This window comes from Algibacter sp. 2305UL17-15 (assembly GCF_040720935.1).
Lineage (GTDB): Bacteria > Bacteroidota > Bacteroidia > Flavobacteriales > Flavobacteriaceae > Jejuia.
The window spans coordinates 1-57,671 of sequence record NZ_JBFDAE010000017.1 but is presented as its reverse complement, the minus strand read 5'-3'; the positions used below and the strand labels follow the sequence as shown (position 1 = coordinate 57,671).

Annotated in this window: 54 protein-coding genes (1 of these 54 running past the window's edge); 35 read left to right on the top strand and 19 right to left on the bottom strand. The window is 33.6% G+C overall.

Translation table 11 applies throughout. The features are described from left to right. The 10 genes in view from ABXQ82_RS15975 to ABXQ82_RS15930 are tightly spaced (at most 55 nt apart) and all read left to right on the top strand, a layout consistent with a single transcriptional unit that may run on beyond the window. Positions 1 to 561 carry the 3' portion of a glycosyltransferase family 2 protein gene (locus tag ABXQ82_RS15975; protein WP_367062025.1) on the top strand. It extends 165 nt beyond the left edge of the window, so 561 of the gene's 726 nt are visible here — the last part of the coding sequence; its start codon lies off the left edge, out of view; it ends in the stop codon at positions 559 to 561. Position 562: 1 nt separating this feature from the next. Further along, positions 563 to 1,855: a hypothetical protein gene (locus ABXQ82_RS15970; RefSeq protein ID WP_367062022.1), complete on the top strand. Its 1,293-nt coding sequence runs from the start codon at positions 563 to 565 to the stop codon at positions 1,853 to 1,855. Next, positions 1,852 to 2,994: a glycosyltransferase family 4 protein gene (locus ABXQ82_RS15965; protein WP_367062019.1), complete on the top strand. Its 1,143-nt coding sequence runs from the start codon at positions 1,852 to 1,854 to the stop codon at positions 2,992 to 2,994. Before ABXQ82_RS15970 ends, ABXQ82_RS15965 begins: the two co-directional genes overlap by 4 nt. Continuing rightward, on the top strand, positions 2,991 to 4,547 hold the full coding sequence (locus ABXQ82_RS15960; protein WP_367062016.1) for a glycosyltransferase family 2 protein: 1,557 nt from the start codon (positions 2,991 to 2,993) through the stop codon (positions 4,545 to 4,547). The genes ABXQ82_RS15965 and ABXQ82_RS15960 overlap by 4 nt, the downstream gene beginning before the upstream one ends. Position 4,548: 1 nt before the next feature. Beyond that, positions 4,549 to 5,544, top strand: coding sequence for a glycosyltransferase family A protein (locus tag ABXQ82_RS15955; protein ID WP_367062013.1), 996 nt, complete (start codon positions 4,549 to 4,551; stop codon positions 5,542 to 5,544). Continuing rightward, positions 5,541 to 6,650 (top strand): glycosyltransferase, encoded by a 1,110-nt coding sequence (locus tag ABXQ82_RS15950; RefSeq protein ID WP_367062010.1) that lies wholly within the window; start codon positions 5,541 to 5,543, stop codon positions 6,648 to 6,650. The genes ABXQ82_RS15955 and ABXQ82_RS15950 overlap by 4 nt, the downstream gene beginning before the upstream one ends. After that, the gene (locus ABXQ82_RS15945; RefSeq protein WP_367062007.1) at positions 6,651 to 7,721 is read left to right on the top strand and encodes a glycosyltransferase family 4 protein; all 1,071 of its coding nucleotides are present in this window, start codon (positions 6,651 to 6,653) and stop codon (positions 7,719 to 7,721) included. Next, positions 7,722 to 9,092 (top strand): O-antigen ligase family protein, encoded by a 1,371-nt coding sequence (locus ABXQ82_RS15940; RefSeq protein ID WP_367062004.1) that lies wholly within the window; start codon positions 7,722 to 7,724, stop codon positions 9,090 to 9,092. A 6-nt stretch (positions 9,093 to 9,098) separates the two neighbouring features. Next, positions 9,099 to 10,142, top strand: coding sequence for a glycosyltransferase family 4 protein (locus ABXQ82_RS15935; protein WP_367062001.1), 1,044 nt, complete (start codon positions 9,099 to 9,101; stop codon positions 10,140 to 10,142). Positions 10,143 to 10,197: 55 nt separating this feature from the next. Further along, positions 10,198 to 11,589, top strand: coding sequence for a sugar transferase (locus ABXQ82_RS15930; RefSeq protein WP_367061998.1), 1,392 nt, complete (start codon positions 10,198 to 10,200; stop codon positions 11,587 to 11,589). Between the two features lie 213 nt (positions 11,590 to 11,802). On the opposite strand, the gene ABXQ82_RS15925 is transcribed toward ABXQ82_RS15930, so the two are convergent. Both ABXQ82_RS15925 and ABXQ82_RS15920 read right to left on the bottom strand, forming a co-directional pair. Then, the gene (locus ABXQ82_RS15925; protein WP_367061995.1) at positions 11,803 to 12,966 is read right to left on the bottom strand and encodes a DUF4105 domain-containing protein; all 1,164 of its coding nucleotides are present in this window, start codon (positions 12,964 to 12,966) and stop codon (positions 11,803 to 11,805) included. Continuing rightward, on the bottom strand, positions 12,966 to 13,955 hold the full coding sequence (locus tag ABXQ82_RS15920) for a PorV/PorQ family protein (RefSeq protein WP_367062125.1): 990 nt from the start codon (positions 13,953 to 13,955) through the stop codon (positions 12,966 to 12,968). The genes ABXQ82_RS15925 and ABXQ82_RS15920 overlap by 1 nt, the downstream gene beginning before the upstream one ends. 280 nt (positions 13,956 to 14,235) lie before the next feature. Here ABXQ82_RS15920 and ABXQ82_RS15915 point away from each other — a divergent pair, with 280 nt between their 5' ends. After that, a complete protein-coding gene (locus ABXQ82_RS15915; RefSeq protein WP_367061992.1) occupies positions 14,236 to 14,985 on the top strand; it encodes a CDP-alcohol phosphatidyltransferase family protein in 750 nt (249 codons plus the stop codon). Between the two features lie 5 nt (positions 14,986 to 14,990). Further along, positions 14,991 to 15,890: a DUF808 domain-containing protein gene (locus ABXQ82_RS15910; RefSeq protein WP_367061989.1), complete on the top strand. Its 900-nt coding sequence runs from the start codon at positions 14,991 to 14,993 to the stop codon at positions 15,888 to 15,890. 273 nt (positions 15,891 to 16,163) lie between these two features. Here ABXQ82_RS15910 and ABXQ82_RS15905 read toward each other — a convergent pair whose 3' ends face one another. The 4 genes from ABXQ82_RS15905 to ABXQ82_RS15890 all read right to left on the bottom strand — a co-directional run bounded on the left by ABXQ82_RS15905 (position 16,164) and on the right by ABXQ82_RS15890 (position 19,418). After that, on the bottom strand, positions 16,164 to 16,508 hold the full coding sequence (locus tag ABXQ82_RS15905; protein ID WP_367061986.1) for a DUF4844 domain-containing protein: 345 nt from the start codon (positions 16,506 to 16,508) through the stop codon (positions 16,164 to 16,166). A gap of 109 nt (positions 16,509 to 16,617) precedes the next feature. Then, complete coding sequence (gene lptB, locus ABXQ82_RS15900) at positions 16,618 to 17,358, bottom strand: LPS export ABC transporter ATP-binding protein (RefSeq protein WP_367061983.1); 741 nt, start codon at positions 17,356 to 17,358, stop codon at positions 16,618 to 16,620. Positions 17,359 to 17,628: 270 nt separating this feature from the next. After that, positions 17,629 to 18,453, bottom strand: coding sequence for a twin-arginine translocase subunit TatC (tatC, locus tag ABXQ82_RS15895; protein ID WP_367061980.1), 825 nt, complete (start codon positions 18,451 to 18,453; stop codon positions 17,629 to 17,631). Next, positions 18,453 to 19,418 carry a KpsF/GutQ family sugar-phosphate isomerase gene (locus ABXQ82_RS15890; protein ID WP_367061977.1) on the bottom strand — a complete coding sequence of 322 codons (966 nt, stop codon included), beginning with the start codon at positions 19,416 to 19,418 and terminating at the stop codon, positions 18,453 to 18,455. The genes tatC and ABXQ82_RS15890 overlap by 1 nt, the downstream gene beginning before the upstream one ends. 208 nt (positions 19,419 to 19,626) lie before the next feature. On the opposite strand from ABXQ82_RS15890, the gene ABXQ82_RS15885 reads away from it, so the two are divergent. After that, positions 19,627 to 21,834 (top strand): RecQ family ATP-dependent DNA helicase, encoded by a 2,208-nt coding sequence (locus ABXQ82_RS15885; RefSeq protein WP_367061974.1) that lies wholly within the window; start codon positions 19,627 to 19,629, stop codon positions 21,832 to 21,834. 535 nt (positions 21,835 to 22,369) lie between these two features. Here ABXQ82_RS15885 and ABXQ82_RS15880 read toward each other — a convergent pair. The 3 genes from ABXQ82_RS15880 to ABXQ82_RS15870 form a co-directional block, all read right to left on the bottom strand. Further along, entirely contained in the window at positions 22,370 to 23,008 is a 639-nt protein-coding gene (locus tag ABXQ82_RS15880; RefSeq protein WP_367061971.1) for a nucleotidyl transferase AbiEii/AbiGii toxin family protein, read from the bottom strand. Then, a complete protein-coding gene (locus ABXQ82_RS15875; RefSeq protein WP_367061968.1) occupies positions 23,008 to 23,517 on the bottom strand; it encodes a HigA family addiction module antitoxin in 510 nt (169 codons plus the stop codon). Before ABXQ82_RS15875 ends, ABXQ82_RS15880 begins: the two co-directional genes overlap by 1 nt. Positions 23,518 to 23,850: 333 nt before the next feature. Further along, on the bottom strand, positions 23,851 to 24,594 hold the full coding sequence (locus ABXQ82_RS15870) for a GIY-YIG nuclease family protein (RefSeq protein ID WP_367061965.1): 744 nt from the start codon (positions 24,592 to 24,594) through the stop codon (positions 23,851 to 23,853). A 221-nt stretch (positions 24,595 to 24,815) separates the two neighbouring features. Between ABXQ82_RS15870 and ABXQ82_RS15865 the strand changes: the two genes are divergently transcribed. The 4 genes from ABXQ82_RS15865 (at position 24,816) to ABXQ82_RS15850 (ending at position 27,385) form a co-directional block, all read left to right on the top strand. After that, positions 24,816 to 25,748 (top strand): peptidylprolyl isomerase, encoded by a 933-nt coding sequence (locus tag ABXQ82_RS15865; protein ID WP_367061961.1) that lies wholly within the window; start codon positions 24,816 to 24,818, stop codon positions 25,746 to 25,748. Positions 25,749 to 25,883: 135 nt separating this feature from the next. After that, on the top strand, positions 25,884 to 26,306 hold the full coding sequence (locus ABXQ82_RS15860; RefSeq protein WP_367061958.1) for a hypothetical protein: 423 nt from the start codon (positions 25,884 to 25,886) through the stop codon (positions 26,304 to 26,306). Positions 26,307 to 26,353: 47 nt separating this feature from the next. After that, positions 26,354 to 26,899: a YfiT family bacillithiol transferase gene (locus ABXQ82_RS15855; RefSeq protein ID WP_367061955.1), complete on the top strand. Its 546-nt coding sequence runs from the start codon at positions 26,354 to 26,356 to the stop codon at positions 26,897 to 26,899. Next, positions 26,900 to 27,385, top strand: a complete 486-nt coding sequence (locus ABXQ82_RS15850; RefSeq protein ID WP_367061952.1) for an N-acetyltransferase family protein — start codon at positions 26,900 to 26,902, stop codon at positions 27,383 to 27,385. Here the strand turns inward: ABXQ82_RS15850 and ABXQ82_RS15845 are convergent. Beyond that, the gene (locus ABXQ82_RS15845; RefSeq protein ID WP_367061949.1) at positions 27,382 to 27,939 is read right to left on the bottom strand and encodes a thioredoxin family protein; all 558 of its coding nucleotides are present in this window, start codon (positions 27,937 to 27,939) and stop codon (positions 27,382 to 27,384) included. The two genes, ABXQ82_RS15850 and ABXQ82_RS15845, sit on opposite strands and share 4 nt — an antisense overlap. Before the next feature lie 385 nt (positions 27,940 to 28,324). Here ABXQ82_RS15845 and ABXQ82_RS15840 point away from each other — a divergent pair, with 385 nt between their 5' ends. Further along, the gene (locus ABXQ82_RS15840) at positions 28,325 to 28,660 is read left to right on the top strand and encodes a tRNA-binding protein (protein ID WP_367061946.1); all 336 of its coding nucleotides are present in this window, start codon (positions 28,325 to 28,327) and stop codon (positions 28,658 to 28,660) included. Positions 28,661 to 28,725: 65 nt separating this feature from the next. Here the strand turns inward: ABXQ82_RS15840 and ABXQ82_RS15835 are convergent, their stop codons facing one another. Together ABXQ82_RS15835 and ABXQ82_RS15830 are read right to left on the bottom strand one after the other, a co-directional pair. Further along, on the bottom strand, positions 28,726 to 29,118 hold the full coding sequence (locus ABXQ82_RS15835; protein ID WP_367061944.1) for a PUR family DNA/RNA-binding protein: 393 nt from the start codon (positions 29,116 to 29,118) through the stop codon (positions 28,726 to 28,728). A gap of 156 nt (positions 29,119 to 29,274) precedes the next feature. Next, positions 29,275 to 31,032, bottom strand: coding sequence for an ABC transporter ATP-binding protein (locus tag ABXQ82_RS15830; RefSeq protein ID WP_367061941.1), 1,758 nt, complete (start codon positions 31,030 to 31,032; stop codon positions 29,275 to 29,277). A gap of 314 nt (positions 31,033 to 31,346) precedes the next feature. On the opposite strand from ABXQ82_RS15830, the gene nusB reads away from it, so the two are divergent. The 7 genes from nusB to proB all read left to right on the top strand — a co-directional run bounded on the left by nusB (position 31,347) and on the right by proB (position 35,803). Continuing rightward, positions 31,347 to 32,294: a transcription antitermination factor NusB gene (nusB, locus tag ABXQ82_RS15825; protein ID WP_367061938.1), complete on the top strand. Its 948-nt coding sequence runs from the start codon at positions 31,347 to 31,349 to the stop codon at positions 32,292 to 32,294. Positions 32,295 to 32,382: 88 nt separating this feature from the next. Further along, entirely contained in the window at positions 32,383 to 32,859 is a 477-nt protein-coding gene (locus ABXQ82_RS15820) for a DUF1573 domain-containing protein (protein WP_367061935.1), read from the top strand. Positions 32,860 to 32,868: 9 nt separating this feature from the next. Next, complete coding sequence (gene yajC / locus ABXQ82_RS15815; protein ID WP_367061932.1) at positions 32,869 to 33,162, top strand: preprotein translocase subunit YajC; 294 nt, start codon at positions 32,869 to 32,871, stop codon at positions 33,160 to 33,162. 384 nt (positions 33,163 to 33,546) lie between these two features. Continuing rightward, positions 33,547 to 33,984 carry a GNAT family N-acetyltransferase gene (locus ABXQ82_RS15810; RefSeq protein WP_367061929.1) on the top strand — a complete coding sequence of 146 codons (438 nt, stop codon included), beginning with the start codon at positions 33,547 to 33,549 and terminating at the stop codon, positions 33,982 to 33,984. A gap of 30 nt (positions 33,985 to 34,014) precedes the next feature. After that, a complete protein-coding gene (locus tag ABXQ82_RS15805; protein ID WP_367061926.1) occupies positions 34,015 to 34,206 on the top strand; it encodes a hypothetical protein in 192 nt (63 codons plus the stop codon). 18 nt (positions 34,207 to 34,224) lie between these two features. Next, a complete protein-coding gene (gene proC / locus ABXQ82_RS15800; protein WP_367061923.1) occupies positions 34,225 to 35,031 on the top strand; it encodes a pyrroline-5-carboxylate reductase in 807 nt (268 codons plus the stop codon). Position 35,032: 1 nt separating this feature from the next. Next, positions 35,033 to 35,803, top strand: coding sequence for a glutamate 5-kinase (gene proB / locus ABXQ82_RS15795; protein WP_367061920.1), 771 nt, complete (start codon positions 35,033 to 35,035; stop codon positions 35,801 to 35,803). A 57-nt stretch (positions 35,804 to 35,860) separates the two neighbouring features. Here proB and ABXQ82_RS15790 read toward each other — a convergent pair whose 3' ends face one another. After that, positions 35,861 to 36,463: a DUF1801 domain-containing protein gene (locus ABXQ82_RS15790; RefSeq protein WP_367061917.1), complete on the bottom strand. Its 603-nt coding sequence runs from the start codon at positions 36,461 to 36,463 to the stop codon at positions 35,861 to 35,863. 288 nt (positions 36,464 to 36,751) lie between these two features. Between ABXQ82_RS15790 and ABXQ82_RS15785 the strand changes: the two genes are divergently transcribed. Both ABXQ82_RS15785 and dcm read left to right on the top strand, forming a co-directional pair. Further along, on the top strand, positions 36,752 to 37,027 hold the full coding sequence (locus ABXQ82_RS15785) for a DUF6471 domain-containing protein (RefSeq protein WP_367061914.1): 276 nt from the start codon (positions 36,752 to 36,754) through the stop codon (positions 37,025 to 37,027). Between the two features lie 5 nt (positions 37,028 to 37,032). Then, a complete protein-coding gene (gene dcm / locus ABXQ82_RS15780) occupies positions 37,033 to 38,388 on the top strand; it encodes a DNA (cytosine-5-)-methyltransferase (protein WP_367061911.1) in 1,356 nt (451 codons plus the stop codon). Here the strand turns inward: dcm and ABXQ82_RS15775 are convergent. The 3 genes from ABXQ82_RS15775 to pepT form a co-directional block, all read right to left on the bottom strand. Further along, a complete protein-coding gene (locus ABXQ82_RS15775; RefSeq protein WP_367061908.1) occupies positions 38,372 to 39,310 on the bottom strand; it encodes a DpnII family type II restriction endonuclease in 939 nt (312 codons plus the stop codon). The two genes, dcm and ABXQ82_RS15775, sit on opposite strands and share 17 nt — an antisense overlap. A 171-nt stretch (positions 39,311 to 39,481) precedes the next feature. Further along, the gene (locus ABXQ82_RS15770) at positions 39,482 to 41,908 is read right to left on the bottom strand and encodes a CehA/McbA family metallohydrolase (RefSeq protein ID WP_367061905.1); all 2,427 of its coding nucleotides are present in this window, start codon (positions 41,906 to 41,908) and stop codon (positions 39,482 to 39,484) included. A gap of 62 nt (positions 41,909 to 41,970) precedes the next feature. Next, positions 41,971 to 43,212: a peptidase T gene (pepT, locus tag ABXQ82_RS15765; protein ID WP_367061902.1), complete on the bottom strand. Its 1,242-nt coding sequence runs from the start codon at positions 43,210 to 43,212 to the stop codon at positions 41,971 to 41,973. Positions 43,213 to 43,379: 167 nt separating this feature from the next. Here pepT and ABXQ82_RS15760 point away from each other — a divergent pair, with 167 nt between their 5' ends. Beyond that, positions 43,380 to 44,414 (top strand): quinone-dependent dihydroorotate dehydrogenase, encoded by a 1,035-nt coding sequence (locus tag ABXQ82_RS15760; protein WP_367061899.1) that lies wholly within the window; start codon positions 43,380 to 43,382, stop codon positions 44,412 to 44,414. Between the two features lie 3 nt (positions 44,415 to 44,417). Here the strand turns inward: ABXQ82_RS15760 and ABXQ82_RS15755 are convergent, their stop codons facing one another. Both ABXQ82_RS15755 and ABXQ82_RS15750 read right to left on the bottom strand, forming a co-directional pair. Further along, a complete protein-coding gene (locus ABXQ82_RS15755; protein ID WP_367061896.1) occupies positions 44,418 to 46,340 on the bottom strand; it encodes a T9SS type A sorting domain-containing protein in 1,923 nt (640 codons plus the stop codon). 315 nt (positions 46,341 to 46,655) lie between these two features. Then, positions 46,656 to 47,576, bottom strand: coding sequence for a spondin domain-containing protein (locus ABXQ82_RS15750; RefSeq protein WP_367061893.1), 921 nt, complete (start codon positions 47,574 to 47,576; stop codon positions 46,656 to 46,658). Positions 47,577 to 47,686: 110 nt separating this feature from the next. On the opposite strand from ABXQ82_RS15750, the gene ABXQ82_RS15745 reads away from it, so the two are divergent. The 7 genes from ABXQ82_RS15745 (at position 47,687) to guaB (ending at position 57,408) form a co-directional block, all read left to right on the top strand. Beyond that, positions 47,687 to 48,550 carry a hydroxymethylglutaryl-CoA lyase gene (locus ABXQ82_RS15745; protein WP_367061890.1) on the top strand — a complete coding sequence of 288 codons (864 nt, stop codon included), beginning with the start codon at positions 47,687 to 47,689 and terminating at the stop codon, positions 48,548 to 48,550. 226 nt (positions 48,551 to 48,776) lie between these two features. Next, complete coding sequence (locus ABXQ82_RS15740; protein ID WP_367061887.1) at positions 48,777 to 49,979, top strand: DUF4856 domain-containing protein; 1,203 nt, start codon at positions 48,777 to 48,779, stop codon at positions 49,977 to 49,979. A 93-nt stretch (positions 49,980 to 50,072) separates the two neighbouring features. Next, positions 50,073 to 51,200 carry an imelysin family protein gene (locus ABXQ82_RS15735; protein WP_367061884.1) on the top strand — a complete coding sequence of 376 codons (1,128 nt, stop codon included), beginning with the start codon at positions 50,073 to 50,075 and terminating at the stop codon, positions 51,198 to 51,200. Positions 51,201 to 51,261: 61 nt separating this feature from the next. Then, a complete protein-coding gene (locus ABXQ82_RS15730) occupies positions 51,262 to 52,644 on the top strand; it encodes an HTTM domain-containing protein (protein WP_367062123.1) in 1,383 nt (460 codons plus the stop codon). Continuing rightward, positions 52,625 to 55,048, top strand: coding sequence for a TonB-dependent receptor (locus ABXQ82_RS15725; RefSeq protein ID WP_367061881.1), 2,424 nt, complete (start codon positions 52,625 to 52,627; stop codon positions 55,046 to 55,048). The genes ABXQ82_RS15730 and ABXQ82_RS15725 overlap by 20 nt, the downstream gene beginning before the upstream one ends. Positions 55,049 to 55,059: 11 nt before the next feature. Further along, on the top strand, positions 55,060 to 55,515 hold the full coding sequence (locus tag ABXQ82_RS15720; RefSeq protein ID WP_367061878.1) for a heme-binding domain-containing protein: 456 nt from the start codon (positions 55,060 to 55,062) through the stop codon (positions 55,513 to 55,515). 420 nt (positions 55,516 to 55,935) lie between these two features. Continuing rightward, a complete protein-coding gene (gene guaB / locus ABXQ82_RS15715) occupies positions 55,936 to 57,408 on the top strand; it encodes an IMP dehydrogenase (protein WP_367061875.1) in 1,473 nt (490 codons plus the stop codon). Between the two features lie 47 nt (positions 57,409 to 57,455). Here guaB and ABXQ82_RS15710 read toward each other — a convergent pair. Beyond that, positions 57,456 to 57,671 (bottom strand): hypothetical protein (locus tag ABXQ82_RS15710; RefSeq protein ID WP_367061872.1); only part of this gene is annotated, 216 nt, incomplete at its 5' end.

The window sequence follows — 57,671 nt, the reverse complement described above, 5'->3', positions numbered from 1 at the left end:
GTTAAAGCGTACATAAAAAACAATAAGACTATTGATATAAAATACTTCGAGCAAGAAAAAAATTACGGAAAGGGGGCAGCATTACATAAAGGGATAGAGAAGGCTACAGGAGAGTTAATCATTATTCAAGATGCAGATTTAGAGTATGACCCTAGCGAATATAATATTTTATTACAGCCAATTTTAGATGGTCATGCAGATGTAGTTTATGGAAGTCGGTTTAAAGGAAGTAAACCGCACCGCATCTTGTTTTTTTGGCATAGTTTAGGAAATCAATTCCTTACATTTTTAAGTAATATGATGACCAATATGAACTTTACGGATATGGAAACCTGTTATAAAATGTTTAGGTCAGAACACTTGAAATCTCTGAATTTAGTAGAAAAACGATTTGGTTTTGAGCCTGAGGTAACTGCTAAAATATCCAGGATAGATAACATTAGAGCTTATGAAGTTGGAATTAGCTACTACGGAAGAACTTACAACGAAGGAAAAAAAATTGGTTGGAAAGATGGCATGAGGGCCATCTATTGTATTTTGAAATATAAATTTGTGAAATAATATGTTTTTCAAAAAACACGTTTTTATAATTTTATGTGTTTTAGTATTCTTAATTCCTAAGGCATACTATGTATATTCAGCCTATAAAACCAACCACTACACCAAAGAAAAAGTTTATAATAGCGGAGATGAAACCCATTATTTAAAAATTGGTAAAAACCTAAGCAAACATTGGGTCTATTCTGATAACGATTCTAACATCCCAACAGAACATGCTACTTGGCGTCCTCCAATTTGGCCATTTGTTTTAGCATTATTTTACGTCATAACCCATAATATTTTTGGCTTAATATTGCTAAAAGCTTTGTTGGAGTTAGGTGTTATTTTAGGAGCGCTACTACTTTTTAAAAAACACTTTAAATACAGCTTCTTTCAGTTAGCACCCTTTTTAGTGCTATTGTTAGAGCCGCAGTATATAAAGTATTCCATAACCTTTTTGTCAGAGAGTATTACAGCCTGTTTGTTGTTAGTGTTAACAGTCTTTTTTATAGTGTATGCTCAAAGAAAAAAGTTCAGCACGCTTATTATTGTTTGTAGTGCTCTAGTAGTACTTTGTCATCCTGTAAGTGTGTTTTTTGTTGGAGCATTGTTATTGTTTTACGGATTAATTAATATTAGAAAACATACCATTCAGGTGCTTTTTCATAGTATTTTATTTATTGTTTTAATGGCTATATGGCCAATTAGAAATTCAGAAACGTTTGATAAGGGACTGTACCTTACAGCATCTCAAGGCGCAGTACTTTCTAAAGGATGGAATAAAAATGTTATTAATAACTTTAATAATGTAGATGGCGATTTAGCCAACGAGGCACTAAATTTAACAGATTTCCCTTCAGAACAAATAGACTTAGAAAATTTGAGTATTCTTGATAGAAATTTGATGTATAAAGAAAGTACTATCAAATTTATAGCGTCTATTGATTTAAATGAAAAGTTGGCTCTAATGTTTACTAAAGTAAAGGCTAATTTTAACCCTTTACCAATGTTAAAAAAAGATACATTTCTTGACAGGATTGCAATACCGTTTCGAATTTTTTACTTATTTATTTTTGCCCAAGCCCTATATCTATTAATGTTTAAAGGAAAGAGTGGATTGAAAGAAGAAATATTCCATAGCTGCTTGGTGGTTTTAGCAATAATTATTGGACAAGGTATTATGTCTATTTACGCCTATACAGGTTTAAGATTCAATTCCATATATGGTTTAGCACTACTATTTATGGGTATTTTAATTAATTTGGATTTTTTGAATAAACAATTAAGTACACTATTAATAAAAATAAATCAATGAAAATAGCCTTTCTAACTCCAGAATATCCTCATCCAGAAATTGGACATTCAGGAGGAATAGGTACAAGCATTAAGCATTTAGCAGAAGCTTTGGTAATTCAAGGCCATGATGTAGTATTACTGGTTTATGGACAAAAAAGGGACCATCAATTTAAAGACGATGGTATTCAGTTTTACGCCATTAAAAATGTGAAATTAAAAGGGTTGTCATGGTATTTAACCAAAAAGAAGATTGAAAAATTAATTAACACACTTCATTCAAAAAAAATAATAGATATTGTTGAAGCACCAGATTGGACTGGAATTTCTTCGTTTATTAATCCAACATGTCCAATAGTGATTCGGCAGAATGGCTCTGACACTTATTTTTGCCATTTAGAAGAACGTAAAGTCAAATTCATCAACTTCTTTTTTGAAAAAAAAGCGTTGAAAGATTGTGATGGTATTATATCTGTAAGTGCTTTTACGGGTCAGCTAACCAATAAATTGTTCCAACTAAAAAGGCAATTTACGGTCATACCAAATGGAATTAATACTGAAATTTTTAAATCTGAAATTCAACATAATGAAAACGAAAATCCAATTATGTTGTATTTTGGAACACTTATTAGAAAAAAAGGATTATTAGAATTACCTCATATATTTAATCAAGTTAATTCAAAAAAACCTAATGCACGATTGGTTTTAATAGGTAAGGATGCTTCCGATATTAAAACAGGAAATAATTCTACATGGTCATTAATGAAGCCGCTGTTTTCGGAAGAAGCATTTAAAAACGTAGATTATAAAGGTAGTGTACCATATGAAGCGATGAAAAATCATATTGAAACTGCAGACGTTTGTGTGTTTCCTACTTTTGCAGAAGCGTTACCTGTTTCTTGGTTGGAAGCCATGGCAATGCAAAAAGCTATAGTAGCATCAAATGTTGGTTGGGGGCCTGAGGTTATAGATGATGGTGTTAATGGGTTTTTAGTAAACCCAAATGATCATAATTCGTTTGCAGATAAAATAGACGGGCTTTTAAATAACAAAGCGTTGAGACGGCAATTTGGAGTTGCTGCAAAAATAAAGATAGAGACTACTTTTGATAGAAAAATAATTGCAGAAAAAAGTGTAGAATTCTATGAATCTATATTATGATCATAATCTACCATCAAAATAACTGTGTAACTTCTATTTGGAATACTGCTATTTCCGAAGGTGTTCAAGCGTCTTCAAAAAAAGTATCAAAAGTACTTTTCGAGCTTGCAACAGCATATCCTGATGAATTTATAGTTTGGTGTAACGAACATATAAAAGATGATTTAAATCTTGAAGAATTCCAGAACGTGGCGCTTCGGCAAAAGGCTTTAGTGTCCTTCAATTTAAACGAAACACCCTATTTAACAGATGCCATTGGTTATGTAAACGAAACGCCTTTTATTAAAATCAACAGAAAGGTTGTATATCCAACTTGGTTGATGAGTAGTATTATTGGTGGTGTAAATGCGTCAATTCTATTGGCAGTTGAACATCAAATAACTCCAGATACTGACTTTGATTATTTTTTAAATTCATTAGCGAGGCTAAGTATGCCCTTAGGCGTGTTGTGTTACAGTAATCCTAAATTATTGAAAGCGAATGTTTCTGCTAAAATCAAACTTGATAAAACCGCAAGTAATTTTGTGCTATTTAAGTTTGTGAAGCAGCATTATAAGGCGGTTTGGGTATTTCTGCTATTTGTTAATTTAATGATTTATCAAAATAGGCGCTCTGTGTTATCACTATTGTTTTCTTTAGTTTATAAAAGGAGAGCATTAAAAGAAAATAGTTTTAATCATATAAAATTAGAGGAAAAAGCGATTTCAAAAGCCAATAATATTTCTATAGACGTTGTAATTCCAACTATAGGAAGAAAAAAATATTTATATAATACGCTTAAGGATTTATCACAACAAACATTACTTCCAAAACAGGTTATTATTGTTGAACAAAATCCAATTACTGATGCCAAAACTGAATTAAATTATTTGGTAGAAGAGAAATGGCCTTTTAAAATCAAACATCATTTTACACACCAAACAGGCGCCTGTAATGCAAGAAACATCGCTTTAAAAATGGTAAAGAATGAATGGGTGTTTTTAGCGGATGATGATATTGTTTTAGATCATGAATTTTTTGAAGAAGCCAGTAAAATTATCAATAATTCAACACAGAAGGCATTTACTTTTAGGTGTCATTTAAAAGAAGAAAAAGAGCTTTTTAAAACAGTCAAACAATGGGAAACGTTTGGTTCTGGTTGTAGTATTGTAAATATTAAGGACATTAAAAAGATGCAATTTTCAATGGCATTTGAGCATGGATTTGGAGAAGATACCGATTTTGGAATGCAATTAAGAAACAAAGGAGTTGATATAATTTATCTTCCCGAACCTAAAATTTTACATCTAAAAGCTCCTTTTGGGGGCTTTAGAACAACACCTGAATTACTCTGGGATAATGATACAATTAAGCCTAAGCCTTCACCAACAATACTATTGTTTTTTAAAAAGTATTTTACCACAGCACAAATTTTAGGGTATAAAACAACATTGTTTTTAAAATACTATAGAGTTCAAAACATTAAGAATCCATTCAAATATTATAAAAATTTTCAAATAGAATGGGAAAGAAGTCACTATTGGACAAATCAATTAATGCAAAACCATAATTAATATGAATTTCTCATTAATAGTGTGTACTTACATGCGCCCAAAACCTATTTTAGATTTACTTAAATCGGTAGAGCAGCAAACACTATATCCAAATGAAATATTAATTGTAGATGGATCTACAAATACTGATACGCAATTGGTTTTGCAGAATAGCAACTTTAAAAATTTAAAATACCATAAAGTTGAAGAAGCGCATAGAGGTTTAACAAAACAGCGCAATTATGGTATTAATTTGGTGGATACAACTTCTGAAATTATTTGTTTTTTAGATGATGATGTTGTTCTTGAAGACACCTATTTTGAAGAATTGATAAGTACGTACAAGCTTAAGCCAGATGCATTAGCAGTTGGTGGTTATATTAACAACGAAGTTAAATGGGAAAAGACTTTAGAAGAATCTAACCCTAATAAATTTTATTTTGATGGTTGGATGCGTACCGAACCTTCTAGATTTAAATTAAGACGTAAATTTGGGTTGTTGCCAGATGCTGTACCAGGTTTTATGCCAACATTTTCGCATGGTAGAAGTGTGAGCTTTTTACCTCCTTCAGGAAAAATATACGAAGTGGAACAAATTATGGGAGGCGTTTCGTCCTATAAAAAAGAGATTTTTGAAACATTGAAATTTTCAACATATTTTGAAGGTTATGGCTTGTATGAAGACGCAGATTTCTCTTTAAGACTCGCAAAATTGGGGAAACTATATATAAACACCAAGGCGCAATTAGCACATTATCATGAAGGTTCTGGAAGACCAAACAAGTTTAAATATGGTAAAATGGTCATTAGAAATGGTTGGTATGTTTGGCGGGTTAAATATTCAAATCCTAGTTTTAAAGCCAGAATAAAATGGCATGCTACTGCATTTTTGCTGACATTAATTCGGTGTACCAATGTTTTGAATACGAATAAGAAAAGCGAGGCATTTTCAGAGACGTTAGGCAGAATAGTGGGGTGGTGGTCTTTAATTTTTAAAAAACCAAAAGTAGAATCATGAATTTTGTAATCATTTCCCATGTTGTACATAAGCTAAGCGCAGGGAAAATTTCTGCCTATGAACCTTATGTAAGGGAAATGAATTTATGGCTTAAGTATGTAGATAAAGTTACTATAGTAGCTCCTGTGATAGATGAAGCAACAAATGCTATCGAAATTCCTTATCAACATAAAAGCATAACATTAAATAAAATTTCACAAATTCAATTTACTTCTATAAAGCATATTTTTAAATCTCTTTTTCGCCTACCAATACTATTCATTCAAATTTTTAAGACTTGCAAAACAGCAGATCATATTCATTTAAGATGCCCTGGAAACATCGGTTTACTGGGGTGTCTCGTTCAAGTTTTATTTCCGAAGAAAATAAAAACCGCAAAATATGCTGGTAATTGGGATCCTAAGGCAAAACAACCCTTGAGTTATAAATTTCAAAAATGGCTATTGAGCAATACGTTTTTATCCAGAAACATGACAGTTTTGGTTTATGGGGAATGGGAGCAGCAAACCAAAAATATAAAGCCATTTTTCACGGCATCTTTTAGAGATTCTGATAAAACGGAAACCTACGAAAGAAACTATAACGAACAATTACAATTTGTTTTTGTTGGAAGTTTAGTATTGGGCAAACAGCCAAAATTGGCCATTAAGATAGTAGAGCTTTTAATTGAAAAGGGTATAGATGTAACTTTTAAAATTTTTGGTGATGGACCTTTAAAAGCCAATTTACAGGAATATATAAACGAAAAACAACTACAGAACAGCATTACTTTAGAAGGCAATAAATCTATTAACTCCATAAAGGAAACTTTAAAGAAATCTCATTTTTTAATACTGCCATCAAAATCTGAAGGCTGGCCAAAGGCTGTTGCAGAAGCCATGTTTTTTGGTGTTATTCCAATTGCTTCAAAAGTATCATGTGTTCCAAATATGTTGGATAATGATAATCGAGGTATTTTGATTGAACCAGAGGTTGAATCTGCTGTACTAAAAATAATAGAAACGATACATAGTGTTGATTTGATTGAGATGTCTAAATTAGCATCAAAATGGTCACAAAAATTCACTTTAGACTATTTTGAATTAGAAATCAAGAACTTAATTTAAATGCGAGTACTTCAGCTTATAGATTCATTGGAAGCAGGTGGCGCCGAACGTGTTGCTGTTAATTTAGCAAATGGTCTATCTAAAATGGTGGGAGTTTCTTTTTTGTGTGCGACACGAAAAGAGGGCATTTTGAAGCACGGAATTTCTAAAGATGTAGGCTATTTATTTTTAAATAAAAAAAAAGCAATAGATTTTAAAGCAGTTAAAAGATTAAATCATTTTATTATTAACCAAAAAATAGATATAATTCATGCGCATTCTTCATCTTTTTTTCTTGCCACACAAGTTAAAATTGTAAATAGAAAGGTTAAAATAGTCTGGCATGACCATTTTGGAAATCGAGAGAATTCTTCAATTTTTAATAAATCTATTTTAAAGGTTTGTTCTTATTTTTTTTCACAAATAATTACTGTTAACAATAGATTAAAGGATTGGTCTAAAAAAAAGTTAAATTGTAAATCGGTACATGTTTTATCAAATTTTGTGGTAGAAAGTAACGAAATAAAATCGACAGAGCTCCATGGAACCACATTGAAACGAATAGTATGTTTAGCAAATTTAAGAAGCGATAAAGACCATATCAACTTACTTAAAGCATTTTGTATCGTTAACAAAGTAAAACCATACTGGACGCTCCATTTAATAGGTAAAGATTTTCAGGATGACTATTCAAAAAAAGTGAGAAATAAAATAGTATCATTAAATTTATCGAATTCTGTTTTTATTTATGGTAGCTGTCAAGACACTATGAGTATTTTAAGCCAATGTGACATAGGTGTTTTATCTTCAAAATCAGAAGGTTTACCAATGTCTCTTTTAGAATATGGTTTGGCTAAACTACCCGTAGTTGTAACTAATGTTGGAGACTGTAACTTAGTGGTTGTAAATGATGATGTAGGGAGATTGATAGATTCTAATAACGAAAAAGAATTAAGTAAAGCAATATTAGAGTTAACCGAAGATGCTGTTTTAAGAAAACAATTAGGGATGTCGTTATTTTATCATATAAAAGAGAATTTCGGTAAAAAACAGGCGATTGAAAATCTCATTAAAATTTATCAAAACGTATAAGTGCATATTCTAAAAAGTAAATATCTAAGATTAGTAATCATACACCTAGTGTTGGGGTTTATTATTTATTCTGTAAAATCGCTATCTGTAGTTTATTTTTTGGGAATTGTTGGTGTTAGTGTTATTTTAATACTCAAGGCACCTACAAAAAACAAGACTATTGTAGTGCTAATGACATGTGCTTACACGGTAGGAGCCGAAGTGTTTTTAAGAATGACAGGAGGGAATATTGGCTACGAATCTTCTAAATATGCTGTTGTTTTATTTATAGTTTTAGGTATATTTTTAAGTGGGAAAGTTGATAAGAGAGCCTACACATATATTATCTTTCTTTTTCTGTTAGTGCCAAGTATCATAGTTGCATCAAGCACCTTAGATTTAGGTACAAACGTAAGAAAAGCTGTGACCTTCAATTTAAGTGGACCATTTTGTTTAGGAATTTCTGCGCTTTATTGTTACAATAGATCTTTGAGGTTTCAAGACATGAAAAAGTTAATACTCGCTTTTTTATTACCAATATTATCCACGGTTGTTTACCTCTCTTTATACACGCCTAGTTTAAAAGAAGTATTAACAGGTACAGGTTCAAACTTCGCAACATCAGGAGGGTTTGGCCCAAACCAAGTCTCGACAATGTTAGGGTTTGGTATTTTTATGTTGGTTGTAAAGTTTTTTTTAGACTCTAAAACTCTTTTTTTTAAACTTTTTCATTTATGCTTAATCGCTTTTATGACCTATAGGGCATTAATTACTTTTAGTAGAGGAGGTGTTTTTGTTGCAGGAATTATGATAGTTGCTTTTGTAGGAACATATTATGTTTATACAAGCAAACAGTTCCGAATAAAAATAATCAGTTTAATGAGTATATTTGGACTTGTTTTGGTATTTACTTGGATGTTTAGCTCCTTTAATACTTTTGGGCTCTTAGATAAGCGTTATGCTAATGAAGACGCTATTGGGCGAGAAAAAGAAGATGTTACTACAGGAAGAAAAGATCTTTTAGAATCTGAATTAAAAGTGTTTTTTGAAAATCCATTTTTGGGTGTAGGTGTTGGGAAAATGAAAGAAATAAGATTAGAGCAGGATGGTATAGAATCGGCATCACATAATGAAGTAAGTAGAATGCTCGCAGAACACGGTGTAATAGGTGTTCTAGCCCTCTTGGTTTTAATAATTACACCTTTGGTGTTCAGAATAAAAAACAGAAAAAACATATTTTTTTATGCTTTCTATTTGTTTTGGATTTTAACCATCAACCACTCGGCTATGAGAATAGCAGCTCCAGCATTTATTTATGCATTATGTTTATTGAATTTAACTTTTGAACCTTCAAAACGTAAGAGAAGCGTAAAATTAGCGCAAGCAAATTGATGCCAAATGCGATACAACGGAGGGACAGGAAAGAAGCACATGAAAAATATTCTTTACATAGGAAATCAGTTGTCACAAATGGATAAAACCGAAACAACGATTGATACGTTAAGCAGATTATTACGTTCAGAGAATTTTGATGTGATTACTGCCTCTCGCAAAGCGAATAAGCTTATGCGCTTGTTGGATATGTTATTTCATATTGCAAAAAACCGAAACAACGTCGATTATGTTTTAATTGACACTTATAGTACCTCCAACTTTTATTATGCATATCTATCAAGTCGATTATGTAGGTTTTTTAAGTTGAAATATATTCCGATTTTGCATGGAGGTAATTTGCCAGAGCGCATAAAAAAATCGTCCAAACTTTCAAAGCAACTATTTGATAATGCTTATGTCAATGTTGCCCCTTCGTTATATTTAATGACAAATTTTGAAAAGGCTGGATTTAAGAACCTAGTTTACATACCAAACACAATTGAACTTAAAAATTACAAATTCGAGAAGAGAACCATTAAAACGATAAAATTGTTATGGGTTCGGTCTTTTTCAAAGCTTTACAATCCGAAATTGGCAGTTAAAATCTTAAAAGCACTTAAAGATGAAAATATAAATGCAAGTTTATGCATGATTGGTCCTGATAATGATGGAAGTCTTATAGAAACAAAAGCACTCGCGAAACAACTGAAACTAGACGTTCAATTTACGGGAAAACTAACCAAAACAGCATGGCACAAAAAAGCAGAAGCCCATACTATTTTTATCAATACCACAAATATTGATAATACACCAGTAAGTGTTATTGAAGCTATGGCGCTAGGTTTACCCGTAATATCGACAAACGTTGGAGGACTTCCTTTTTTAATTGATAATGGTGTAGATGGTGTTTTAGTAGCACCTGATAATACTGAAGTTTTTAAATCAGAAATTTTAAACCTTATACATGATAAAGACTATTTGAATGAAATAGTAAACAATGCCCGAAAAAAAGTTGCACAATTCGATTGGGAAGTTGTAAAACAAAAGTGGTTTTCAATTCTATCTTAACATTGGTTATCAAATTAACTTAGTATCTTTACATAGCAAAACCTCCCTAACATTAATGCTAAAAAAAGGCATACATTTTAATATATCTGAACGAAAAGTTCTTTTAAGACTTATCGATGTCGTAACAATACTGGTCGTATTATATTTTGTTGGTAACACTTTTGATTTTGACTACTTCTCAATCACTCCAGAAAACTGGAAATGGATGTTGGTGTTAATTCTTTACATCTCTGTTTTTGGTACTATTTTCGAATTATACGATTTACAAAAATCCAGTAAGTTCGAAAAAGTTTGGGTAAATATTTTATTAACAGCATCGGTAACAGTACTCTTCTACTTTTTAACGCCCTATTTTACACCCGTCTTGCCCGAGAATAGATTGCAGATTCTGTATTTTTTCGTCTCAATTTTAGGCGCGTTATTACTTTGGCGTTTTGCTTATATCACTTTTGTAACATCACCTCGTTTTTATAAAAAAGTACTGATAGTAGGAGAGACTTCAAATATTAAAACCATTTTAGAAACGTTTAACGATTCAGATCCTAATTACAAAATCGTGGGATTTATTAATTGTGAAATTAATAAGACCGAAAAGGTGAATTTTAAAGGCTTAAGAGAGTATAGTCCAAAACAAATATATCAAGTCATTCGGGATAATAATATTTCAGAAGTAGTCGTAGCCAGTTATAATTCTGAAAATATAACCTCAGAAATTTATAAAGACCTGATTACGCTCCTTGAAGGCGGATTGCCCATTAAGGAATACACGCAGGTATATGAAGAATTAACGCAAAGAATACCTGTTCAGTTTGTTGGAAGGGATTTTTACAAGTATTTCCCTTTTAGTAGAAGCAATCAAAACAAAATGTATCTCTTTTTTCATCGTTTTGTTGATATTGTAGTATCTACTATTGGTATTTTAATTGGTATTCTATTTTTACCCTTTATAATATTGGGAAACCTGATAGCCAATAGAGGTTCTCTTTTTTATACGCAAGAGCGTATTGGGAAAAATGGTAAGCTTTTTCTAATAGTGAAGTACAGAACCATGATAAGAAATGCTGAAAAGGACGGTGCGGTTTGGGCAAAAAAGAATGATCATAGAATAACGCCCTTTGGTAAGTTCATGAGAAATACTAGGCTCGATGAGATCCCTCAATTTATAAACATATTGAAAGGAGAAATGAGTTTAATTGGTCCAAGACCAGAGCGTCCTCATTTTGTAAGGGAGCTGTCTCAAGTACTTCCTTTTTACGAGACACGCCATATTGTAAAACCAGGTTTAACAGGTTGGGCACAAGTAAGAACAAGATATGGATCATCTATAGATGATAGCTTATTAAAACTCCAATACGACCTGTATTATATCAAGCATAGAAGTTTCGCACTCGATGTTAATATACTAATGAAAACGCTAAGTACCGTAATTTTCTTAAGAGGACAGTAGGGGGGATTTAGTATGCAGTATTCAGTTTGCTGTATTCAGTATTCAGTCTCGGTTTTATTCGAAATAGAAATTGAAAATTTCAATATTCAAAGAATTCCCTGTGTATTTCCGCACCGTCTCCGTGAATCTCCACGAAACAATTTTCAGCAGTCAGTAATCCGTGAGAACCTCCCGGTAGGCAGGTCCGTGATCCAGATAGCTCTCGGGACGTGTCTAATATTTTTTTAAAAAACCAATCAGATATAAATACCTCACGAACAGCCCAATAAGCAAAGGAACCAACCCAATAGCAAAAACCTGAACGCCAATAATCCAATGCAACGTTAGCAAACACAATAAGATCACCAATAGTTTCAAGTATTTCACAAACCAAGAACTCACCTCTTTTTTGAACAATTGAAAAACAGCTATTAAATTAAGAGCATTCGCCCATAATAAATTATAATTCTGATGTGTTCCAGTATGGTCCGTGGCAAACCAAAGCAGTAAAATAACAATACCGGTTATTCCAGTAATACTAAAGATTATAATATCTAAGGATTTCGTGTGCTTTTGAGATTTATAATCTTTGTAAGTAATAAATAGAATGAACAATCCGATAATCCCAAAAACAAATAACGGACTTGTCAAAAAATTAGAACTATTTTCTCTTGGCTTTTGCTCATAAACAAGCAGGCTCTCTTTAACCAATGGTGTTTCATCACTTCCAAACGTAGCGTTCTCAAAGAATTTATAAATATTCTTCGGTAAAAACATATGTTGTTCAGGCGTAGCTTTTCTATCGATCACAGAACCAAGAGCCAAATCTATTCCAAAACTTCCCCAAGAATTCCTATTCAAGTTTTCGTGTATTAATGTTCTAAAAGAAGCTTCCATATAGTCCTCTGGAATATTAAATTTAATGGAATTATTGACCGCAATTTGAGCGACATCCTTTATTTTGGTGGCGCAATTATCAAAGAAGAATTCGTATAAATAAGCCCTGTTTTCAGGTTTATAATTATGTATTAAAAAATCATACAGCCTTTGTTTCTGGTCCTGACTTAAATTTAAAACCTGTTCTTTAATCGTTCTGTTATAATATTCATACACACGATAAAACCTATCAAAAGAAGTTTTTCCTATTTTATAATTTAATTTCCCTTGGGCAAATTTCAAATAGAAATTAGGGGCTTCAAAATCAAATTCGCCATACCCATAAACAACATCCAGCTTGTTGTTAAAATCTTTAATTCTGAAGGCATTATGTCCGAAAGCATCGTTTAGATGAGTGCCAGGGCCAACGGTCAATACGCTTATTTCGGCACTTTCCGAAAGATGCTGTGCTTGTACTGATAAGAAAAGAAAAGAGAAAAATAAGAGTAATGATGTCTTCATTATCTAAAGATACTTAAATCGATTTTTAAAGAAAATACATTGGAATATAATGCCACACTTTGGTCGCCAATATCGGTAAAGGCATAATCTATCTGTACACCACTATATTTAAAGCCCAAACCGAAACTTGGTTGAAAACTCACTTGTTCTGAGTCATCAATTTGTGTTTCGTTTTGAAAATTCCCAGCGCCACCACGCAAATACACCATATCTAGATATGCAAATTCAAAACCTAAAGCAGGGTTGATACTAGCGAAAGACGACGAAAAAACATCATTGTTCTCTTCAAACCGAACATTTACATTAGCAGAAGCTAGAAGCGTATAATCGTAATGAAATGTTATGAGTTTAGAAATCCCTATCTGTAATTTAGGAATGGTAATTTCAGTAGTTTCAGGCAATTCTTGGTTCTGACCCTCGACGGCATCTTTAATGGTTTGAAATTCCGCTTCATCTATTGCCCACGCATTAAATGTAGTGGTAATATCCCGTGCCATAACACCAAAACTCCAATCGTTTCTAGTCTTATATTGAATCCCGGCATCCAACCCAAATCCCCAAGAGGACGCAAAATCGCCTATAATCCTTCGAATAACTTTTGCGTTTGCTCCAAAGCTTAATCCATCATTTAAAGTTGATTTTCTAGCATATGAAAACGTGATGCCATAATCGGCAGTAGAGAATAAACTAATTCTATCGTAATTTATATTTCCCTGTTCATCAATAAGTTGGGTGGTGTTTAAAATATCATCCACAGCAAATCGAATTAAGGAAATACCAACGGCGCTTCTATTATCTATTGGCATTGCAAAAGCGGCATAGTCGTAATTGGCAATATTTGCAAAGTAACTGGAATGCATTAGGGCAAGCTGATTATCTTCAATATTGACCAACCCAGCAGGATTCCAATACCCAGAATTCACATCTGCGGAATGTGAGGTTACCGCACTACTCATTCCCAAAGCAGCAGCATCTACACCAATATTCATAAACTCATTAGAATATTTTCTAACGGTTTGACTAAATACGGAAAGTGTTATTAAACCAAATAAAACAGTTATGTAATATCTCAATCGCAATTTTTTTACAAAGATGCACATTATACCTTTTCTATCATAACATATCACACAGAAAACAAGATTTTCACACTTATTTAAAAATATGGTTACCCGTAGAATGTTATCGTATAAACTACAAATAATAACAGATATTGTTCAATACATGCCATAGACTAAAATTGTTTGCTATTTTTACCGAAATATTTTATTTATGAAGCGATATATACCAAATGCATTAACACTTCTCAATTTATTCTGCGGAAGTATTGCTGTTATTTTTGCTGTTAATGATAATTTTATTGCTGCGGCACTATTTGTTTTTTTAGGCATATTTTTCGATTTCTTTGATGGTTTTGCAGCACGTAAATTTAACGTTCAGGGTGAACTGGGATTACAATTGGATTCTTTGGCAGATGTAGTTACTAGCGGATTGGTGCCAGGAATTGTGATGTTTAAGCTCATTGGGTTAACACAAATTGCGTGGGTTGATAATCTTCAAGAACATAGGGGTTTTGATTCATTATTGGGAATAGCAGGTGGTAGCTTGTTGCCTTTTTTAGGTTTAGCAATAACCTTGGGCTCTGCTTTTAGATTGGCAAAATTCAATATAGACACAGAACAACAAAGCTTTTTTAAAGGGTTGCCAACGCCTGCAAATACCTTATTAATCATTTCTTTACCATTAATTTTGGAATTTCAGAATAATGATGTGATTAATGCTATTATTTTAAATAAATGGTTTTTAATTGGTTTAACAGCATTCAGTTGTTGGATCTTAAATTCAAATGTTAAGCTGTTCGCTTTAAAGTTTAAGGATTATAGCTTTAAACCAAATGCTACCAGATACATCTTTATAATTTTGTGTTTGGTATTGCTTATCGTATTACATTTTGCAGCCATACCAATTATCATATTATTGTATATACTCATGTCTGTTTTAGACAATCTAACCTCTAAATAAATATCATGGCATCAGGGTTTTTTGCATTATTTGACGACATAGCCGCTTTAATGGACGATGTGGTTGTAATGAGTAAAATAAGCACAAAAAAGACTGCTGGTATTTTAGGCGATGACTTAGCTGTAAATGCTGAAAAGGCAACTGGATTTATAGCCTCAAGAGAGCTTCCCGTTTTGTGGGCAATAACTAAAGGTTCGGCCCTCAATAAATTAATTATTTTACCAGTTGCTTTCTTGCTTAGCGCTTTTGCACCATGGGCAGTAACTTTGGCTTTGATTTTAGGAGGTGTCTATTTGGCTTTTGAAGGTTTTGAGAAAATATATCATTTTTTCTTTCCTCATAAACATGAAGATGATGACAAAAAACACATAGAAGATGTTATTGTTTTGTCTAAAGAAGAGCAGCTTGTTGCAGAGAAAACGAAAATTAAATCGGCTATTTTTACTGATTTTATATTATCTGTAGAAATCGTAATTATTGCACTTGGAACTGTAATTGGGAAACCTATCTTGTTTCAAATTTTAGTGGTGTCTATAGTTGCTATTATCGCTACAATTGGGGTGTATGGCATTGTTGCTCTTATTGTTAGAATGGATGATTTTGGCTTAAGATTAGTAAGTTTAAACGATAATAAGAAAAGCATATCGTACATTTTTGGAAACATTTTGATCAATACCTTACCATGGGTTATAAAAAGTTTATCTGTAATTGGTACTATAGCTTTATTATTGGTAGCAGGCGGTATTTTTGTTCATAACATTGAGGTCTTGCACCATTTTTTAGACATACTTCCCGGTTTTGTTAGAGATTTTATTGTTGGAATAATTGTTGGTTTTTTTGCATTTTTACTTGTGAAACTATTTGTTTTTATTAAGAAGAAGTTTGTAAAAGGAGATGAAAAATAATTGCCAGACAAAGCTTTGTTTTAGGCGAAATATTTCAATGAAATTGATGCCGATGATGAAGAGCATATTATTTTAGGTTTGATGATGATGGTGTTGTTGGAGCGAAGAAAGGGGTAGGTTTGTTAATAAACATATTTTTTTTAAGATAAAATCTTCCTGTTCTGTCATTCCCGCTAAGGCAGGAATCCACTCAAAACAATCTAATAATTATAAAAATAGATTTCTGCCTACGCAGGAATGACAGTAGCATTTATAAAATACAAAGTGAAATTGTTAATACATAAAGCCATTTAGATGACCTCCAGAACTTTCTAGCCCTACAATATCCATTAGTTCCTCAAAATACCCACAAATTCTTTCCCTATCTTCTGTGTCAATTTCTAAATACATATGGGAAAACCTAGAAAGACCAATTTTTATTTTTTCTTGATATTTTAGATTTGTAGGATTATCAGATTCAGAAATACTCTGAAAATCTAAAGCTGCTTCATTAATGTTTTTAGTAAAGACAGGTCTTTTTTTAACGTCTCCAATTCCTGGGTAGAAATTTTCTTGATAAAATTTTTTCTTAGAAATAAAATTTTCGAATTTCTCTTTAGCGTCTTCTGGAGTTTTCATTATAATTATGTTTTCAACACAAGCGATAAAAAATAAAAGTGTAAAACAAATAAAAACCTTTTTGATCATAATCAATCGTTTAGGGTAAGATGAGCAAAATTTATAGTGTTTACTCCCGAATCTTCTTCTTCCGCAACTCAAAATTCTGACCCAAATAAACCTTACGTACCATTTCATCATTAGCCAATTCCTCAGGTTTTCCAGCTTTAAGAATACTACCTTCAAACATTAAATAGGTTCTATCGGTAATGGCGAGGGTTTCTTGTACATTATGGTCGGTAATCAAAATACCGATATTCTTTTTAGTCAATTGCGCTACAATACGCTGAATATCCTCAACCGCCACGGGGTCAACACCTGCGAAAGGTTCATCAAGTAAAATAAAATTAGGATCGGTTGCTAGAGCACGTGCAATTTCAGTACGACGGCGTTCGCCACCAGATAATAAATCACCTCTACTTTTACGAATATGTCCGAGTCCGAATTCTTCAATTAGAGACTCCATTTTCAAGTGCTGCTCTTTCTTGCTCAATTTGGTAAGTTGCAGTACACTTAAAATATTATCTTCAATACTCAGTTTTCTAAATACCGAAGCTTCTTGTGCCAAATACCCGATACCATGTTGCGCACGTTTGTACATTGGGTACTTTGTGATTTCGGTATTATCCAAAAATATATGACCGCCGTTGGGTTTTATCAATCCAACAATCATATAAAAAGATGTGGTTTTTCCAGCACCGTTTGGGCCTAAAAGTCCAACTATTTCACCTTGATTTACTTCAAGAGAAACATCTTTTACTACTTTTCGTCCGCTATAGGACTTCATTAAATTTTCGGCTCTTAAAATCATAAGGGTAATAATATATATTTCAAAAATAGTTAAATCTGGGAGACTAATGACACGAATTTTTTAATTACAACAGAAAACTGGGACTATTATTGTTTTTTGACACGGATTTCACGGATTAGTGTATGCTGAAAAAAAATGTTACGCAGAGAGATGTACAGAGAATACACGGAGATGACAGAGGATTTTAAACCCTAAAGACTATAATTATGACGGATTTACTGTGACAGGAAACTCCGGCTGCAAACTGCTAACTGAGTACTGCAAACTAAATTAAACACGTACTTTCTCCTTTCTGCGTTGATTTCTAATCACCATTTTAGAAATAAAAATACTCACTTGATATAATACTAAAATTGGAATCGCTACAATAACCTGACTCGCAATATCTGGCGGTGTTATAATTGCTGAAAGTATTAAAACAATTACCAAAGCATATTTTCTGTATTTTCTAAGGAACTCTGGAGTTACCAGTCCAACTTTGGTCAAGAAAAAGATGATAATTGGCAATTCAAAAATTAATCCAGAGGCTAAAACTGAATTTCTCACCAATCCAATATAGGAACTGATATCTATTTGATTGTCAACCATTTTGGATATGCTATAATTAGCTAAAAAATTAATGGAAAGCGGGCAAATAATATAGTATCCAAACAAAACTCCGATGAAAAACAATAAAGATGAAACTATAATAAACCCTCTGGAATGTTTTCTTTCGTTGGAATGCATTGCCGGACTTATAAATTTCCAAAATTGATAAATAACATAAGGGAACGAAAGGATGAAACCTCCCAAAACAGCAGTCCAAATATCAGCAGAAAATTGTCCTGCCATTGTCCTATTTTGTAAAATCAAAGGGATTTTTTCACCACAAAAAGTGGTGTCAACATTAATGAAATTAGCACATCTACACAAAAAATCATAGGTTGGGAAATCCATTTCCAAAGGTGCAAAAATGATCTCGTCAAAAATAAACCGACTGGAGATAAATGCAACCGCTCCAACAATTACAATTGCTAAAACAATTCTAATTAAATGCCACCTTAAATCTTCAAGATGATCTAAAAAAGACATCTCGTTTATGTTTTTCTTCGCCATTATATAATACCCTCTTTTACCAAATCATGTAAATGAACAACGCCAGCATATTTACCATTGTCTTCAACTAATAACTGCGTAATGCCAAAACCTTCCATAAGTTCTTTAGCATCAACAGCCATGGCATTAGGAGAAATTCGTTTTGGGTTTTCACTCATGATTTCCTTAGCGGTAAGCGATGAGAAATTATCCGTTTTGGTTAACATTCTACGTAAATCACCATCGGTAATTACACCAACAATAGCTCCGTTTTCAACTACTGCCGTTATGCCCAAAAGTTTTTCAGTTATTTCTACAATCACATCTTTAATACTTGCATTGAGGCTAACTTGCGGTTTTTGATTTACCGATGAAATGTCATGCACCCTTAAATATAATTTTTTGCCTAAAGCACCCCCTGGATGGTATTTTGCAAAATCCTTACTTGAAAAACCTCTTTTTTCCAATAAACAAATAGCCAACGCATCGCCAATGACCAATTGCGCTGTGGTACTTGTGGTTGGTGCTAAATTATGTGGGCATGCTTCTTTTTCAACATAAGTATTCAATACATAATCGGCTTGTTGTACTAAAAAAGATTCGGGGTTTCCAGTAATGGCAATCATTTTATTTTTCGCCATTTTTATTAAAGGCACTAATACTTTAATTTCAGGAGTGTTACCACTTTTAGAAATACAAACCACCACATCATTGTCTAAAATCAATCCCAAATCGCCATGAATCGCATCGGCGGCATGCATAAAAATAGAAGGTGTTCCCGTAGAATTTAAAGTCGCTACAATTTTATTGGCAATTATGGCACTTTTACCAATACCCGTTATTATAACACGTCCTTTGGAATTAAAAATCAATTCAACTGCATCTGCAAAATCATCATCTACAAGTTTAGATAAATTCAAAATGGCTTTACCTTCCATTTCAATAGTTTGTCTTGCGGTATCTAAAATAGTTGCTTTACTGTTCAAAAAGTTATGGTTTTATGTTTTATATAATCGACGCTATAAAAGATTTTGTTATCTTTAATGTCAGTCAATTTAAAATTTTATCGTAAATTCAAATCTCGTTACAAAACTAACGAAAAAATGATTGGGGGCTCTCCATATACATTACTAAATTAACAAGGTTATTTGTAAATGTATATTAAATAATTAGTTAATAAACTTTATAGATTTCATGGCAATCGTAAAAACAGACTTGCATGGTGCATTAAAAAAGTATTTCGGGTTTAATAAATTTAAAGGACTTCAAGAACCTGTTATAGAAAGCTTACTATCTGGAAAACATACATTTGTAATCATGCCAACAGGTGGTGGAAAATCATTGTGCTATCAATTACCTGCATTAATGAAAGAAGGAACTGCAATAATTGTTTCTCCATTAATTGCTTTGATGAAAAATCAAGTAGATGCAATTAGAGGTATTTCAGATGAAGAAGGCGTAGCACATGTTTTAAATTCTTCATTGAACAAAACAGAGGTTAAGCGCGTAAAGGAAGATATTACCAATGGCACCACAAAATTGCTTTATGTGGCACCAGAATCGCTGACCAAAGAAGAAAACGTGGAGTTTTTACGTTCTGTAAAAATCTCGTTCATGGCTGTTGACGAAGCCCATTGTATTAGTGAGTGGGGACATGATTTTAGACCAGAATACAGAAACCTAAGACATATTATAGGCAGAATAGGCGATAATATTCCAATTATAGGATTGACTGCTACGGCAACTCCAAAAGTTCAAGAAGATATTATCAAAAATTTAGGAATCTCGGGAGCTACTACATTTAAAGCCTCTTTTAACAGACCTAATTTATATTACGAAGTACGCCCGAAAACTAAAAATGTAGATGTTGATATTATTCGTTTTGTAAAACAGAATGAAGGAAAATCGGGTATTGTATATTGTTTAAGCAGAAAACGTGTTGAGGAGTTGGCGCAAGTTTTACAAGTTAATGGGGTTAAAGCTGTGCCTTACCATGCAGGATTAGACGCAAAAACAAGATCGAGCCATCAAGATAAGTTCCTAATGGAAGATGTAGATGTTGTGGTGGCTACCATCGCTTTCGGGATGGGAATAGATAAACCCGATGTGCGTTTTGTAATTCATCACGACATTCCAAAAAGTATTGAGAGCTATTACCAGGAAACAGGGAGAGGCGGTCGCGATGGGGGTGAAGGTCATTGTTTAGCCTATTACGCCTACAAGGACATTGAAAAACTAGAAAAATTCATGTCTGGTAAACCTGTGGCAGAACAGGAAATTGGGCACGCATTATTGCAAGAAGTTGTGGCGTTTGCGGAAACTTCAATCTCAAGACGGAAATTTATCCTGCATTATTTCGGCGAAGAATTCGATACAGAAACAGGAGAAGGTGGCGATATGGATGATAACGTGCGCCATCCAAAAAAGCAAATCGAAGCAAAGGACAATGCGAAGCTTTTATTAGAAGTTGTTCAAAGTACCAACGAAAAATACAAATCCAAAGATTTAGTGAGTGTTATTGTTGGTAAAGAAAATGCCATGATAAACTCGCATAAAACAAACGAACTGCCTTTCTTCGGAAAAGGAAAAGATCAAGACGATAAATATTGGATGGCATTGCTGCGACAACTTTTAGTTGCAGGTTATTTAAAGAAAGATATTGAAACCTATGGCGTTATAAAATTAAAGCCAGAAGGCGAGGCATTCATCAAAAAGCCAACATCTTTTATGATGACGGAAGACCATGTGTTTGACGATGGTAAAGGTAAAAGCGATGGTATCATTACCGCAGAAAAAGGTGGCGTAGGCGTTGCGGATGCTGCTTTAATGAGCATGCTAAAAGATTTACGAAAGAAAAATGCAAAAAAATTGGGTGTGCCGCCGTTTGTGATTTTTCAAGATCCTTCGTTAGAGGATATGTCGCTCAAGTATCCAATAAACTTAACAGAGTTGGCAAATGTGCACGGTGTTGGCGATGGAAAATCTAAAAAATACGGAAAAGATTTTGTGGCGTTAATAGCACAATATGTTGAAGATAACGATATCACCAGACCAGACGATTTGGTTGTAAAATCAACTGGGAGCAATTCGGCAAATAAACTGTACATCATTCAAAATGTAGATAGAAAACTACCCTTAGACGATATTGCGTCCTCCAAGGGCATGTCCATGGACGATTTTATAAAAGAAATGGAAGTCATTGTCTATTCCGGCACAAAACTCAATATCAATTATTGGATTGATGAAATTTTAGACGAAGAACAACAAGAAGAAATCCATGAGTATTTTATGGAGTCCGAATCTGAAGATATAAATGATGCCATCGAAGAATTTGATGGCGATTATGATGATGAGGAATTACGTTTGTATAGAATAAAGTTTTTTAGCGAAGTGGCGAATTAGCATTGTAATTATTTGGGCGTTACCCCGAAAAGGGGTCGGGCTTTCTGCTATATCTTTTTAAAGCGTCATAGCGAGGACGAAGGACGTGGCTATCTCATAAATGTTAGTTCTACATAGGCTTTGTCGCTTTAATAGTTTTAAAAAGGATGAGCCTGTCCTGAGCGTAGTCGAAGGGCTTCAATCCCTAACGCGGGTTAGTTTGCTAGTTTTTAGAATACCCGAAATTCAGGTGTTTACTTATAGAGAGCTTTCTCCTTATTTTCAATATAATTAGGATTTACTTTTATTAATATCTTTTCAGGGGGCTAGTGCTCGTTTGAAACGAGTACCCATAAATTATATTTTAAGCTAACCGTTTCTGAACATTGTCATATTCTATACTTTATTTTGATATAAATTATTGAGACTTATTTAATACGGTACTCGTTTCAAACGAGCACTAGCGGAGTCTAGGGATTTGAATCAGTTTTAGCTTTCTTTTTTTGGGATTTCGTCCCAATAGCTATCGGGATCGCCTTTTTGGAATTTTATTACATTATTTTAATGAGTTTTCAATATCTATTTTAATTAGTTCCCAAACTTTCCCTTTTAGACATTTAGGCGTAAAATCTTTTTCAGCAACAGAGAAATCAACAACTTTAGTTAATAGTTCATCTTTAGAATAGCCATAAGGATTTCTTTTTAGATAAAAATCTATCATGTCATTTAGTGAATAGGTTTCTAACAGTTCATGGATATCCCAAAAATCTTTTTTTCTGCCACCTTGTGCAATGATTTCAAATTTCATTGCTGCCACTTCTTCAATACTAGAAAACCGAACACCTTGTTCAGTACTACAAGGAAAAACAAAAGGGTCTGTATAGAATAAGTCTAATTTTACCACATCACTTTCAGTAGTGCCAATAAAATAAGATTTACCCAATCCAACTAAATCAACAGAAGACTTTTCCACATAAGGAAAAGTTTGAATTAAAATATCTTCAAGTTTTGCGAAGTCAATACTTCCATAATCAGCATCTGTGAATAAATCTATATCAATGGATGCTCTATGACCTAACTGAAGACTTAAAGAAGTACCTCCAACAATTCTAAAACTATGAAGCTCCTCAATCAACATTAATTGTTTAAGGGTTTGCCACAATACATCAGAAACGGTGTTTAAATATAACTTCATTATATTAAATTATGCGCAATAAGATTGGCCTTAAAAGAAGGTAAATAACTTGTCCCTATGGATTTAATTTCTTTTAAAATAGTTGTTCTTCCGTAGAATAAAATAATTTCATTTATTTCAGATTCATTTCCTCTTTCTAAAATTCTTTTGATAACTGCTCTTTTATTTTTAATCCAATCTATGTCGTCAAAATTAGTATCCCAAAACAGTTCTTTTCTAACATTACTAATATTAGGCATGCTTTTTAGTTCAGATGCTTCGGTGATTTTTACGTCATAACTTGCTTGTAATAACATGAAGTAATCTGTATCAGTCTTAAATTCTTTTGATAGTTTAATTGAAAGTTTTGGATTAATGTCTCTTCTTTTATTTAGAATAGCACTAATGGTTTGTTTGTGTTCGCCAATTAATTCAGCTAATTCAGAACCTTTTAGATTCCGATTATTCAATTCCCATCTTAGTAAAGTACCAGGATGGATACCCTTAATTTTATTTAATCTTGGTAACATGATTCAAATTTTATATGAAATTACAAAATATTTAAATAGTAAACAAAAACGTTTACTATTAATAAACACTATTGTTTACTTTTAATCAGGGATTATTCCAAGTTTTTTATGCGAAGTTTAGTCATTTTAATCTTCCGAAAACATGACTGGTGTTTTAGTGATTTTTCAAAATACTTCGCAGTTGGTTTTACGTTAGAGAAGGTACAAACTGAATTTTTTTTATTAGAGAATAAGCAGATTGGTGGGTAGAAAAATGTATTCAATTTAAAGTTTATCAATTATAGAAAGTATTTATTTTTTTATATGTTAGATAAGCATGTTTGCAACTGGCTTTTATTCATTCAGCAATTTTATTATTTCATCAACTTCTTTGGCGTTCAAATCGAACCATTCTCCACGCACTCTTTTATGTGAATAAAATTCGTGAAGATGATTTTCCAATTCCAATGCTAATTTTCTTGTCGCAAATTTCCTTTTTGCAATTGTTTTAATTTTCGGGTCTTCACTCCGTAATGTTTTTTCACGATAATTTGGGTCATTTGACATTCCAATTTTATGCAAACCAGATTTACTATCAAGCATTAAATATGTGTAACAAAATTTTTTAGTTGTTTTAGTAGATTTTTTAACTTGTCCAACTGTTTTGTTTTCATAGAAGTGTTTAGAAAACTCCAAACATTCAGAATAATGTTTAGATTCTAAATTTTTAAATTGTTCAGGTTTCTTTAATTCAATATCCCAAACTCCGTCGGTACAAGCTAATCCACGAGCCATTGGTAACCCATTTTCCGTGTCGAAAAGATTTACTTCTGGACACATTCCTGTAAACATTCCGTTCGTTTTTCCTTTAGACCAGGTTGGCGGTTCAGAAACTATATTTATTTCCTTTTCCTCATAATCAGAAGGAATAGCGTTTCCTTTTCTCAAAGTTTCATAAAGGTTGTTATTATAATCAATATCAGAATAGTCTGAATAAAAGTAAATAGTCAAAGCGTGCCTCCTACAATATTCCAAAATTGGACATCTTGAGTGAAGTCCTATTTCTCTACTTTGTTTTAAATACTCTTGTTTGTTCATAGTTTTTTTCAGCTTGTTGCTAACTCGTTATATCAAAACTTTTATCACCGATATCCCGTAAATAAATCAAGGGCTAGTAACTTTTTTGTTACTGTTACCCCGTAAATATAATTAATTTTTCCTACGAAAATTTAAAAAACATATTGAAGCAACTAATTAAACCTACAAATCCATAATCATAAATCATTTCATATATTTGCAGCTCAATAAAAACAAGTACAATGCAAGACGGATTATACGCAAAATTCAACACATCTAAAGGCGAAATAGTAGTCGCTTTAGAATACCAAAAAACACCGGGAACAGTAGGTCATTTTGTGGCTTTAGCTGAAGGAAACTTAGAAAACAAGATAAAACCTCAAGGCACACCTTATTATGATGGTTTAAAATTCCATAGGGTTATTCCAGATTTTATGATTCAAGGTGGTTGTCCACAAGGTTCTGGTGCTGGGAATCCAGGATACCAGTTTGATGACGAGTTTCATCCAGATTTAAAACACGATGGCCCAGGGGTATTATCTATGGCGAATGCAGGCCCAGGCACTAATGGAAGTCAGTTTTTCATCACACATACCGAAACTGCTTGGTTAGATGGGAAACACACCGTTTTTGGAAAAGTACAAACGGGACAAGATGTTGTTGATGCTATTGCTCAAGGCGATAAAATTGAAAGTTTGGAAATTGTACGAGTAGGAGACGCCGCAGAAGCATTTAAAGCTGTTGAAGCTTTTAGAACTTTTGAAGGTTCTAGGGAAAAAAGACTAGCGGAAGAATTAGCAAAAGTAGAAGCAGAATTGGATAAAGTTGCTGCTGGATTTGATAAAACAGAAAGCGGATTACGTTACCGAATCATCCAAAAAGGAAACGGTGCAAAAGCAGAAAAAGGTAAAACTGTTTCTGTACATTATAAAGGACAATTAATTGACGGTACAGTATTCGATTCGTCTTACAAAAGAAACCAGCCCATTGATTTTCCATTGGGAGTTGGTCAAGTCATTCCAGGATGGGACGAAGGGATTAGCTTATTAAATGTTGGCGATAAAGCACGTTTGGTAATTCCAAGTCATTTAGGTTATGGAAGCGCAGGTGCAGGAGGTGTAATTCCACCAGATGCAAATTTAATTTTCGATGTAGAGTTGATGAATGTGAAATAGAAAACACAAATCAATTATATAATTTAAAGCACTCATTTTTTGGGTGCTTTTTTTTGATTTGGTTCTCACGACGTTTAATTAATTTGTTTGTCGATTATATTTTAACATTTAATCTCTTACTCGTAGTTTTGCAGCGTGATAAGCGTAAAACAATCAGATTTATATTCGGAAGTACTGAAAGAACTTAATTATTCTTTTGGTAATGTTTACATTTTTAATGGGTTTGTAATTACCGAAATTAAACAAGGTATTAATGTCAGTTGGGAAAACCATGCGAAACTTATTGCTGAAGATGTCTCCTGTTATTTAGGAACAGATGGAAGCGATTTGGTTTACATTTCCAATCGCATACATTCTTATGCAGTTATGGCAGCAGACTGGTTAAAGTTTTTTAAAAGTAATTATCTTTTAAAAGCCTATTACATTGTTTCTAGTTCTCCGCACAGTAAACTCAACCTCATGGTAGAAAGTTTATTTTTTAAAAACAAAATAAAAAGTTTTGATTCGCTTCATGCTGCTGTTAATTGGGTAAAAAAAGGAATGGTAGAAGTGGCTTAGTCACTAATATTACTTATTTTTAGCGCGATACTTCAAAATTAAAACTTGTGACTTCAGCAGAACTAGAAAAATTAAAATATCCCATAGGTCAATTTGAATGCCCGAGTAATATATCCGAACAAATTATTGAAAGTTGGATCTCTATTTTAGAGCATTTTCCAAACCGTTTAGAAAACCTTGTTAAGGATTTAAGTGATAAACAATTAGATACGGTTTACAGACCAGATGGTTGGACAATTAGACAAGTTGTCCATCATATTGCCGATAGTCATCATCATAGTTATTCACGGTTTAAGTGGACATTAACAGAAGATAAACCTGTAATAAAAGCCTATTATGAAGACCGTTGGGCAGAATTGATGGATACTAGAACTGCGCCCATAGGCATGTCTTTAAGTTATATTAAAGCGCTTCACGAAAAGTTGGTCTATATCTTGAAACGCTTATCTGAAGAAGATTTAAATAAGTGTTTTGTACATCCTGAAACCAATAACGAAGTAAAATTGAATTACAATATTGGTAACTATGCATGGCATAGTAATCATCATTATGCCCATATAGAAAATTTACTAAAGCGTAACGATTGGCTTTAAATGATTAGAACACTTCAAACAGGGGATACTCAAGCATTACTGGAAATTTACAATTATTATGTTGTGAATACTGTTGTTACTTTTGATATTGAACCTTTATCGTTTGAAGTTTTTCAAGGGAAAATAAGTAGTATAAATGCTGAATATCCGTTTTTAGTATATGAAGACCAGAATGAAATTTTAGGTTTTGCTTACGGGAGTAAATTCAGACCAAAACCTGCCTATAATTTTTCGGTTGAATCTACGGTTTATATAAAACATACAGCCCACGGCAAGCAAATTGGAACGCAACTGTACAAAGCATTAATAGGGCAATTGAAACAAACAGAAGCTCACACAGTTTTGGGCGTGTTGACCATACCAAATGAAGCCAGCGTAAAACTTCACAAAAAGTTTGGGTTTAAAGAAGTAGCACACTTAAAGGAAGTGGGTTTAAAATTTGGGAAATGGCATGATGTAGGTATTTGGCAATTGAAATTACATTAACTTTTCCATTTTATGTTACAGCCAATACTTGGTTTTTGATTTGCCTTATTTTCTTTGCCTTCCAAAATACAATCTAAAGCGTTTCTCAAATCTTTTCCAGAAAGCGGAATTCCATTTCCAGGTCTAGAATCGTCTAATTGTCCGCGATATACTAATTCCAATCCATCATTAAATACATAGAAATCTGGAGTGCAAGCAGCGTCGTAAGCCTTTGCTATCTCTTGGGTTTCATCATATAAATAAGGGAATGGGTAACCTTCAGATTTAGCATGAACTTTCATTTTATCAGGGCCATCTTGCGGATAATTTACAGCATCATTACTTGAAATGGCTATAAACGAAATGCCTTTTGACGTGTACTCATTAGCTATCGCCACCAATTCAGAATTCACATGAATGACAAACGGGCAATGGTTACAGATAAACATGACTACCGTGCCATGTTCTCCTTTCAATTCATTTAAACTTCGTTTGGAATCGGAAACAGTATCCAAAAGAGAAAAATATGGAGCTTTTGTTCCTAGCGGAAGCATATTTGAAGGTGTTCTTGCCATAATCTAAAGTTTTCTCAAAGTTCGTTAAAATTAATAAAATACGAGTTGGATATCGGAGCAATTATAATTCAAGGGTAAAAAATTTCTTATTTTCAATCGTTGGTGTCCGATAAAAAAATCAGAAATCTTTCAACCTTTTACTTGATAAGCGATGTTTAAGATGTCGCCCCGATGGGGCTTGATTTTTTAGCTCTTATCCTTTTGCTACAAAGATTCCATCCCTATGGGATTCTTTTAGCTCCAGAGGAGCGTAATCTTTATAGACCGAAGCAAAAAATGTTATAAAGCTCCATAGGAGCGAAATTTAATCGGACAATAGTGGTTTTCAAAAATAATTATTCACTTCATTAAATTTATCTTTATATTAAGTTCTCAATTTTAAAAAATGAACGAAACAATATCTTTTGAAGATTTTACCAAAGTGGATTTTCGGGTAGGCACCATCATTGAAGTCAACGATTTTCCAGAAGCGCGACACCCTGCCTATCAATTGACTATAGATTTTGGAGACTTAGGCCTAAAAAAAACGTCAGCTCAAATCACAACATTATATTCTAAAGAAGATTTATTAAACAAACAAATTGTGGCGATTGTTAATTTTCCAAAGAAGCAAATAGCAAAGTTTATGAGTGAGTGTTTGGTTTTAGGTGCAGTCGATGGAAAAGATGTGATACTTTTAAACCCAGAAACCAAAGTAAAAAATGGAACTTCTATTAGCTAATTAGAATCCATAAAAAAACCGCCATTAAAAATAGCGGTTTCATCATTTTAATCCTTTAGATAAGATTATATATCGTCAAAGTCTATGTCCGTAAAACTTTCAGTAGATTTTGGCTCTTCTGGAGTAGAAGCAACTTCATTTGCTGGCGCATCATATTCCTTTTTAAAGTCTTTTTGATGGCGTTCGCTTATCACTTCATTACCTTTTTCGGCAATAATATAATCTGTCATTTCAGCTAGAATCTCCTTAAATTCAGTAAAATCTTCCTTATAAATATAGATTTTGTGCTTTTTGTAATGGAAAGAACCATCGTCGTTTGTGAATTTTTTACTCTCGGTAATCGTCAAGTAATAATCATCTGCTTTTGTAGCTCTAACATCAAAAAAATAGGTGCGTCTTCCTGCTCGTAATACCTTAGAAAAAATCTCCTCTTGCTCCATCATGCCGTTGTTACTCATTATATTTCAATTTAATTAAATACTTATTGTTTACATCAAAAATCTAAAAAAAACCTAAACTTACCAACATTTTTTAAAGTTTCTTTTTAAAATAGTGACTTTTATTGCATTAAATGAAAATTTCAATAAAGATTTATACTACTTATTAGAGATGATTTAAATTTTATTCTCGTTGGTTTCGCTTAATTGTTTAAGATATAGATGTTTGTAATAGCCTTCGGTTTCAATAAGCTTATTATGGGTTCCTTTTTGAACAATCTTACCATTGTCTAAAACAATAATTTTATCCGCGTTTTTAGCAGAAGACACACGATGACTGACAATAATTGTGGTTTTTCCTTTGGAAATTTTGAAGAGATTATTCAATATTTTTTCTTCCGTTTCGGTATCAACTGCTGATAAACAATCATCAAACAGTAAAATTTTTGGTGATTTTATAATGGCTCTTGCAATAGACACACGCTGTTTTTGTCCGCCAGAAAGCGTAATACCGCGTTCGCCTAAAACGGTATCATAGCCTTTGTTGAATTTTATAATGTTTTTATGAACCTGCGCATTTTTTGCAGCTGAAATTACCTCTTCGTCTGTAGCATCTTCTTTTCCAAACTTAATATTGTTCTTTATAGAATCTGAAAACAGAAATGCATCTTGAGGTACATAGCCTGTACTTTCTCTTAAATCCGTAAGGTTGTGGTTTCTAATTTCTTTGTTATTTACCAAAATACTGCCTTCATCTACATCATAAAGCCTGCCTACCAAATCCAGAATGGTAGATTTTCCAGAACCTGTTTTTCCCAAAATAGCTAAAGTTTCTCCTTCCTTAATTTCGAACGAGACATTTTTTAAAGCCTGAATATTGGTGTCATCATATGTAAACGATACGTTTTTAAATGAAATATCCCCAGTAATTTCTGTGTGTCCTTCAACTTCATTTTTTATCTCCGGTTCAATTTTTAAAAACTCATTGATACGTTTTTGAGACGCTTCGGCTTGCTGCACAATAGAAGTTACCCAACCAACTGTTGCAACTGGCCAGGTTAACATATTTACATAAATAATAAATTCGGCAATGGTGCCTAAGCTTTCAATTTCGCCATTAATATATTGCATGCCGCCAATATAAATGACCAGAAGGTTACTGGTGCCTATGAGTAAAATCATCATTGGAAAAAACAGCGCTTGTATTTTTACCAAGTGTAATTGTTTCTCTTTACTGGTAGTTGACAGATCATCGAAATTAGCCGAAGTTTTCGGTTCAATGCCGTAAGCTTTAATGACTGAAATTCCGCTAAAAGATTCCTGCGTATAGGTAGAAAGTTTAGATAAATATTCTTGAACAATCGTACTTCTTTTATGTATTTCTTTACTCAATTTATAGATGATAACCGATAAAATGGGTAACGGAATAATTGTATAAAGTGTTAAAGTGGGTGCTTGGTTGAACATGTAAGCAAGTGCAATAACAAACAACGTAATGGTATTGATACTGTACATGATAGCTGGGCCTGCGTACATACGCACACGACCAACATCCTCACTTATTCGGTTCATTAAATCTCCAGTTCTGTTCTTTTTGTAGAAGTTTAGAGATAGTTTTTGATATTGGGCATAAACCTCATTTTTTAAATCGTATTCAATATATCGAGATACGTTAATAATAGTTTGTCGCATTAAAAACGTAAATACGCCCGCAATTATAGCAGCTCCTATAATGTAAAGAATGGCTTCTAATAGTTCAGATTTAATGGCAGATTCGCTTAGTCCAGCTTTATTTTCAATGATTTCGAAAATACGCCTGATATAACGTGGCGTGAAGAGTAAAAAAATTCTAGCAACAATAGTAATTACAACCCCAACCAAAAGATGGGTTTTGTATTTTAAGAAGTATTTATTTAAATGTTTTAGCTCTTTCACTTGTGATCAAAAAATGTCTTGCAAATATAAAGGATTAAATGAACAATTGTGGTTGTCTGGAAATTGGGAACTGTTAAATAATACCCAAAGAAAATTTATAGAGTGTTATGTTTTTACTTTAAAATTAGCGCTATTTTTTTAGCCACAAATTCACGAGTAGATGAGTTTGTACTCCTATAAAATTCATGAATTCGTGGCAGTTTTTTTAATCTGAACAAAATATGGTTTTACATTCGTCTTTATTAAAATAGTCTTATTTTTGCCATCTTTAAAAGTGAAATAAAAACCATGCGTTTTAATTAAAGTTCTTTGTAATGATGCTAAACAGAAGACATATTCGTGTAAAAGTAATGCAAACCATTTACGCCTTTAAGGGGAGTGAAAGTGATGATTTAACTAAGGATCAAAAATTCCTGTTGTTTAGTATCGAGAATATGCACAATTTATACTTATTACTAATTTCTTTATTAGTTGAAGTAAAAAAAAGGGCAGAACAAGATTTACAAAAGAAGGAAAAGAAGCATTTAGCAACTTCCGAAGACAAAAATCCTAATAGAAAATTTATAAACAACCAGGTTTTTCAGATCATTGAGGAGAATGAAGCTTTTAAATCTAACTTAGAGTCTAATAAAGCCGTTAATTGGGATTTAGATAGCGAATATGTTGATATTATCTTTAAAGCCATTGTTAAAAGTGATTTGTATGAAGATTATATGCAAACCAGAACATCGGATTTTAAGGAAGATAAAGACTTTTTTATAGATATTTTTAAAGACGTTATTGCACCCAACGAAAAGCTTTACGAATATATTGAGGATAAGAATTTAACATGGTTGGATGATTTGCCAACGGTAAACACCACCATTTTAAAATTGCTTAGAAAATTAAAAGTAAATAGTCCCGAAACTCATTTTACTCCAAAATTGTATAAAGATATTGAGGACAAACAATTTGCGATAGATCTGTTTAGAAAAACCATTTTAAATAATGCATCTCTTAAAAAGGAAATTGAGCAAAAAACCCAAAACTGGGACGCAGATAGAATAGCCAATATAGATTATGTATTGTTACAGATGGGGATTTGCGAATTGCACCATTTTCCGTCTATCCCTGTAAAGGTTACCATCAATGAATATTTAGAGATTGCCAAAGAATATTCAACGCCTAAAAGCAGTATTTTTATCAACGGTATTTTAGATAAATTGGTTAAGGAATACAAGAAAGACGGAAAGTTTAATAAGGTAGGAAGAGGCTTAATCTAAGCTGAAAACCGTTAAGATAGTGTCAAAAAGTTTTTAAACAGTTAAATTATTACTATTTTTGCGCACCAAATCATAAAAACAATCAATTATGAAAAAAATAATTTTAGGGATCAGTACCCTGTGTTTAGTAGCCTTTACAAGCTGTAAAGAAGATGCAACAAAAAAAATTAACGAAACTAATGTGGCCGAGGCAGCGGTAAGAGATGCGGTTGCGTCTAAATTTCCAGTTTTGACATTTGATAAAAAAGAACACGATTTTGGCGAAATAGAAGCTAAAACCTCTGTTGAAACTATATTTAAGTATAAAAACACGGGAGAAGGCCCTTTGGTAATTACGAATATAAAAAGTTCTTGTGGGTGTACTGTACCAAAAGATTGGAGTAGAGAACCCTTAGCTCCAGGTGGAGAAGGGCAATTCACAGTAAAATTTAATGGAAGTGGTTCTAATAAAGTTTCTAAAACTATTACGGTTACTGCCAACACAGAAAAAGGAACAGAGACTGTAAAAATCACAGCATTTGTTAAACCAGATCCAAATGCCGCTAAACCAGCAGCTAAAAGCTAAATAAAAAAAATGGGAGAATTTTTTGCAGGACAAGGCGGACTTTTAATTTTAATGATGGTGATATTTTATTTCTTCATCATTAGACCACAAATGCAGCGCGCTAAAAAAGAAAAGAAATTTGCAGCTGAATTAAAGCGAGGCGATAAAGTGGTTACCAAAAGTGGTTTGCACGGAAAAATAGCAGAATTGAATGATAAAGATAGCACCTGTGTTATCGAAACTTTAGCGGGTAAGCTTAAGTTTGATCGTACTGCTATTTCTATGGAAATGAGTACAAAACTCAACGCTCCAGCGAAAAAATAAACTTTTTAGGAATATTATATACAGAAGGCTTTCCAATTGGGAAGCCTTTTTAATGGTGCTGTATTTTTTAGCTTGTGATTATCTTAACAAAGGTAACTTGTTATTGGGGTTCAGTTTTTGTAAATTTGCACCATGGGAAAAGGAATTCATGAAAAGCGCAACTCAAGAATATTTAACTTCAATTTTTTAGTGTTCAGAAATCAGTCTGATAAATTTATTCCTCCTACATTCCTGTAATCAGTTGCTCAATCTTTGCAACTAAAAAACACCTATTATATCTTAATGTTTTCAGCTTAAAAAAAAAGTTTGTTGCATTGGTGCTTTTCAATCATTTTTGAGATAACTATATCATTTTGAAGTTATAACAAAATTCATTCATACACAATGATTATTAAAACGTTTGATGCCTTTTCACGGTTATCAATTTTCAACATAAACCGTATTACCAATTTCTTGCACGACTATTCGGGTGTTTATAAGGATAGTAAAAGCGCTATCAGAAAGTCCTTGATGTACGCAGCAAAGGAGGTTCCCGGTTTGGGAGGTTATGTTTTCGTAGCTGAGAAAAAAGATGAAATTATAGGAGTGCTAGTTATTAACAGAACAGGCATGAACGAATATATAGCCGAAAACATTCTAGTAAATATTGCCGTAAAAACAGAATATCGTGGAGCTGGAGTAGCCAATGCTCTAATTAATTATGTTAAAGAATATTGCGATGGAGACATTGCATTACATATACATAAGGAAAATCCTGCCGTAGCGTTATTTAAAAACCAAGGCTTTAAAACAAAATATATAGAAATGCGATTAGAACGCTAATCACATGTAATCAAAACACATAAAATTTTAATGAAAATAATACAAATAAAAAGAGAAACAAAAATTGAAAAGCGACATTCTGTTAGAATGGGAGAATTAATAACAAAAGTAACTTACATTAAAAAGTGTTTGTTAGGATTGCCATTTAAAACAGTACATAAATACCGGGAAACCTATTATGGTGAGGTAAAAGACTGTAAAGATTGTATGCTTTTTATCTAAAACTAAAAACTAAAATAAATGAGAGTACTTGTAATTGGAGCTGGCAACATGGGCTTAACCTATGCCGAAGGAATGTCTAAATCCAAACTATTGAAAAAACGAAATATCATGGTTTTGGATAACTCCAAGGAGAAACTGGAAGCGTTAGACAAAATATCGCATTTTGATACGTTTGAAAAATTGGATGATTGTGTGCCAATAGCAGATATTATATTTATAGCTGTAAAACCATATCATGCTGAAGAGGTGTTTAATTCTATTCAGCCATTGGTAACACCACAACAAATTATTATTTCCATTATGGCAGGTGTTACTATACCTAGAATTACCGAAATAACAGGATTGAAAAAAATAGTTAGGGCAATGCCGAATTTACCAGCACAAATTGGTAAAGGCTTAACCTCTTATGTGGCTTCGCCAGAAGTGTCTCGTATTGAGCTTTTAACGGTAGAAAGTTTATTGGATACCACAGGAAAATCCATTAAAGTTTCAAACGAAGGATTGATAGATGCATCCACAGGGATTTCTGGAAGCGGACCCGCATACGTGTTTTATTTTATGCAAAGCATGATGGAAGCAGCGTTACAAATGGGCTTTTCAAAAAACGATTCTACCATGTTGGTTAGTCAGACGTTTACTGGAGCCGTAGAGCTCTTTAACCAATCTAATTTATCCCCTAATTCTTGGATGGAACTTGTGGCTTCTAAAGGTGGTACAACTCGCGCAGCTTTAGACTCTATGGATGATAATAATTTGAGCGAATTAATAAAAGACGCTGCTTTTGCTGCATTTAATAGAGCTGTTGAATTAGGAAAAGAATATTAATATGTACAAAGAAAGAATAGTAATTAAAGTTGGTACAAACGTTATGACCAATAAGGACAACCGAATTGTAAGACCTGTGTTGAGACGTTTGGTAAAACAAATCGCGGAGCTTTACGAGCGGGATATTATGACGATTTTAGTATCATCAGGATCTGTAATTGCAGGTCGCGAAGTGATGGGGGAATCTAAAATTGAAAATAGAACCCAAAGACGACAAGTATATTCTGCCATTGGGCAACCAAGAATGATGCGTTTGTATTATAATATTTTCCATGAGTATGGAATGAAATGCGCTCAAGTATTGCCCACCAAAAGAGATTTTACGCCAGGTGTACACAGAGAAAATATGATTAGTTGTTGCGAGGGCTTATTGTCTGAAGGTGTTGTGCCTATTGCTAATGAAGATGATGCAGTATCTGTTACCATGTCTATGTTTTCAGATAATGATGAGTTAGCGAGTTTAATTGCGCAACTTATAAATGCAGATAGGCTGATTATTTTAACTGATATAGACGGCCTTTACGACGGACATCCAGAGGAAGAAAATAGCGATTTAATTACAAATGTTGACCCAGACGACGATTTAGATAAATACATTAAAGAGAATAATAAAATCGAAGGAGAAGGTAGAGGAGGTATGGGCTCCAAGTTAGATTATGCACAACAAGCAGCAGCAAATAATATACCTACCTATATTGTGAATGGTAAAAAAGATAATATTATAATAGATATTATAGACGGAAAAGATGTTGGTACTAAAGTATCGCTTTAAAAAAAATATTGGAATTACTAAGAGAACAAACTATAATTCTCTTAATTTGAAATTGTTCTAACAATTTTTATACTTATCATTCAAACCGATGTTTTCTAAAATCATCGGTTTTATTTTTTCTAAGCGGGTTTGTTTTGTGGCGTCTCGTTTTGCAGAAGCAATGTAGTCACAATACTCGCGCCGTTTACTTGGAGTGAGATTTTTAAAGGAATTATTTAAGTCGGTATCAGAATCCAATACAGTTTTGAGTTCAGCAGGAATTACAATATCTTTTTTGGTAGTTTTTACAGGCTTAATTTCTTTACCCAATTTTTGATTTTCAATGGCTTCCTTTACATAAGCTAAGACAACGTTTTTATCAATATCTTCTATATTTTCAAAACGCATTTGTCGCATGGCTTTTGTTTTTCCGTCTTGGGCATTTCTAAGGAGGTTTTGTTCATCCTTTAAAAACACACCATTGAAGAACCATATTCCAAAATGGTTCTTAAAAGCACCGAGACTTAATACGTTTTTACCATTTAAGGCATACACAGGACAACTCCATTTTACGGTTTCTTCAAGTTCTGTGGAAAGGATGATGGAGCGTAATAAGTTTAACGCATTACTATAGTGGGCACTTTCTTCTATGTATTCTTCTACGGAGTGGACTTTTTTCATTTTTTTATGTTTCGTTTAACGTCTAGTATAAGAAATGTAGGGCAGGTGATAAGCGATACGTTTCGGTTTATTACTGAGCTAAATATAAATATTTTGCTTTTACCTTTTCTTTTATAAACGCCAAATTTTATATTTAGCGGACTTTGTTAACAATCACAGACCTTTTGATTAAGCACAAATGCCCTATGTTTTTTATACATTGTTACCCAACGTATTTTTATTTTTGACTTAAAATTTGCATATATGATAATTTTTATTAAAATTTGCAATGAATAAAACTTCTAAATTATGTCAGAGTGGAATGATAAAGTTAAACGCTTATTAAAGTCAGAATTGGTTCGAAAAGGAATTTCAAATTCTGATTTAGTTAATTTGCTTGAACAAATAGGGATAGAAGAAACAAAGTCAAGTATTGATAGTAAAATTAGTAGAGGAACTTTTAGTGCTTCTTTCTTTCTGCAATGTTTGACTGCTATTGGTTGCGAAAAAATAGAAATTGAGGAATATGAAAGTCAATTGTCAATTGTAGCTGAACCACATACTGAATATAAATCTAAAAACTAACTGAAATGCAAAAAGTAAAATTTATTGATTTGTTTGCTGGTTTAGGAGGAATTAGATTAGGATTTGAGAGTGCTTTTCAAAATTTAGGTTTTAAAACAGAATGTGTTTTAACCTCTGAAATTAAGCCTTATGCAGTTAAGACATTAAAACATAATTTTGAACAGGATTTTTTAGCTGGAGATTTATTTGATATTAGAAATGAATTTATTCCTGATTTTGATTTTCTTTTGGGGGGATTTCCTTGCCAACCATTTAGTGCAGGAGGTAAAAGACAAGGTTTTGTTGATACTAGAGGTACATTGTTCTTTGAGATAGAGAGAATACTAAAAGCAAAAAAACCTTATGGCTTTATTCTTGAAAATGTTGAAGGACTTGTTAAACACGATTTAGAAAGCAAAAATGATAAAATAGGAAGGACTTTATCTACTATTTTATACAAGTTAAAAGATGAATTAGGTTACAATGTTTCTTGGGAAGTATTAGATTCAATTGATTTTGGTTTGCCACAATCTCGTAAAAGAATTTTTATAGTTGGAACAAAAGATGAAACAGCTAATTTAAATGTTAATGAAAAGCATTTTAAACCTTTGAAAACGATTTTAGAAAATGGTTTAGAAACGATTAATTCTGATTTCACTCAAAAGCTTTTCCAGCATTTTGAAATGGAAGATTTATATGGTAAATCTATTAAGGATAAAAGAGGTGGTGATAATAATATTCATAGTTGGGATATTGGTATTAAGGGAGAAGTATCTGATAAACAGATTATTTTATTAAATAAATTATTTAAAGAAAGAAGAAAAAAACATTGGGCTGAAAAAATAGGTATTGATTGGATGGACGGAATGGCGTTGACTTTAAAACAAATCTCAACATTTCATAAAGACGAAAACCTCAAAGGATTATTAGATGATTTAGTTAAAAAGGGATATTTAAGATTTGAATATCCAAAAAAATTAGTTCGAGAAAAAACTGAAAACGGTGAGAAAAAATATCGTGTTTATGATGAAACAAAACCAAAAGGTTACAACATTGTAACTGGAAAATTGAGTTTTGAAATCAATAAAATATTGGATCCAAATGATATTGCACCAACTCTTGTTGCTACTGATGTTTTACGGTTAGCAGTTCCGGATAATGGTGGATTAAGAAGATTAACAATTCGCGAAGGATTACGTTTATTCGGTTATCCTGAATGGTATGAAATTCCAGTTAAAGAAACTGAAGCTTTTGATTTGTTAGGAAATACGGTAGCTGTTCCTGTAGTTGAACACGTTGCTAGTCAATTAGCCAAAATATATTCAAATAATATAGTTGAGTTAATAGAAAATGAACCTATTATAGTTAATAATATTCATTAAGAACTTCATCTAAAACGTGAAGTTGATTTTGATTAAATACAAAATCACTTGAATCGTAAATTCTATGTAAGTCATTCTGTCTTCCTACCCAACCAAAACCATCACAATAATTTAGCATAATAATTCTATTTGCTCTATGATTAGCATTGTGACGCATTAAAATTCCATAAAGCTCAACTAATTGGTCGGCTCGTTTTGATTGACCACTACCTGTCGTGATATTATATGATGATTCTATCAAAATTATAGGGGCATCAACATTTGGTATTAAGAAGTCAATATTTTTATTGAGTAGTGGAAATTCTTTTTGAATTTCATATCTCAATTCATTGTTTGATGTTTGTTGATATTCATCTAATCTATTCTGTATTATTCTTTCAACGTGAGCACCTACTTCATTCGAATATTTACCCTGAATTTCATTATCATTTAAAATTCTTTCTACATAATTGAATTCACTTAAATCTGTTATAAAATCAGCATTTAATAGATTGAAATTCCGCATATAATATAATGGCATTTCTCTGCCAATTCTAGAATTTCGACCATTAATAAAAAAATCAATTAAAAGATTTCTGAATTCTTCATTCTCATTCAAAGTCCGGCTAATACGTTTGACTGCCCACTCTGTCCTAAACTCCTCTCCAAAAAATCTAAACCTCATTAGAGATACGACTCTTTTAAGTCTTTCTTCTGATAGCCCTATAACTGAAACGAATGCCTTTAATTTTATTAGAGAAGATATATCCCCACTATCAGTGGTTAAAAATGACGATAGCTCATTTGGATCAGAAAAATTTCGACAAGAACTATTAATTAATCTAGTAATAGGTGTAATGGTTTGTAAAAAGCTATTGTCAAAATTGTCATCTATCATAAAAGACATACTATTTTTCCACTCCTCAAATGATATTTTCGCCATAAATTTTTTATTGTAAATATAATGTTTTTAATATGTTGGGTAATACAAAGATAAAGTTCCGTTTCAATGAACTTTATCGGTTGTTAAACGAAGATAGCTGAAATTTTTTACAAAGTCAAGTTTTGTAATAGTCGTGTTTAAGGTTTATTGTAGTGTGATTAAGTCTGTTTTTTAATTATTATTATCCCCAGAAAGTTCTATTAATACTTTCTTAGCTTTAGAAAAATGAGCACTAAGTTTCGGTATTTGCTGATTTTTATAACCTCCTTTAAGACGATTTTCAGAAACTTCTAATGCTTTCAAAAGTTTGGTCGCTGCTTCAATTCTAGATATTTCAGAAGTGCTCCCAATTTTATGAAACCAAATTGGCGAACTTTCAGCAAAAGGGTAACTGTCCATCATGGGCCAATCGACTTTTCCGCCAGAAACCCTTGCTGTAACCCAACCTCCTTCGGGAATAGTAATAGAACCTTTGTAGGTTTCAGAAGTTCTACCTTTACTTTTTTTCGTCCACACTACTTTTCCATTCACAAAAATTTCTATTGTTTCATATGGAATTGGGGCATGTACTTTGAGCAACCATTGCGCTTTAGTTTTATTTGATTTTACAACATCGCCTACCTCTTTATTATTTACAGTAAAAAGTACTTGAGGCCCATTACTCACGAAGCTTTTGCCTTTTTTTAAAGCATCTAAAAAACTTTGTTCCGTAAATGTGCCTTCTGGTTTTACGTAAACTCGAGCTGCACCTATTGCCATGGTTCTGTAGAGGTCGTTCATGACATCACTACCTGCCGATAATGCCATTGGAATTCCCAAATTTAGAAACTCATGCCATAATGCCGATGTTCCAATTTCATCTGTCCATAAACATCCCAACTCTAAAATATCTACTTCTCCCAAAACCGCATCAGCTATCAACGATACTGGAATGGATCTTGCACCTCCTTCTTTAAAAGGGTCTTTTATAGAAACTGGATGTACATAGCCAGAAACCCCACCTTGTTCCCGAGTAAAACGCAGCGGTTCAGCATTTAACCTGTCGTCAGTTCCATAAATATCGTAATAAGGGCCCCAAACCCAAGGCCAATACAATGCTTTAATTCCTATCAAATTTAAATGGCCAAGAAAATGAGAACGGACTTCTTGTCCAAACCGCAACATTGGAGTTTCATCACTTTTCCAATTGATTAGGTCTTGCTCTAGAAACCGGTTTCCTAAATTGGCGACTAATGCATATGCTATATCTATATCTTCAGCTTTTAAATCGACTAGAATATCCTCAGGGTCTAATTGGCTAGTGCCACCATAATTGAGATGAAAATGATTATCTGCCGAATACCACCCGTCTTTTTTTGCATCCCAATTTTTATTTAAGTTCAGTTCTGTAGTAGTAGAACCCTGTTTTATCTCAACGCTCTGAACATGTTTAGGGGTCGCAAAACCATGAACAGCGGTTATAGTCACTTCGCCAAGTGGTGCTTCAATTTCTACTTCTCCTGAGGCATAGAAAAACACGATGCCGTTTTGTCCTTCAGAATGGATAATGCCTTTATTGGGAATAATTGGGTGTCCATTTTTGTCTGTGATACTTAATCTAACGGCATCTATTTTGCCATCTACTTTGCTCACAATTTTTAGTTTGCCAGTTTCCACGCCATAATCCCATTTGTTGACTTTTAAAGTTTCTGGTAATCCTCCATTGATGGATATTCGTTTCAATTCGGAAATTTCATTTGTATTGTTTTCAGCATAATAGACCCATTTGCCATCTGAGCTAAATTTTGGAGCTAAAGGAAGTCCTTCGCTTTTGGTCAATAACATTCTGCTCTTCGGAATTGAAATATTTAACAATCGAAGTTCATAATCGTCGCCGTTTGGCCACGTATAGACTAAGGTTTGATTATCAGGAGAAAGCGCAAAAGCAGCTTGGGACATAAAATTTTCTTCGGCTAAAGGGGAGGATATATTTTGCTTCACATCAAATAGCTCAATAGAATCATATGAAAAGCCTGTTTTTTTTAAGTACACTATTTTATCTTCTTGAAGTGTAGGAACAGGAAGTCTTTCAAGGCTACTATTTTTTGTAATAAGGGAAGTCTCTAAAGTTGACAAGTTTATTTTCCAAAGATCAAAAGACGCATTTTTAGCAGATGAATAATACACAAATTCCCCAGATGAAGAAAAAATAGGGTCCAATTCTAAAGCTTCCGTATCCACCAATACAGTTTCTTTTTTTGATTGGAGGTCGAGTAATACTATTTGGGTATCTAAACTATTATCCCGAATAAAAACTATTTGCTCGCCATTCTGTGACCAATTTGGTCTAGAATCCATACCAGAAGATGTGGTTATTCTGTGTGCTTCTGAAGTCTCAAAATCCATGAGCCATAACCATCCTTTAGCCGAAAACACCACTTGATTGTTATGAGGCGAGGGCGCAGGATCCATGGCGCCAGCATTTAAAACTGGAAGTTCGTAACCTTCTAAATACACGTGATGACCATAGCCATCTACTTTCGGATATCGATTTTTCCATTGTGCCATCGCGGAAAACGTAGTTAAAAGAACTATACTGATTACTATGAGATTTTTCATGGCTGTTTATTTTGGATATAAGGTTAATTTCATAGCGATTTCTACTGCGACTGAAAACTCTTTTACTTCTCCTCCAAAGCCGTCAATTCCGCAATCTTACAAATCACCTCAGTAGCTTTAATCATACTCTCCACAGGAACATATTCGTAACGCCCATGAAAGTTATGTCCACCAGCAAAAATATTAGGACAAGGCAAGCCCTTATAACTTAATTGAGCCCCATCGGTCCCACCGCGAATAGCTTTAATTAGTGGTTCAATGTTCAATTGTTTCATGGCTTCTTCCGCAATATCCACAATGTGCATTACGGGTATGATCTTTTCGCGCATGTTGTAGTATTGGTCTTTTATTTCAGTAGTAATAACTTCCCTTCCGTATTGGGAATTAAGCTCATTGGTCAATTTTTGCATCACTTCTTTTCGCGCTTCAAAATGCCCCATGTCATGGTCTCTAATGATATATTGCAAGGTAGTTTCTTCAACATTTCCTTCAATATCATGTAAATGAAAAAAGCCTTGATACTCTGAAGTGTGTTCAGGGGTTTCAATTCTTGGAAGCGAGTTGATAAATTCAGTAGCAATATACATGGAGTTAATCATTTTACCTTTGGCATAACCTGGATGTACAATTTTTCCTTTCACTTTAACTACGGCACTTGCAGCGTTGAAATTTTCGTATTCCAGTTCCCCAATTTGACTGCCATCCATGGTATATGCCCAATCTGCTGCAAATTTTTCAACATCAAATTTATGGGCACCTCTTCCAATTTCCTCATCTGGCGTAAAACCAACGCGTATTTTACCATGTTTTATTTCAGGGTGATTAATTAAATATTCCATGGCAGAAACAATTTCACAAATCCCCGCTTTATCATCTGCCCCAAGAAGGGTAGTGCCATCGGTTGTAATTAAGGTTTGTCCGATGTACAATTTTAGATCTTCGAAATAATCAGGAGATAAAATGATGTTTTCTTCTTTGTTCAAAACGATATCGCCACCATGGTAATTCTCTATCACTTGAGGCTTTACATTGGCACCTGTAAAATCCGGAGAGGTGTCAAAATGAGAAATAAAACCAATAGTTGGCACATTATAATCTACATTACTTGGTAGGGTTGCCATGATGTATGCATTGTCATCTATGGTAACATCTTGCATTCCAATTGCTCTTAATTCTTCAGCAAGTTTATTGGCCAAATCCCATTGTTTTTTGGTACTTGGCGTAGTGTCGGAAGTTGGGTCAGATTCTGTATCAATGGTGACGTAACTGGTAAATCGTTTTATGATGTGTTCTTTTGAAATCATCTTAAGTAATTAGTTTTAGTTTGTTTAGAGAGAACTGAAATGGTATTTTTCAAATCATTATTGGCTCGTAAATTACGATTATTAATCGAAAAAAGAAGAGAATTAGAGATTCGATAGGCCATTTTTTATTTACAATTTTTCAACCTATTTTTGCATAAATAAAACAGATGTACAAATTACTGCTTCGTCCTCTATTTTTCTCATTCGATCCCGAAAAAATTCATCATTTTACCTTTTCATTAATTAAAATGACTTCTAAAATACCAGGATTACCTGCTGTATTCAGAAGTTTGTATTCAGTTGAAGACAAACGGTTAGAGCGGGAAGTTTTCGGACTCAAATTCAAAAACCCTGTGGGTCTAGCTGCTGGATTTGATAAAAACGCCGTATTATATAACGAACTGGCAAATTTTGGTTTTGGTTTTATTGAAATTGGAACGGTTACCCCAAAAGGACAAGTGGGAAATCCGAAGAAACGATTATTCAGACTTAAGGAAGATAAAGGTATTATCAACCGCATGGGTTTTAATAATGAAGGATTGGAGGCTGCTATTTTGCAATTAAAAAAGAATAAAGGCAAACTGATTATTGGTGGGAATATTGGAAAAAATACAGATACTAAACCTGAGGATTATACCAAGGATTATTTGGAATGCTTTAATGCGCTACATCCTTATGTAGATTATTTTGTGTTGAATGTGAGTTGTCCAAACGTCGGAAGTCACGCAAAACTGAATGATAAGGATTATTTGGAAGAGTTGATTGGTGCAGTTAGAAAAGCTAATAGCACATTTGAAACCCAAAAACCAATTGTTTTAAAAATTGCTCCCGATTTGAATGACGGACAGCTAGATGAAATTATAGAACTTGTAAAAACTACAAATCTTGACGGTGTAATTGCCAGTAATACTTCAACCGATAGAAGCGGTTTAAAGGCTTCGAAAGTACAACTGGAAAACATAGGGAATGGCGGATTAAGTGGACAACCCATAAAAGAGAAAAGCACACGGGTTATAAAGTACCTTTCGGACAAAGGCAATAAGTCGTTTCCAATAATAGGGGTAGGAGGTATTCATTCTGCTGAAGATGCCTTAGAAAAACTAAATGCAGGCGCAGATTTGGTACAAATTTATACTGGGTTTATTTATGAAGGGCCAAGCCTTATCAAACGTATCAATAAATTAATTCTAAAGGAAATATAAAACTTACTTGATTATCTTTTTCAGAATTCTAGACTTTCCATCAGAAATTGTCAACAAATAAGTTCCCGAAGACAAACTACTTACATCAATTGGTCGGTTTGTGATTGTACCTCTTAAAAATTCTTGTCCCATTAAATTCATGACACTAAATGTAGATATATTTTTAGGGTCTTTGTTTTTAATATAAATGATATTGTCTTTAGCTGGGTTAGGGTAAACCGTATATAAATCATCAGTAATGGCAGTATATATGATATTAACAGAAATATTGTCTATGGCAATATCGCCATCCCATCCGCTGCCTCTAACTGCTCTAAAGCGTATCTTAACATTTTGTCCAGTATAAGCCGATAAGTTTACAGATGTCGTTAAGAAATCATCATCTTGATTTTGTTGTTGGCCACCAACTAAAGCTGGAATAATGTCATTGATATAGCCATCTTCGGTTTTTAAATCTATATGAAGCTCGCCTATACGTTTACCAAACATATGGTATCCAAATTCTAGTTCACTATTTTCAAATTCAACATAAAAACAAGGCGAAATAAATTCGGCAACAGCACCTGCTTCAACTCCAGAAGCCTCAGCAAATATGTAAGTATTCGATACGCTACCAGATTTTTGTTTAGGACCTGTACCTTTAGAGTGTATTAAGCCTTTACTAGCAAGCCAGTTATAGCCTTTGCCAGAAGTGTCAATAGCCGACCAACCATGTTTGCCAGTCATTTCAAAATCCTCGAAATCTTCAAATAATGGTTCAATTTCACTTCCAACTTTTATATAGTTGATAAACTGTCTTGTAATGCTTTTAGAATCGTTTGTTACAGTCAAAATAACATCATAAATTCCGGTTTCATAGGTATGCGTAGGGTTTTGAGTCGTATAATCTATAACACCATCGGCATCAATATCCCATTGCCAGTTGGTAGCATTTTCACTCAAGCTTTCAAAATTCACGGTCAAAGAAGCTTCGCAAGTCTCTGATTCATTTACTGCAATATTAGCATTGAAAGAAGGACAAGCCAAATAATTTTTTACCGCCATATAATAGGCGTACATGCGCGCCGATTGTTGATTTGAAAAAACAGTTCTACAATTTTTTCTTGAGTAAGACATGATGTTGTTCGTGTCTGGCATAAAAGCATCTCCATTAGCATCAACTGCATCTCCAATATAGTTACAAGAACTATCTACGTTAGAAGCGGTTAATCTAGGATCTGCAGGTGTATCACAAATACCATCGCCATCCGTATCGCAATTGCTGCCATTAACCAATTCGGTTGTTAAGGTATTATTAGAAGGTCCATGAGTGTGTAAAAGAGAGAAAAAATGCCCCATTTCGTGTGCTAGGGAAGAACCGTTTATGGCACAGTCCGTTTTCATAACAACAACGTCGTTTCTTCCGGTATTATCGCTGTAGCCACAGATTGCATCTTCAGAAGCATTTGTAAGGTTATCAACAAAATAGATATTTATAACGCCAGGAACATAATTTGTTTCTTTTAAGGCGTCTTCATCTCCACTTCTAAAATCGGAAAAAACATCGCTATCAATATAATCGATACCATCACAAAGAAAGAATTCTAGGTAAGCGTTTTCGAATGACAAGTTAAGATTATCTATTGCATGATTTAAACTGCCCGTACTTAAACCGCCAGAACCATCAGAATTTCTAATAATGTGAGCTTTAATCGGGACAGCATTTATAATGTTGGCAGGAACAGGGCCTTTTTTCATTTTATAATTAGAAAAATCCTGCTCGTATGTTGCAAGCTGCGATTTGATACTGTTGTAAAATGTTAGTGTTTGAGGTGACGTAATTTGCCCACAATTAGTAGGTGTTTCATTTTGGGAAATACCAAAATGTGTCATTGACAGGAATAGCAATGAAACAAGGACGTTAGCTTTGTAGGTAAAAATATTCATTTGGGGTTGAATTATTTCACTACAAATGTATTCGGAAATGAATATGACCGATAATAAAGACGTTGTACGGCGAATATTTTCGTTTATTTAACAAATTATTGCTCAAACAAGCTAATTATTGTGGAATTGAAACTAATTGGGACTAAAAAATCATGATTCTCTAAGTAGTTATGGGCTAACGAATTTCTTTAAACGATAAGGGAATAATTAAGTGATAAAACTTAGATTTAACCAAAATTTATTGGACATTTTGAGAGGATCAAAAATGTCCAATAGTATGAATTTTTTGGAAAAAGGGTTGATATTAAAGATCAGTTATTGCACAATTAATTTTCTAGTTTCACTGTTGTCTTCTTCGTTAACCAGTTTCAATAAATACATCCCTGAATTTAAATCAGATACATTTACTTCAAGATTGTTTATGCCTTTATTCACTAAAATAGATTTAGTTAGTTTTCCTAGAATAGAGTAAATTTCAAGACTTTCAATATTGGAATTTTTAAGATTGGAAACCGCTAGTTTGTCTTGTACTGGATTAGGGAATATTTTAATGTTTTCTATGTTATTCTGAGAGTTAGTACTTAAAGTAGAAGAGTTATAGGTAAACGTAATAGTTGCCATTCTATTACCATTTATAGGAGGGCCTGAAATCATTGTTATTGGTTCTCGTGGTGAAGTAACAGAATTTCCAGAACCATAGTCTGTTCCAGAATCTGTGCCAGCATCATAAGCAAAAACATCCATAGTAAAAGTGTCTTTCCAGCCATTATTAACGGAGGGGTTTCCAGATCTTAAATTTAGATTATTAACAGCTATAAACCAATCTGGACTCGGTGCTACCATAGACACAAGCGTAATATATGGGAAATCTTCAGCTATGGATACACCACTTAAAGCAGCTGAACTGTTGTTTCCTTGAGAAGGAGAAAACCCTTGTTGTAAATAAATACCTGTATTTGCATTAGAATTAATTTCATTTTCAAAATTAGTAGTGTTACCGGTTTCTGCGATATTTTTTATACCATTTGTTAAAGGTGCTGTAGCTCCAAACTCTAAAATATCATTAGGGTTTTTATGGGTCGCTCCTGCTAAAGGAGACCAATGTGCGCCACCAGGTACAGAAGTATGATCGGTAGAATTCCAAATAGTTGTGATTGAAATATCATAATTTGCAACACTTTGGCTAAACGCAAAAGAGCAAACTAAAAAGAATAAAAGGAGGGTAATTTTTTTCATGGTAAATATTTTTACGGATTAATACATATTTTTCTTGTGTCGTAATTCTAAATAAAAACTTACATTCTTAAAAATAATATTATTTTTATCCTCTCCTTTAAATGGAATGCATGTCAAAACCTGTAAAAATTATTGAATGCCCTCGCGATGCCATGCAAGGTATAAAGCAATTTATACCTACTGCGCAAAAGGTGCAGTACATCCAATCTTTATTGCGAGTAGGTTTTGATACCATTGATTTTGGAAGTTTTGTGTCGCCAAAAGCCATTCCTCAAATGGTGGATACCGCTGCCGTATTATCTCAATTAGATTTAAGTAAAACCACTAGCAAATTATTGGCGATTATAGCCAACACAAGGGGCGTGAACGATGCCTGTAAACATGGGGCAATAGATTATTTAGGCTATCCGTTTTCAATTTCAGAGAACTTCCAGATGCGTAATACACATAAAACCATTGCAGAATCTGTTGTTATACTTTCCGAAATTTTGGAGATTGCGGCTAAAACGAACAAAGAAGTCGTGGTTTACATTTCTATGGGATTTGGAAACCCATACGGTGACCCATGGAATGTGGATATAGTAGGGGAGTGGACGGAGAAACTCGCCAATATGGGCGTAAAGATTTTATCATTGAGTGATACCGTTGGCACTTCAGAGCCAGAAAGTATCGATTATCTGTTTTCAAACTTAATTCCATTATATCCGAATATAGAATTTGGTGCACATTTACATACTACTCCGAGTTCTTGGTTTGAAAAGGTGGATGCTGCCCACAAAGCTGGTTGCAACCGTTTTGATGGTGCCATTCAGGGTTTTGGCGGATGCCCCATGGCAAAAGACGAACTTACAGGTAACATGCCTACCGAAAAACTATTATCCTACTTCACTTCACACAAAAAAAATAGTTTAAACGCACTCAGTTTTGAGAGTGCTTATAATGAAGCTTCCAAGATTTTTAATGTGTATCATTAAACCAAAAAACACTTTTTTTTAGGTAATGAGATGATTTAAATGTTAAATTTTAGATTTTATTTCGATTTAAATAATTGAAATTCAATAAAATAAAAACCTCCCGCAAACTCTATTTAAATTTAATCTAAATAAACTTTGTCTAAATAAGAATGAGTTTTATATTTGCAACTGAAAATGAAATATTATTTATAATAAGTCTAAATAAAAATAACAAATCAATTTTAAAATGAAAAAATTAGCTCTAAGTTTATTAATTATAGGTGGCGTGGTTACCTCATGTTCAAATGATGATGATGGAGATACAAGTAATTTAATTGTTGCACCGGCAACTTACAATTTTACAAGAAGTGGAAATTCCACAGTAAATTTTGGTGGTCAAACCACAAGAATCCAAATGGCAGAAGAATTTATTTCTGCACTAAAAGATAACAATAGCACAAAAACGCAACTTAACGCTATGTTTGCTCATGTTGAAGGAGAAAATGATTTTAGTGATGCCAATTTAAACGCTTCAAATAAAAGTGTAAGAAGTAAAGTTGCTGCTTCAACCGATTATTTTTCTGCAAACACCACAGCTTCAAATGCTATTAAAGCAGATTTCGATGGTTTTATAGGTGCTCAAGTAGATGAGGTGTTTCTTAATTGGAGCACGAATGCTTCTGCTGGAAATGCAGGTCAATTACAACAAGCAGGTGGTGGCACCATCCGTTATATAAATGAGAAAGGTTTAGAATACAACCAAGCTTTTGCAAAAGGATTGATAGGCGCCTTGATGATGGATCAAATCCTTAATAATTATTTAAGTCCTGCTGTTTTAGATGCTGGTACAAATGTAGCCGATAATGATGCAGGTACAATTGCATCCGGTAAAGATTACACAACTATGGAGCATAAATGGGATGAGGCTTACGGTTATTTATATGGTAACGAAGCAAATCCTGCTGTTCCGGTTTTGGAAGCAGACCAATTTTTAAGTGAATATTTGGATAGAGTAGAAGGCGACACAGATTTTTCTGGAATAGCCGCTAATGTTTACGACGCCTTTAAATTAGGAAGAGCGGCGATAGTTGCAAAGAACTATACGGTTCGTAACCAACAAGCAGAGATTATTAGAGAGAATATTTCTAAAATACCTGCAGTAAGAGCTGTGTTTTATTTACAAGCTGGAAAAGCTAGTTTAGACACCGATAAAGCAAAAGCGTTTCATGCATTATCTGAAGCTTACGGATTTATTTACAGTTTACAGTTCACAAGACAACCAAACGCAACAGTACCATATTTTACCAAAGCTGAGGTTGATGCCTATTTAGCACAACTTATGGAAGGTAATGGTTTCTGGGATGTTACAGCACAAACTTTGGATACTATATCTGATGGGATTTCGGCTAAATTTGGATTTACAACAGCGCAAGCTGCGCCAGCGAATTAAGGTGTAGTTTTTATTTAGGAAAGTAGCTGTTGTGTTCACAAAATGCAAGGGCTACTTTTAGTACTTTTGCAAAATATTTATTTTAATACCGTTATGATTATAATAAGAAAGATTTTTTTGGTAGTATTTACAATTGGTTTAATGGTGGCTTGTAGTTCATCTTCCGATGATGGACCTTCTGGAAAAACTGATAATTTTGATAGAGGAGCGTTGTTAACCAATTTAGCTGATAATATTATCATACCTGCATTTGAAGATTTAAAAACTAAATTGTCTGCTTTAGATATTGCCAGAACGAGTTTTGTTAACGATAAGAATCAATCAAACTTAGAGGCATTAAGTGATGCTTGGTTAGAAGCTTATAAAACTTGGCAATATGTTGAAATGTTTAATATTGGTAAAGCAGAAGAACGGGGTGGAGAAGAGTTTGGGTTTGTTAGTTTTTTCAATATACATCCATTAACCGTTTCCGATGTACAAAATGCTTCAGCAAATGGTAATTATGATTTAGATTCAGCTAATTTTCATGACGCACAGGGTTTTCCAGCATTGGATTTTTTAATACATGGAGTTGCTGATAGTGACGTTGAAGCTATTGATAAATTTACATCTAATGCTAGTAAAGATGGATATGCTAAATATTTGTTAGATGTTATTAATCAAATGAGTACCTTAAATAATTCTATTTTATCTGATTGGAAAAATAACTATCGATCAACCTTTGTAAATGGAACAAGTAATTCGGTAACAAGCTCTTTAAATAAAATAGTAAATGATTTCATTTTTTACTATGAAAAGTTACTTCGAGCCAAAAAAATTGGAACGCCAGCTGGTAATTTTTCAAATGCTCCTTTACCAGAGACTGTAGAGGCTTTTTACAAAAAGGATGTCTCAAAGGATTTAGCTTTAATAGGGCTTAAGGCAGCTCAGGACTTTTATAATGGAAAACAATACAATGGCGCTTCTACTGGAGAAAGTTTTAAAACGTATTTAGAGTTTTTAGATAGAAATGATTTAGCAATATTAATAAATACTAGATTTGATAATGCACGACAAAAAATACAGGTTTTAGATAACAATTTTGTAAACCAAATCAATACAGATAACACGAAGATGACAGAAGCCTATGATGCTTTGCAGTTAGCAGTTGTTAATCTAAAAATAGACATGATCCAAGCATTTGGTGTGGTTGTAGATTTTACGGATGCTGATGGCGATTAATTAAGCATAAACAAAAAATAAGAGGTTGTCCGATAAAAATACGGCAACCTTTTTTTATATGATGAAATTCGATGTAAAAACATACCTAAACCAAACCACAAATGCTGCACCATTGGCAGTATTCAGAATAGCGTTTGGTGTTATGATGTGTTTTAGCATCATTCGGTTTTGGTACCACGGTTGGATTGAAACGCTTTACATTCAACCAAAATTTCATTTTTCATATTACGGGTTTGAGTGGATTAAACCACTCGGCGATTGTACATACTTGCTTTTCGTTATTTGCGGATTGGCATCAATTTTTGTGGCTTTGGGTTTTAAGTATAAAATAGCCATCATCACATTCTTTTTAAGCTTCACTTATATCGAATTGATGGATAAAACCACCTATTTAAATCATTATTACTTTATAAGTTTATTGAGTTTTTTAATGATTTTTATACCTGCTAATGCTCATTTTTCAGTTGATAACCTCCTAAGAAAAAAAACGTACACCGAAGTTCCTAAATGGACAATAGACAGTATAAAACTACTTTTAGGCATGGTCTATTTTTATGCAGGTTTGGCAAAATTAAATAGCGACTGGTTATTAAAAGCGCAACCCTTAAAAATCTGGTTACCTTCAAAATACGATTTACCTTTTATTGGCGATACATTAATGCACCAAAATTGGTTTCATTTTGCCATGAGTTGGAGTGGTGCCTTGTACGATTTAACCATCCCGTTTTTACTACTTTATAGAAAAACTAGAGTATTCGCTTTTGTTTTGGTGGTCATATTTCATGTATTTACCAGAGTGTTGTTTCCTATCGGGATGTTTCCCTTTATTATGATTGTATCGACTTTAATCTTTTTTGAAGCTGGTTTTCATCAAAAGATTATCAGTTTTCTAAGGCGAGTAATTAATAAGGTGTCACTTCGAGCGCAGTCGAGAAATCGCACATCAATAACAATAACAGAAAAATTTAACGTAAAAAGGCAACGTGTGGTGTTGCCAATTATCATCATGTTTTTCTGTATTCAACTACTGTTTCCATTTCGATATCTACTATACCCAAACGAATTATTCTGGACAGAAGAAGGCTATCGCTTCTCGTGGCGTGTTATGCTCATGGAGAAAATGGGCATTGCAACATTTAAGATTGTAAATGGCAAAACTGGAGAATTTTTCTATGTGGATAATAAAGATTTCTTAACGCCATTTCAAGAAAAACAAATGAGCTTTCAACCCGATTTTATTTTAGAATATGCACATTATTTGGGTAATCATTTTAAATCCCAAGGCCATAAAAACGTTCAGGTTTTTGTTGAAAGTTATGTCGCATTAAACGGCAGATTAAGTCGGCCTTTTATAGATAAAACCGTAGATTTGCTCGCGGAAAAAGAATCATTTAAACCAAAGCATTGGATTTTACCTTTTACAGATGACATTAAAGGATTGTAAACTTATTATCGCATTCATTTTTAGTGTGTCAATGTACGCACAACAAACCGTAAAAGGTGTTGTGGTTTTTTCTAAAACCGACCAGCCAATTGCCGATGTAAAAGTATATGATAAAGCTTCGGGACTTTTAACAACATCGAATTCAAACGGAAATTTTGAATTTCAAACCTCAAAAAAGGAAATCACTTTAGTATTCTTTTCTTTTGAATATGAAGTTGAAGAAGTAACAATTGAAACCGAAACAAATTCAGAATTAAAAATTCTTCTAAAGGATTTAACCCAAAATTTATCGGAAGTAGAAATTACCGCTCGAAAACGACGCATTTTTGAACTGAAGAGACTGAATGATGTTGAAGAAACCGCCATTTACGCAGGTAAGAAAACCGAAGTAGTTTTGGTAGAGCAATCTATGGCAAATTTGGCATCCAATAATGCACGTCAAATTTATAGTCAAGTTGCAGGTTTAAATATTTACCAGAATGATGATGCGGGATTACAGTTGAATGTAGGAGGTCGTGGTCTCGATCCAAACCGAACCGCAAATTTTAATACCAGACAAAATGGCTATGATATAAGTGCAGATGTTTTAGGCTATCCAGAAAGTTATTATACGCCAGCGGCCGAGGGTTTGGAAGAAATTCAGGTGATTCGTGGTGCAGCTTCTTTACAATATGGTACCCAATTTGGCGGTTTGATAAATTTCAAATTAAAATCGCCTAACCCAAACAAACCCTTGGAAGTCATAACCAGAAATACTTTAGGAAGTTTTGGCTTATACACAAACTTTACAAGTTTGAGTGGTACAAAAAACAAGTGGAGGTATTATACCTATTTTAATTACAAAAAGGGGGATGGTTTTAGACCAAATTCCGAATTTGAATCTAAAAATCTATTTGCACATATCGGGTATCGGTTCAACAAAAAAACATCATTGGAAGGCGAACTTACCTATATGAATTACTTGGCGCAACAGGGAGGTGGCTTAACAGACCAAATGTTTAACGAAAACCCGTTTCAAAGTAATAGGGCACGAAATTGGTTTGAGGTAGATTGGCTGTTGTACAATCTAAAATTTGCGCATAAGTTTTCAGAACAGACCAATTTTACATTTAATTTTTTCGGATTGAATGCATCGCGTAACGCTTTAGGCTTTAGAACCAATAGAGTCAATCAAGTAGACCCGGGAAATGAGCGTGATTTAATTGTAGGCGACTTTAATAATTTTGGTTTTGAATCTCGTCTATTAAGTAAATATAAAGTACAGAATAAGAATGCTACATTTTTAATTGGCACCAAATTTTATAAAGCTAATAATTTTCAAAAACAAGGGCCTGGGAGCGATGGTATTGGACCGGATTTTAATTTTGCGACCGAGGATTTTCCAAATTATCCAGACCAATCCCAATTCGATTTACCAAACCTAAATGTTGCAGTATTTGGAGAAAATATTTTTTATCTGTCAGACCAATTTTCTGTAACCCCAGGGTTTCGCTTTGAATATATCAAAACACAAAGTGAAGGCTTTTTTAAGCGTATAAACACAGATGCTGCGGGCAATGTTATTTTTGAAGAAACAATTCAAGACGATAGGGATTTCGAACGCTCATTTGTATTATTAGGATTAGGCTTGAGTTATAAAGCAAATTCTAACTTAGAACTTTATGGGAACATTTCCCAGAATTATCGTTCTGTTACGTTTTCAGATATCAACATCACAAACCCTGCGTTTTCAATAAATCCTGATATTACAGATGAAGATGGTTTTACGGCAGATTTAGGAATTAGAGGAAATTATAAACGTTTCGTGTCATACGATTTGGGGGTCTTTGGCTTATTCTACAACGGAAGAATTGGCTTTGTGCAAAAGGCATTACCGGACGGAAGAGTTGTAAGTGAGCGAGGAAACGTTGGTGATGCTGTGATGTATGGTGTAGAATCGCTTTTCGATTTCAATTTGAAGAAAATATTTAGTTTAGATAACGATGTTAAATTGAATTACTTTATAAATACATCCATCATAAATTCTGAATACACCGCATCTGAACAAGCGGGCATAAAAGGAAACAAAGTAGAATTTATTCCAGATTTAAATTTAAAAATGGGATTAAATGGTGGTTATAAAAACCTTCTTGGGAGCATTCAATATACTTATTTAGGAAATCAGTTTACAGATGCTACAAATTCTAAAGCCGCTACTTTAAGTGGTGTAATAGGGGAGATACCGGAATACGATATATTAGATGTTTCACTATCCTACAGCTACAAAAACCTCAAATTAGAAACAGGAATAAATAATCTTTTAGATAACAGTTATTTTACCAGAAGAGCAACCGGTTATCCTGGACCCGGAATTATTCCATCTGCCCCAAGAAACTGGTACACAACGCTTCAAATTAAATTTTAAAAAATATTTAGATGAAAATAATAAAGAAAATTTTAGTTGCATTATTAATAGCTCTAGTCTTAATTCAATTCTACAGACCAGAAAAAAACAACGCTGAATATAGAGATGTTGCTGCTTTTGAAGCTGAAACAAAACCAAGCAAAGAAATTGTTTCTGTTTTAGAAAACAACTGTTACGACTGCCACAGTAATAAAACAGAATATCCTTGGTATGCCGAGGTTGCTCCGGTATCTTTTTGGTTGCATGACCATATTGAAGAAGGAAACGAACACTTCAACGTTTCTAAATGGGAAACATATACCGACAAAAAGAAAGACCATAAACTAGATGAATTAATTGAAGAAGTAGAAGAAGGCGAAATGCCTTTAGATTCCTATACTTGGTTACATGGTTCTATTACAGAAGCCGAAAAAGAAGCTTTAATTTCTTGGGCAAAAAAGGCTAGAGAGCATTATAATTTTAAATAGTATTTTTTAATTTCCAAGGTAAAGCAACTGCCCCTAATCGAATACGTTAAATTTTTAGGCTTTTATACCCTGATATTTGCCTCGCTTTTTTTCTGAATTTAGTCCATAGCTATCGGAATTAATACCTCGTTAGCTAGACTCCGAGTTAGTCTATTAATCATAAATTAATAGTTTTTAAACCCCAACGGGGTTCCATATGTATAGCCCAATTTTGTTTTATATGCGACCCCGTCGGGGTCGTATCTTTCTTCATTTGTTGAGGTTATAAATATTTGAATCCTTCGGATTCGTTTATTCTGCCTGTTTTTACATTGAAAGCCCTAAATATGCCATGTTCAGTTTGCCCTGTTAAATTTTAATAAAACCATTTATTTCAAGTATAAATTGTATATTTGCACGCAATTATAATGTAATTGCAACATGACTGCACATCAAGACAAGATACTAGGAGAAGGGTTAACCTATGACGACGTTTTACTGGTTCCAGCTTTTTCAGAAGTATTACCCCGAGAAGTAAATATTCAAACAAAATTTACCCGTAACATTACCATAAACGTGCCTATAATTTCGGCAGCAATGGATACGGTTACCGAAAGCAAAATGGCTATTGCCATGGCGCAAGAAGGCGGTATTGGCGTGTTACATAAAAATATGTCTATTGAGGCTCAAGCACTAAAAGTGAGAAAGGTAAAACGTGCGGAAAGCGGCATGATTATCGACCCTGTAACCTTGCCACTAACTGCAAAAGTGAAGCATGCAAAAAAATACATGGCGGAATATGGTATAGGTGGTATTCCTATTGTTGATGAAGAGGGGATTTTAAAAGGCATTGTTACGAATCGTGATTTACGTTTTGAGCATGATAATAAAAGACCGATTGTTGAGGTTATGACAAGTGAAAACTTGGTGACTGCCGCAGTTGGAACGTCTTTAAAAGATGCTGAATTAATTCTTCAAGAACATAAAATTGAAAAGCTACTCATAGTTGATGATAATTATAAACTATCTGGTTTAATAACCTTTAGGGATATCACGAAGTTGAGCCAAAAGCCAAATGCCAATAAAGATCAATACGGACGCTTACGTGTTGCTGCTGCCATTGGTGTAACTGGAGATGCCGTTGAAAGGGCTGAAGCTTTAGTAAATGCAGGCGTTGATGCCGTAGTGATTGATACAGCCCACGGACATACAAAAGGTGTGGTTGGTGTTTTAAAGGAAATTAAATCTAAATTCCCAGAACTAGACGTTATTGTTGGAAATATTGCAACAGGAGCAGCAGCTAAATACTTAGTAGAAGCTGGTGCTGATGCTGTAAAAGTTGGTATTGGCCCAGGGTCTATTTGTACGACGCGTGTAGTTGCAGGTGTTGGTTTTCCTCAATTCTCGGCAGTACTGGAAGTTGCTGCGGCAATTAAAGGCTCGGGTGTTCCAGTAATAGCAGATGGAGGTATTCGTTATACAGGCGATATTCCTAAAGCCATTGCAGCAGGAGCAGATACGGTAATGTTAGGATCGCTTTTGGCAGGAACTAAGGAATCTCCAGGGGAAACTATTATTTACGAAGGACGGAAATTCAAGTCCTATCGCGGTATGGGTTCTGTTGAAGCCATGAAAGAAGGTAGTAAAGACCGTTATTTCCAAGATGTTGAAGATGATATTAAAAAGTTAGTACCAGAAGGCATTGTTGGTCGTGTACCTTATAAAGGCGATTTATACGAAAGTATCCATCAGTTTATTGGTGGCTTACGAGCAGGAATGGGCTACTGTGGTGCAAAAGATATCGAGACTTTAAAAGAAACGGGACAGTTTGTGAAGATTACTGCTAGTGGCATTAACGAAAGTCATCCACATGATGTGACTATTACTAAGGAATCTCCTAATTATTCTAGGTAGATTTTTTGGGTTCGTCTAACGAGCCGGGTGTAATGATAGTTGCGTGATTAAGCTACTAATTTAGCAAACAAAATTGAGCCAGAGAAAATTCCGCGAGGATTTTCAGAAGTAGGCGATAACGAGCAATTACTTATAGCCATTGTGCCTGTTGCACAACGTTTTGGTAAATATACAGAAATTTCGTATATTAACATATGCAAGGCAACAAGATATTTCAAGAAAAGCTGTTCAACAGTTTCCAGTTGAGCGCTCGGGTTCCGCGG

Bases quoted from the DNA above. Each gene is read 5' to 3' on its own strand.
- ABXQ82_RS15955 (WP_367062013.1), top strand. From the start codon at position 4,549: ATGAATTTCTCATTAATAGTGTGTACTTACATGCGCCCAAAACCTATT.
- pepT (WP_367061902.1), bottom strand. From the start codon at position 43,212: ATGATTTCAAAAGAACACATCATAAAACGATTTACCAGTTACGTCACC.
- ABXQ82_RS15965 (WP_367062019.1), top strand. From the start codon at position 1,852: ATGAAAATAGCCTTTCTAACTCCAGAATATCCTCATCCAGAAATTGGA.
- ABXQ82_RS15885 (WP_367061974.1), top strand. From the start codon at position 19,627: ATGGCAATCGTAAAAACAGACTTGCATGGTGCATTAAAAAAGTATTTC.
- ABXQ82_RS15870 (WP_367061965.1), bottom strand. From the start codon at position 24,594: ATGAACAAACAAGAGTATTTAAAACAAAGTAGAGAAATAGGACTTCAC.
- ABXQ82_RS15775 (WP_367061908.1), bottom strand. From the start codon at position 39,310: ATGGCGAAAATATCATTTGAGGAGTGGAAAAATAGTATGTCTTTTATG.
- ABXQ82_RS15880 (WP_367061971.1), bottom strand. From the start codon at position 23,008: ATGAAGTTATATTTAAACACCGTTTCTGATGTATTGTGGCAAACCCTT.
- dcm (WP_367061911.1), top strand. From the start codon at position 37,033: ATGCAAAAAGTAAAATTTATTGATTTGTTTGCTGGTTTAGGAGGAATT.
- ABXQ82_RS15960 (WP_367062016.1), top strand. From the start codon at position 2,991: ATGATCATAATCTACCATCAAAATAACTGTGTAACTTCTATTTGGAAT.
- ABXQ82_RS15725 (WP_367061881.1), top strand. From the start codon at position 52,625: ATGACATTAAAGGATTGTAAACTTATTATCGCATTCATTTTTAGTGTG.
- ABXQ82_RS15950 (WP_367062010.1), top strand. From the start codon at position 5,541: ATGAATTTTGTAATCATTTCCCATGTTGTACATAAGCTAAGCGCAGGG.
- proB (WP_367061920.1), top strand. From the start codon at position 35,033: ATGTACAAAGAAAGAATAGTAATTAAAGTTGGTACAAACGTTATGACC.
- ABXQ82_RS15935 (WP_367062001.1), top strand. From the start codon at position 9,099: ATGCGATACAACGGAGGGACAGGAAAGAAGCACATGAAAAATATTCTT.
- ABXQ82_RS15970 (WP_367062022.1), top strand. From the start codon at position 563: ATGTTTTTCAAAAAACACGTTTTTATAATTTTATGTGTTTTAGTATTC.
- ABXQ82_RS15930 (WP_367061998.1), top strand. From the start codon at position 10,198: ATGCTAAAAAAAGGCATACATTTTAATATATCTGAACGAAAAGTTCTT.
- ABXQ82_RS15925 (WP_367061995.1), bottom strand. From the start codon at position 12,966: ATGAAGACATCATTACTCTTATTTTTCTCTTTTCTTTTCTTATCAGTA.
- ABXQ82_RS15845 (WP_367061949.1), bottom strand. From the start codon at position 27,939: ATGGCAAGAACACCTTCAAATATGCTTCCGCTAGGAACAAAAGCTCCA.
- ABXQ82_RS15730 (WP_367062123.1), top strand. From the start codon at position 51,262: ATGAAATTCGATGTAAAAACATACCTAAACCAAACCACAAATGCTGCA.
- ABXQ82_RS15875 (WP_367061968.1), bottom strand. From the start codon at position 23,517: ATGTTACCAAGATTAAATAAAATTAAGGGTATCCATCCTGGTACTTTA.
- ABXQ82_RS15840 (WP_367061946.1), top strand. From the start codon at position 28,325: ATGAACGAAACAATATCTTTTGAAGATTTTACCAAAGTGGATTTTCGG.
- ABXQ82_RS15920 (WP_367062125.1), bottom strand. From the start codon at position 13,955: ATGAATATTGGTGTAGATGCTGCTGCTTTGGGAATGAGTAGTGCGGTA.
- ABXQ82_RS15905 (WP_367061986.1), bottom strand. From the start codon at position 16,508: ATGAAAACTCCAGAAGACGCTAAAGAGAAATTCGAAAATTTTATTTCT.
- ABXQ82_RS15785 (WP_367061914.1), top strand. From the start codon at position 36,752: ATGTCAGAGTGGAATGATAAAGTTAAACGCTTATTAAAGTCAGAATTG.
- guaB (WP_367061875.1), top strand. From the start codon at position 55,936: ATGACTGCACATCAAGACAAGATACTAGGAGAAGGGTTAACCTATGAC.
- ABXQ82_RS15820 (WP_367061935.1), top strand. From the start codon at position 32,383: ATGAAAAAAATAATTTTAGGGATCAGTACCCTGTGTTTAGTAGCCTTT.
- ABXQ82_RS15750 (WP_367061893.1), bottom strand. From the start codon at position 47,576: ATGAAAAAAATTACCCTCCTTTTATTCTTTTTAGTTTGCTCTTTTGCG.
- nusB (WP_367061938.1), top strand. From the start codon at position 31,347: ATGATGCTAAACAGAAGACATATTCGTGTAAAAGTAATGCAAACCATT.
- tatC (WP_367061980.1), bottom strand. From the start codon at position 18,453: ATGGCGAAGAAAAACATAAACGAGATGTCTTTTTTAGATCATCTTGAA.
- ABXQ82_RS15850 (WP_367061952.1), top strand. From the start codon at position 26,900: ATGATTAGAACACTTCAAACAGGGGATACTCAAGCATTACTGGAAATT.
- proC (WP_367061923.1), top strand. From the start codon at position 34,225: ATGAGAGTACTTGTAATTGGAGCTGGCAACATGGGCTTAACCTATGCC.
- ABXQ82_RS15790 (WP_367061917.1), bottom strand. From the start codon at position 36,463: ATGAAAAAAGTCCACTCCGTAGAAGAATACATAGAAGAAAGTGCCCAC.
- ABXQ82_RS15770 (WP_367061905.1), bottom strand. From the start codon at position 41,908: ATGAAAAATCTCATAGTAATCAGTATAGTTCTTTTAACTACGTTTTCC.
- ABXQ82_RS15805 (WP_367061926.1), top strand. From the start codon at position 34,015: ATGAAAATAATACAAATAAAAAGAGAAACAAAAATTGAAAAGCGACAT.
- ABXQ82_RS15865 (WP_367061961.1), top strand. From the start codon at position 24,816: ATGCAAGACGGATTATACGCAAAATTCAACACATCTAAAGGCGAAATA.
- ABXQ82_RS15910 (WP_367061989.1), top strand. From the start codon at position 14,991: ATGGCATCAGGGTTTTTTGCATTATTTGACGACATAGCCGCTTTAATG.
- ABXQ82_RS15760 (WP_367061899.1), top strand. From the start codon at position 43,380: ATGTACAAATTACTGCTTCGTCCTCTATTTTTCTCATTCGATCCCGAA.
- ABXQ82_RS15810 (WP_367061929.1), top strand. From the start codon at position 33,547: ATGATTATTAAAACGTTTGATGCCTTTTCACGGTTATCAATTTTCAAC.
- ABXQ82_RS15835 (WP_367061944.1), bottom strand. From the start codon at position 29,118: ATGAGTAACAACGGCATGATGGAGCAAGAGGAGATTTTTTCTAAGGTA.
- ABXQ82_RS15945 (WP_367062007.1), top strand. From the start codon at position 6,651: ATGCGAGTACTTCAGCTTATAGATTCATTGGAAGCAGGTGGCGCCGAA.
- ABXQ82_RS15755 (WP_367061896.1), bottom strand. From the start codon at position 46,340: ATGAATATTTTTACCTACAAAGCTAACGTCCTTGTTTCATTGCTATTC.
- ABXQ82_RS15720 (WP_367061878.1), top strand. From the start codon at position 55,060: ATGAAAATAATAAAGAAAATTTTAGTTGCATTATTAATAGCTCTAGTC.
- ABXQ82_RS15735 (WP_367061884.1), top strand. From the start codon at position 50,073: ATGATTATAATAAGAAAGATTTTTTTGGTAGTATTTACAATTGGTTTA.
- ABXQ82_RS15745 (WP_367061890.1), top strand. From the start codon at position 47,687: ATGTCAAAACCTGTAAAAATTATTGAATGCCCTCGCGATGCCATGCAA.
- ABXQ82_RS15740 (WP_367061887.1), top strand. From the start codon at position 48,777: ATGAAAAAATTAGCTCTAAGTTTATTAATTATAGGTGGCGTGGTTACC.
- yajC (WP_367061932.1), top strand. From the start codon at position 32,869: ATGGGAGAATTTTTTGCAGGACAAGGCGGACTTTTAATTTTAATGATG.
- ABXQ82_RS15915 (WP_367061992.1), top strand. From the start codon at position 14,236: ATGAAGCGATATATACCAAATGCATTAACACTTCTCAATTTATTCTGC.
- lptB (WP_367061983.1), bottom strand. From the start codon at position 17,358: ATGATTTTAAGAGCCGAAAATTTAATGAAGTCCTATAGCGGACGAAAA.